The organism is Clostridium coskatii, assembly GCF_001675205.1.
GTDB lineage: Bacteria > Bacillota > Clostridia > Clostridiales > Clostridiaceae > Clostridium_B > Clostridium_B ljungdahlii.
Map to the genome: position 1 here is coordinate 1 of NZ_LROR01000052.1, position 51,259 is coordinate 51,259.

The following is a 51,259-nucleotide window of genomic DNA, read 5'->3' on the forward strand; positions in this document are numbered from 1 at the left end:
TGTTTGGTGAGAGATTCAATTATAACATGAAATTAGGGGGTCATTGTTTTTTTATTTAAAAAAACTTTGTAACCCTTGATATATAAAGAATATTTTTAAAAAATAGTGTAAAAAACTTTACACTAACAAATATTGAGGGGGGAAATTAATATGGATATTGTTGATGAGATCATATTTTTACTAAAAAAATTACAAGAGAATAATGAGGTAACTATTCCTAATATTAAAAATAAACTTACTTTTTCACAAATTCATTGCATTGCGGCTATAGAATATATCGAAGATGCAAATATAACTAAGTTAGCACAAGAACTAGGAATGACAACAGGTGCTATAACTAAAATGTGCAGAAAGCTATTAAACGAAGGCTATGTTTCGAAATATCAAAAAGAAGGAAATAATAAAGAAATATATTATGATTTAACTGAATTGGGGTTAGATGTATCCAGGGTTCATAAAAGAGTTCATGAAAAATCATATAATAGGAAAAAAGACATTATAGCCCAATATAATAATGAGGAGAAAGTTGCTATATTAAGGTTTTTAAATGACATGAATTCAATAATAAAAGATACATTTTCAGAAGTTATAGAAAATTATACTGGAAATGATGATTGAATCTAATAGAATATGGGGAGGATTTTATGAGTAATATTAATATAGTTAGTTATATTTGGAGTATATTTTGGATTTATTGGATATTAGCAGCGATAAAAACTAGATCCAATGTAAAAAAAGAATCAAGTGGTCAAATGAAAATAGAAAGATCAGTACATGTAATATTAGTAATAATTGCTTATGTCATTACCTTTTTTCAATTTAAAAATACATTCTTATGGAATAGAATAATACCTAATTATGGATATGCTCAATATATAGGAATTACAATTTTGGTCTTGTCTCTTTTATTTGCAATATGGGCGAGAATAGTATTAGGAAGAAATTGGAGTGGAGCGATTCAAAAAGTAGAGGGGCAAAGATTAGTTTGTAGTGGACCGTATAAATATATAAGAAATCCTATTTATACAGCAATGGTATGTGGATTTTTTGGAACTTTTATTACATTTGGAAGTTTAACTTCTTTTATAGGATTTTGTATCATTCTAATTACTTATATTATAAAAATAAATAGAGAACAAAGATTTTTAATAATAGAATTTGGTGACGAATATGAGAAATATATAAAAGGATCATGGGCGTTAATTCCTTATATATTCTAAATTTATAGTATTTATGAGGTTGTTACACTATAAAATTTTGATAATTAAAAAATAAGTTGAAATACATTTTAAATCATTATATGATGGATTCAGACATCGATGTAATCTATTAAAAAGGAAGGTAAATTTATGAATGTTAATGTTGAAATGATACCATCATATAAAATTGCTTATATACGAAGAACGGGTCCTTATGGTTCAGAAAACGTTCAAATAATGGAACAATTAAAAAGTTGGGCTAGAGAAAAAAATTTATTTAATGAAAGTTCAATCATATTAGGAATAGCCCAAGATAACCCTCAATTCACAGAACCTAAAGATTGCCGTTATGATATATGTTTAGTTGTTTTGGATGAATTTAAAGTAGATAATAAGTATATTAAATTTGGAAAAACTATTGGTGGTAAATATTGCGTATTTAAAATAAATCATACAGTAGATGCTGTGAAAAAAGCATGGACGGAGATATTTTCAGAGTTATCAAAAAGAAATTATAAATTTGATTATAGAAGACCTATTCTTGAACGTTATGCTATGCAGATGATAAATAAGCATTATTGCGAAATTTGCACACCAATATTATAGAAAATATTAAAACAGATCCTAATTTAGCTGCATGACCCTTAATGCAGCTTTAAATTTGCAGTATAATATATAGAAAATATAAATCCTATAAAAATAAAATGGAGTGTAGAGAAAAATGGGAAAGTACAAGCAAATTACAAAGAGAGGATTAATTTCATCAATAGTAGGCTACTCAATATTTACACTAGTATATTGGATTGCATTTTACGAGTTATATACTTTATGTAAATTTGGACGATTTAAAAATAATATAACTGTATTATTGGGATGTATGGTATTCTTTTTGGCTTGGTTTATAATTCTAATAATTAGAATTACGAAAAAACCAGCAGTTGCGGCTGACCAGAATGTAGATAGATATAAGTTCTATTCGCGTTGCAAAACTATATGGACTTGTACAATTATAATAGTTATAGTTCTTATAACATGTTTTTATGGAGTGAAAATATACCATAGTGCAATAAATTACAATGGAAAACTGTCATGGTTCTTAAGAGATTTAAAAAATAAAAGAACTGTAAAGCTTGAACATAATAATATATATGAAAGCGGTATGGAAGGGATATTTGCAGATGTTAACAAAAAAGTTCATATGCCACAAAAATTATATGTTGTAAATAACTTTAGTCTAAAATTTGATTCTAATGGACAAATTACATCTTTTGATACATTTCTTTATGGAAAAAATGCTAAAGGTGAGTTAGAAAGCTATTTAATTAGTTACAACAGCAAAAATTCAGGGAATATAACTATATATTTAAATGGTTATGTAAATGCAAATTATAATGATGACAAACTATTAGAACCATTAATTAAGACAATGAAAGTAATTCCACTTAAGAAAACAGTGAGAAACTGGCCTGAAAAGCAGTATGGTATTCTTTATTCTGGTAAACGAAGTTTTGGATATAATACAGATGGTATTGTTTATATTGATTCAAAAGGTAATACAAATTCAGCTGTTAATGCCTATTCTGAAATAGTAGGATATATTGTTTCTGTATTTGTACCGGGCAAAGAAAGTAAATATACTCCTGTTAGATACAATTTAACAGATTATTTAAATAATATTAAAACATCAGGACCTTCAAAGGACAATAAAGAGAGTTCTAATCAATCAAATAATGCTGAAGATCAATTTTATTTATCAAAGCAAGTTGGGTATCGTTTAGAAGTAACGGCAGCTGCGGCGGGTAGTAGATCTTATTCATTAACTGGTACTACCGATGGTGGACAAACATGGAAGACAATAAATGAAGATCCGTTTTCCGGGTCCCTTGGATCAGCAGTAGGAATAACATTTTTGAATAATAAGCTTGGATTTTTATGTTTATCTTATAGTGGTGGAAGCAAGGGTCAATTATACCGCACAGAAGATGGAGGAAAATCTTATAAAAAGGTAAATTTCCCAGAAGTGAAAGTAGCATTAAATGATGGAAAAACATATAATCCCTTTGATTTACCTGGAATACCTTATGAGAAAGATGGAAATCTCAATGTTTTAGTTGGACAGGGATCTGATGGAGATTATAATGGAGGCTGTAAAGCTTTGTACCAATCAAAAGATAATGGAGTAACATGGCAGTATTTAGAAAATAAAATAAATTAATAATTTTATTTTTCATTTGAACGTATGAAATTCGATAACTGCATTTTGCTATTAACATTTAATTTTTTATAAATATTTTGTATGTGATTATCAACGGTTTTAGGGGATATAAAAAGTTTTTCAGCAATTTGTTTATATGTTACTCCTTCCATGATAAGTTCTATAATCTGACCTTGTTTTTCTGTAATATTATATTTTTGCTTAAAGTAATCCGTAAGTTTATTATCAGCAATAAACGCTGGAGCGTTAAAATATTTTAAAACCAGCTTAAGATTAAAAATATTAATTGCAAGGAAATAAGAAGGAAGTGCTGCTATTTTTAAAATATCCATATTTTTAATGAAATGAATGTAAGAACTATATGATTCGAATATTATTAAAGGCAGAAATACTATAGTTAATAAAATAAAAGATTTTATTGCTTGTTTTAAATCCTTATTTACAACCTGTTTATAATTTGTTAGTCCAATAAATAGCTCGTATACAATTACAGCAATAATAGAAGGTCGTACTACAAACTTAAAAATATAGTAAGCACTAAATGAATAGTATATTGTTATTCCTACAAATTGAAATACAAAAATAGAAATGAATAATGTTTTCTTAAAATTTGTTATTTGTATACCAAAAAGATAATTTATTAAGAACAATCCTGATAAAGAACTAACTGATGTGCCAACAATATCTAAAAATTTAGATAAAAATGGAATAAATGAACTTACTTGAATTACATATTTTGAGTATAGTCCTAATGTTATTGAATTTTGAATAGCAAAAAAAGAGAGATTCAAGGCTATGAAAAATTTTAGAGAATTCTTTTTATTACTATTGTAGATAAAATAGGAAATCGAAATAGATGATACACCTGTAAATAATGAAATAATACAAAACAGTAAATGAATATCTTTCATAAAAAGATGTCCTTTCGTTACATTTTACTTTGAGAAAAGATTTAATGGAGTAAATTTTTTTCAAATGCAATATATAGTATAGAACAGATGATTTTAGAATTCAAGGAATTTAAACATAGTGATCATTAGTCAAGAGTATAAAACTGTGTAAATTCAGGGGTAGGGAATATTCCCTATCCTTATTTTTTATGCAATAAAGGGCTTTTTACCTATTGTTACTTGCTTATTTTTGATGTTTTAATGATTTATGAAAGCACGTGCTATTCTAAATAAGCTTTTGTATGATTAAAAAAATTATAAGTGAGGTATACATATGAAATTAAGAAAGAAAATCAGTTTTTTATCCTTTTTTTTGTTACCATTACGTTAAATTATTTTTCACCAGTTCTTATAGTACAAGGAAGTTTTGAAAAAACATTTACAAGTATGCACATTATATTTGGATTAATGATTTTATTTGCAGTTTTCTTTGGAGGAGCATGGTGTAGTTATATATGTCCTTTTGGTGCGTTACAAGATTTACTGCCCGATACTAGTTCTAAAGGTAAGTTACCAAATTTTAAATTATTAACAGGAGGTGTTTTCTTAGTTTTAATAGTAGCACCCATAGTAATAAGTGGCTTTCAAAGAATAATAGTTCCTTATCATATGCAAAATACTAAAATTTCCATAAGCAGCGTACATGATGTAATTCGATACTATATAATAACCATATCTATTATTTTGATAACAATAGCAGCAGGCAAAAGGACATGGTGTCGATACATCTGTCCAATGTATATATTTAATTATGTTGGAATTAAGATAGGAAGATTTTTTAAGTTACCTACCTTGAAAATAGTAAGTGAAAGTGATAAATGTACTGATCACTGTTTGATGGGGCTTGATGTAGCTAATATGGTTAAAAATAATAAATGGAATACTAATGATTGTATCAAATGTGGGGAATGTTTAAATCAATGTAAATGTGATGCGTTGAAAATAAAGTGGACAAAGTAGGTAAGTAACAAAGTGATATTTTAAGTATAAGAAGAATATGTACATATAAATGATATAGATCAATATTTGTTTCATGCTGGTACAAAATATGATAACCCAGTGATGTTGTTTTTACATGGTGGGCCAGGTCTTGCAGAATCAACACTTTCTCATATTTTTCAGGAAAAGTGGGAGGAAATTTTTACAATAGTTCACTGGGACCAGCGTGGTGCTGGAAAAACATTTACTAAAAATCCAGATAAGTGTCCTACAATTGATTTAGCTTTGTAGTCCAATGATAAAAAATATCTAAAAGAGCTTGAAGCTTTAGGCGATTATCCAGGAAACTACCATGGTACTGATTTTAAGAAAAAATCTGAAAAACTACGTAAAGTTCAAGCTAAATATGGTTTAGCTGTTAACAGCAACTTTTCTGCAATTATGGGTCTAATTAGAAGTCCTATTTTTAGGAGGATTACATTGTAAGGTGTAAGTCTACTCGGCTATTGTGGTGATTAATTTATAAAAGAAGGTATGTAAGTGAAAAGTATATATGATATGAAATTGTTCGTGAATCTATATGATTGTTTTGGGTATAGATTTGTTTTTTATGCAAATCTACACCCATTCTCCAAATAGCAAACTTATTTTACTTTTGCAATGTCCGCCATAGTTTGGGCACTTGCAGTAATTTCTTCTAATGTGGAAGTTATCTCTTCAGTGGTGGCTGCTTGACCTTCTGAAATAGATTGAGCTTCATTTATTGTTTTAAAAGTTTGTTCTATGTTTTTACTTATTTTTGACAATACCCTAGAAACTTTTTGTGAAGATTCACTACTTAATTGTGCTAACTTCCTCATTTCACTTGCAACAACTGTAAAACCTTTGCCTTGGTCACCTGACCTGGCTGCTTCTATAGCTGCATTAAGTCCCAACAAGTTAGATTGCGAAGCTATATTTTGTATCATGTTAATAATTTCATTACTTTCTTTTATATTATTTTCTGTTTGTTTTGCAGTTTTTACTATATCTTCTATAACATTGTTTAATTTTTCTGATTCAGCACTAATTTCTTCAATACTTGCGCTGGTTTCTTCAAGGGAAGAAAATAAGCTGTCTGCTGATTCTTCAACTTTAAATTGTTGGTCTAAACTTTTTCCTATACCAACACCACCTACAACATTTCCTTCAGAATCTTTAATTGGATATGTAACTGCTTTAAATGGAACTCCATGTATTTCTTTAGAAATTATTGTACTGTATATCCTACCATCCTTCATTGTCTTATGTAATGGATCACCAATTGGTATATTGTCGCCTTTATTAATTCTTAAATCTAGTGTATCACTAGGTCTATAATATAAATACGTTGTTTTATCTACAACTGTTACCCCTATATCTTCTTGTAACACATCTTTAAGTACAGGCATGACTTGTAAAAATGCTTCTAAAATATCCTTTTTCATTGTAATACCCCCCTCTACATTGAACTATTTTTTATATTTGTTAAGTTACACTTTATTTTATCATACTTTTTATAAATTAACTTATCATAGAAAACTAAAAATACAGTTTTTTTGTCGATAACAGTTTGAAATTATTATATTGAAAAGGGTGGGTGTATTGGAGGTAAACTAAAAAATTTCATTTATATTTTTTGTTATTTACGTTTTAAATATTGTATAAATAATTTAACTTGTGGCAGCATGTAATAAAAATTTTTACATAAAATATAGGTGCTGCGAGAAAATGGAGCTCCATCTGAAAAATATAAATCTTTAATATAACCGTCAAAATTTTTTAAGCAAATTTTTGGGAGGATACCCCATCCTAGTCCGTGCTTAGCCATTTCTAAACAAGTATCAATATTGTCAACCCAAAGTTTTGTATTGTTAATAGATATGTTATTTTCAAAAAGCCAAGTCTGAATTTTTCCTTGTGAAATGAGATCAGTAGTTCTGCCAATGTATGAATAAGAATTAAGAGAGAGATTTGCATTTTCCTTACTGCATACGAGGCACATCGGTTCAGTACCTAATAGTATGGTAACTTCGTCCCACTTGTATTCTCCCCGTATGATGACTATAGAAAATTCATCGTTTTTAAGTCTATTATATAAATTTTTGCTATGATCAGTAGCTATATTGACATCAACATTTGGAAATGCTTCTGTATAATTTTTTAAAACTTTAGGAAGGCGATATCGTGCATAGTTTAATGAAACTCCAACAGTTAAATTTCCACCTATAAAGTTATGGTTGGAGGATACATGTTCACGCATTTGCTTTAGAGTATTTACTACAGTTTTAATATAGGGGATGATGCTTTCGCCTAAAGGGGTAAACAATACTCCTTTTTTTGAACGAATAAGTAAATCGGTACCTAAATCTTTTTCTATTTTTTTAATTCTCTTTGTCAGGGCAGGTTGAGTGATAAATAATTTTTCAGAGGTCTTTGTAATATTTTTTAATTTATATAATGTCAAAATTAGTTTGTAATCTTTTTCATCCATAGTTATTAATCCTTTATCCATTACTTTTAGTTATGACTATTTATAAAATAGTATCATTATACATTGTACATTATAACATATATACTGAAATTAAAAGATTAAAGAAAAATTTTTAGATTAAAAGGAGATAAAATGATTAGTACAAATAAATTTAAATCGGATACTTTTACAATTACCAAACTATTTTTTACATGGTTACAAATTGGTTTTACATCATTTGGCGGTGGCGCAACTACCCAATATCTTATTCAAGAACAATTTATTTATAAGCATAAATGGATAACAGATGAGGAATATGCTAATATTATTGGAATGTGTCAAATAACACCTGGTATGAATATTATTACATATACGATACTTATAGGAAAAAAATTGGCTGGAGGGATAGGAATATTTATATCCCTGGTGGGACTTATTTTGCCTAGTGCAGCAGTTACAATTGTATTAACTACGATTTATACTTCCATTAGCAAGTCATCAAAAGTACATTCTGCACTTCATGCTGTATTTGCTGCTATTTTTGGTATAGCTTTAGCTACAAATTGGAGAAATGTACAACCTATTATTATAAAAAATTATAAAAGGGGATCTATGATTTTTGGGGTAACAATTGCAATAATGATAGGCAGTGGTGCTATTTATATATTTTTGAATCCATCTGTAATTTTATTATATGTTTTAGGTGGATTATGTGGTGCTGCTGCTTATTGGTATATTTCTAAAAAAGAGGTGAGGGTTAATAAATGAGCTGGGTTATATTTTTTTGGACTTTACTTAAATCGGTTTTATTTTCTTCAGGAGGTTACGGCCCCTTACCTAGTTTGCACTCTGATTTTATAAATTATGGATGGGCAGGACAGAAACAATTTACTGAATCTTTGGCAATTGGACAAATTACTCCTGGACCTAATGGACTTTGGGTTGTCAGTTTGTGCTATTTGGTTGCTGGATTACGTGGAGCACTATTAGCATGTATTGCATTACTTCTACCACCATTATTGATTCTAATCGTTCAGCGTTGTTATACTCGTATTGCAAAGTATCCAGCAACACAAGGACTACTTGATGGAGTAGTAATTGTTATAGCTAGCTTTAGTGTAATAGTTGTATTTAAAATATTTGTAAGTAATGGTATTGATGTAGAGACGATTGCCATTGCATCTATAAGTTCTATCTTAACGATATCAAGGCGTGTATCTACAAATGTTATACTACTAGTTTCAGTTTTAGTAGGTATAGTATTTTAATTGTATGGGGCAATGCGGTTTGCATAAAATAGAAAATAATGTTATCTTATTCAAATAGAGTTTGTGAACTATGAATACTTGTGACAAAGGAGTGTTGAATAAATGAATATTAATATTATACTATTTAATAATTTTGAGACTTTAGATATATTTGGACCAATAGAAATACTAGGACAAATAAAAGACTATCAAATACACTATTATTCAGAAGCTGGAGGTGTTATCACCAATGCACAAAATCTCAAAGTTGTAACTGAGCCTATTAGTTCGGCAGATGAAAGTGGTATATTAGTTATTCCAGGAGGAATGGGTACAAGAGAATTAATTAATAATACATCTTTTTTAAATAAATTAAAGTCAATTGCAGAGAAATCTACATACTGTTTATCTGTATGCACCGGTTCAGCAGTATTAGCGAGGTGTGGAGTTTTAAAGAATAAAAAAGCTACATCTAATAAACAAGCCTTAGAATGGGTAAAATCAGTAAGTGACCAAGTAAACTGGGTGAAAAAAGCGCGTTGGGTTGCTGATGGAAAGTATTATACATCATCAGGTATTTCAGCTGGAATTGATATGACATTGGATTTCATTTCGGATAGATTTGGTAAAGATAAAGCTATAAAAATTGCTAATGATATTGAATATATATGGAATGATGATTGTACAAATGATATATTTGCAGGATAAATTTTAAGTTTGTAAAGTTGCAAAGCAAGTGTTAGTATGTTTTTTGCAAAACATTAATTGAGTTTTTATGCCGTGCAGTGAAATTTAATATAACTAATTTTAGGAGGAGTGAAAGTTGAAAAAGTTAGTAGTTTATGAATCTATACATCATAGTAACACTGAAAAAATAGGTAAAATAATAGCAGAGTGCTTAAATGCTGATTTGGTAAAAGCTGATGATATAAATACAAATACTCTAAATGACTATGATTTAATTGGTTTTGGTTCTGGAATATATTATGGAAAGTTTCATAAAAATATTGTTGAACTAATTGATAAATTGTCAACTTTATCTGGTAAAAAAGCATTTATTTTTTCAACCAGTGGACAAGGTAAGAATAAATACAATAACCTTATTGAACAAAAATTGAAAGAAAAAGGTTTTGAGGTTGTTGGAAGTTTTGCGTGTAAAGGCTATGATACCTTTGGACCATTTAAGATATTTGGAGGAATTGCAAAAGGCAGGCCCAATAATGAAGATCTTCAAAATGCAAAAGAGTTTGCTCAAAACTTGTTTGTTAAATAAAACTACATGATATTGATGATGTATATAAGAATGTAAAAAACTATTGACATTTACTTTTTCTAATTGTTAAAATGTAAATGTCAATAGTTTTTTACATTTTTGACTTTTGTCCGATGGCTACCAGCCGTAATACCCCCATCGCACACAGCGAAAGCGACTATCGCCAAATCAAAGATTTGGGATATCTGCTTTTCTTATAAAGTGGGGTATAACGGCTGCTACACCCCTGGATAACGAGCTCTAAGTTTCAGATGGAGAAAAAAACTCCACCTGAAACCAAGAACTCTGTTTATATTAAATTTAAGTGAGGTGCAATTATTGTGAGAAAAATGGATGAAATGGAAATGAGTATTAGTTTGAAAGCGATAAAGTGTGCTTGGAGCTATACAATTATATTTTTAACGATTTGGGTTATATACAATTTTATTCATACTAAAGAAATTGGATTAGCTGGGTTCCTTTTGATAACACAAAATCTTGTTATGATATCAGTTGAATATTTTTTGAAATGGAAGCTTGGTAAAGATGAAAAATAATATAAAGGTTTTACGAAAACAGCTTGGGCTTAGACAGGAAGATGTGGCAAATGCTTTAAATGTAACAAGACAAACTATAAATGCCATTGAAAATAGTAAATATAATCCTACGTTAGAGTTAGCAATGAGGTTAGCTAAATTATTAAATACTACAGTAGATGAATTATTTATACTTTGTGATTAAGTTTTGAAAAGTGATAAATAATAGTAAATTTGTAAGCTTTGAGAAACATAAAAAAATTAAGCTATCAGTGATAATGAGCATTATGATATAATGAAAATACATTTTAAATTTAGGCTGTATGGGGAAATTATGGATTGGATTGATTAAATGAAATTTTTATATAAACTTATATTAGTGCTTGGAATTTTAATTGCTTTAAGTTGCTTTGTTCAATTTGTAGTGTTTAATAAATTTTTTATTTCTAATACTAATTCTTTATTATTGAGTACTAATGAAAAAGCCTCAAAAGATGTTAGTATGCAGCTTATGGAAAATTTTAATAAAATACAGAATCTTGTAAAAACAGTTGCTGAAAATGAGGAAATTAGAGAAAATCAGGAGCTTCTTAATAAATTTAATGAAATTATACCTGAAGTAGATGCAGTAACAATTCTTAATTCCAAAGGAGACATTTTACGTATGTATGGCAATATACATAGCCCTGGCGTTTCAAATTTGGCATACAGAGATTATTTTCGTGAGGCAATTCATGGCAACACTTATATCAGTAATGTTTTCAAAATCGCTAGTGGAACTAAGGTAGTTGTAATATCAGTTCCAATTGTGAAAGATGGCAGCATTGATGGGGTAGTTGTTGGGATTGTTAAATTACAAGGAACTTCTTTAGCATCCATGTTTGATAATAAGGAGTTTGGAAGAAGTGGTTATATTTCCATTTTAGATAGCCATGGTTATGTTGTTTATCATCCTAATAAAGAACGAATTGGTAAGAAATCTATAATTTTTGATAAATTGCAGGGAAAATCAGGTTCGAAGATCATGAAAGACTATTCAGGGGAGGAGCAGTTTGTTGGGTTTAGTAAAATTCCAAATTTGAACTGGTATGTAACGGTTATTACCCCTACTGCTGATATAATGACAAGTAGGAATATTGTAGTTTATGAAACATTCCTAGGGTCAGTTATAGTTGGTATTTTGATTATTTTACTTGGTATATATACAATAAAACGATACAGCAAGCCGCTGGATAATTTAATCTTTTCATTCAATGCTTTGAAAGCTGGAAAATATAAAAAGATTGATTCACATAATTATGGCGAAGAGTTTCAGGAAATGGTTATAGTTTATAACAGTACAATTGAGAGATTGGAAAAAGAGTATAATGACCTTGAAGAAGCTGCTGATATTGATTCTTTGACAGGTGCTTATAATAGACGAGCCTTTAATAACTTTTTAAGTACCTTGAATGAAGAAATAAGTAATTGTAGTTTGGGGAGTGTAGGAGTTCTTTTACTGGATATTGACCATTTTAAAGAACTGAATGATACATCAGGGCATTTAGCTGGAGACAATGTACTTAAAAAACTTGCTGAAATAATGAAATCTACTGCTGGAGATAGGTCTGTATTTCGTTTTGGAGGAGATGAATTTGCTGTTGTAATTCGCAATATTTCAGATGAAAGATTGTTATCCATTGCAGAAGCAATTCGATTAAAATGTGAAGAAACTTTAAATGGTTGTACTGTTAGTATTGGTGCAGCTAAATTTCCCAAAGATACTTATTCTATAGATAAGTTGATAGATTTTGCGGATAAGGCTCTTTATATAAGCAAAAAAAGTAGAAATAAGGTAACTATTTTTGTGAAATAAACTTAAATTCTAAATTTGCAAAGGAGAAGCTACAATGGAATTATGGGATGTATATGATAGTGAAAGAAATAAAACAAATAGGACAATGGTTCGGGGAAGGGATTTTAATGAAGGCGATTACCATATGGTTGTTCACATTTGCATATTTAATTCGAAGGGAGAGATTTTAATTCAACAAAGACAGCCATTTAAAGAAGGTTGGTCTAATATGTGGGATATTACAGTTGGGGGAAGTGCAATTGAAGGTGAGACAAGTCAAATGGCTGCAAAAAGAGAACTGATGGAGGAATTGGGAATCAAAATTAATCTGCAGGATATAAGACCACATCTTACAATTAATTTTGATAATGGATTTGATGATGTATATTTAATTCAGAAGGATATAGATATTGTTGATTTAACTTTACAATATGAAGAAGTTAAATGTGTAAAATGGGCTTCAAAAGAAGAGATTTTTTCTATGATAGATAGTGGAGAATTTATTCCATATTATAAAAGTTTAATACAATTATTTTTTGATAGTAAAAATCAATATGGATGTCATCAAACAATATAAAAAGTAATTGGAGGAAATGTTATGTTTCAATCAAGATGTGGAGTGTGTTGTAATGAATGTGAGAGAAAAGAAAAAGTAAATTGTACAGGGTGTATTAATATGGAAAAGCCATTCTGGGGTGGAGAATGTGGTGTAAAAAAATGTTGTGAAGGTAAGGACTTAAATCACTGTGGAGAATGTTCAGAATTTCCATGTGAGATGCTTTCTACTATGGGGGCTGCAGAGGGTTTTGACCCAGAACCCAAAATTCAACAATGTAGAAAGTGGGCTAATGAATAAAATCAAAATAATGTTAGTACATTAAAATATTTAGAAATAGTTTATTTGTGAAAAAAATAGTTTTTATATGTATTTTGATGCTTGTGGAATATGTTATCTGTTTCAAAAGCTTGGCATATCAGAAATAACACTTGCAATGTGTTCTTATGATTATGATATGGCCAAGCAAGGAGGTTCAGTGCTTACGCGGCAGTATACTTTAGCGAAAGGTGGAACCTGCTGTGATTTTCATTATCAGAAAAAGTAATATCCAATAGTCCAACAAATAGTAAATTTGTAGAGGTGTTGAAATGTTGAGGTTAAGGTCTTATAAAAGGTGTGATGCAAAATATATTGTAAATTGGATAAAAGACGAAGTTTCTTTTCGAGAATGGTGCATTGTTCTCCAAATAGGATTATAGTTATTTAGAGAACGATGTACTAGATTTAAAATATTTATTAAGATAATAAATAGGATTGTTCTAATGCATGTATCTGATCTACAAGCATTTCATTATAAGGAGTATCAATACAGTAGGTTTGTCCAAGATTGGCGACTACACCATTAATTTTATCAATTTCTGTACGGCGTTTATGCTGACGGTCTTGATACATGCTAGCATAACCGACAGCATCGCTTATGCATACATGTTGCACAGTTTCAAGAGCTTCTGCTTGGTTAAAGCATGTGCCATCAGCTTTAGCTACAAGGACACATTCGTGAACTACTTTTGTACAGATTTCCCAGAGATAAGGATTGGAATGAATTTTACCTAGATTACACTCCATTATTGCGGATAGGGCATTTACACCACAGTTTACAAATAATTTTCCCCATAGTACTTTTTGAATATTACTAATGATGTTGACGTCTAGATTGCACTGGCACATGGCTTGTGCTATAATTTTCACTGCTTTTTGTGATTCATCGCAGGGAAAGTCAGGACCAATATTGGTAGGGCCACAGCCTGAGTGGAAAAATTTGCCTAAACCAAGGCTAACACTGTTATGGCTGCTGGTGCCAACGATAATATGTTCTTTTTTAACAAAATTTGCAATGTCGTGATTGTTACCAGCACCATTTTGTAATGTCATGACAATGGTTTTTGGGCCAATTATAGCTTGATTTTCTTTGACTGCATCAAAAGTGTTGATACTTTTTACGAATACAATCAATAAATCCTGAATTCCGATATCAGTTCCACTTATTGAGGCTTTAATGGTATAATTTGATTCAGTATTGTCTTTTTCAACCTTGGTTAGACCATTTGTATTGATGGCATCTACTTGGGGCTTATAACTATCCAGCAGTGTTACTTCATGGATACTAGAAAGATAGGTAGCATATAAACTGCCCATAGCACCAGCTCCTAAGATTGCAATTTTCATAGTCTTACCTCCTGTAACATAAAAATGTAATTTAAATTTCAAATTACACTTTAGCATATCAAAATAGTAAAATAAAATGCAGATTATTCAATGGAATCATGATGAAATTTCATGTAATATATTAAGTTATGGTGAAAAGGGGAGAGCATTTATGGACATAAATAAATATGCACTTTTTGTAAAGGCAGCTGAAATTGGAAATTTGACAAGGGCTGCCACGCAATTAAGCTATACCCAGACTGCGGCCAGTCATATGATTTCTTCTTTAGAAGATGAGCTAGGAGTTAAACTTCTGTATCGTGGAAGAAATGGAGTTTCTGTAACAGAAGAAGGGGAACAGATTTTAAGCTTGGCAAAAGAAATTGTGATAAATGATGAGAGGATACATCAAATTATTGGTCAGGAAGGAGTATACAGAGGAAATGTGCGAATTGGAGTCATTACTAGTGTAGCGGTGCAATGGATGCCTAAAATAATTAGGAAATTTCGCAAAGAATATCCACTGGTAGAGCTGCAGATAAATGATGCCATTAATTATGAATGGATTAAAGACTGGTTTTCCAAGGATGAAATTGATTGTGCTTTTACTGCAGAAAATGGAATGACTAATGGTAATGATATTCCACTAATATCCGATCCTTATTATGTAATAATGTCTAAGCACCATCCTCTTTGTAGATATGAAAAAATTACAAAGGAACTACTGGCAGGGGAAACTTTTGTTATTCCAAGTGAAGGAACTAATTATTCTATTGGAAGAATTTTAAGACAAGCAAAGGGCAGGTTACTAGAACATACTAGATTTTTAAGCGATCAATCAACTATTGCGTTAGTTCGAAGTGAATGTGGTATCAGTATTTTACCAGAACTAGTGTTAAATTCTTATTCATGCGAGGGACTAGTTAGGAAAAAATTGGAACCTAAGGTCAGTAGAACCATTTGCCTTTGTCTCCCGAACAGAAAATATATAAGCCCTAGTACAAAGGCTTTTGTGGCATTTGTACAAAAGTGGGCCCAGAAAGGATAGTTTAGCCTTAAAAGATTTCAAAGAAAAGTTAATATATAGCATGATTTCAACAAGTGAGAGATGAAAGTTAAAAAGTTTAAAAGTAGTACTCTTTTATAAACAAATGGCATAATTTATATCTGAATATTATGATTTATTTAAAAAAAGTAGGAAAAAATTAAAAAAGTGTTGACAAAGGCATGTACACAGTTTAAAATTAAATTCATCAAAGAAAAGTGATGATGGAGATAAGTAAAAAAAATATTTCACCAACAGTGAGCTGGAGATAGTGTGAATCTAGTGGCAGAGTTTTTTTGAATAACACTCCGGAGTTGCAAACTGAAATATTTGTAAACTGTATCTTAAACTAAATGTTTGAGATAGGTTCAAATTAAAGTAGGAGCGTCGTATTCCATGCGTTATTTGGATACCAGTAGTAGCTGGAAGGAGACCATTATTATATGGTAAATTAGGTGGCACCGCGGATAAGCATCAATTCGTCCTATTGTTTTATTAGGATAAATTGATGCTGTTTTTATAACCAAGGAGGAATATTAATATGTGTACAATTATGTGCTATACAGGAACGGATATGAAGCATGAAAAATTTGCAGAGGCATTGCAGAGAACTGAGTCCAGAGGACCGGATATGACGGAAATTCTTACTTTGCCATCTGGTATTTTGGGTTTTCAAAGACTTTCTATTATGGATTTAAGTTTTAGTGGAATGCAGCCATTCACAAGGAAAACAGATGCAGCTATCTGTAATGGTGAAATTTATGGCTTTCGTAAAATTAAAGAAGAACTAATAAAAAAAGGACATAAGTTTATTTCTGACAGTGATTGTGAAATATTGCTTCCTATGTACTATGAATATGGATTGGATATGTTTTCAAAACTAGATGCAGAATTTGCAACTATTATATATGATGGAAAAAAGGATAGATACATTGCAGCACGAGATCCAATTGGAATTCGTCCTTTATTTTATGGCTATTCTTCATCAGGTAAGATCATGTTTGCAAGTGAAGCTAAAAACTTGGTTGGTCTTACATATAAAATTATGTCATTTCCACCAGGACATTACTATGCTGACGGTAAATTTACGTGCTATTGTGATATAGCAGCAACAGAAAGTGATTACTGCAAGGATGACTTAGAAACTATTTGCAGCAATATTCATGATAAATTGGTAGCTGGTGTAGAAAAACGTATGGATGCTGATGCTCCTGTAGGTTTCTTGTTAAGCGGCGGTTTAGATAGTTCACTCGTATGTGCAATTGCTCAAAAAATGAATCCTGAAAAACCAATTAAAACATTTGCTATAGGCATGACTGAAGATGCAATTGATTTAAAATATGCAAAAGAAGTTGCAGATTACATTCATAGTGATCATACTGTTGTTTATATGACAAAAGAAGAAGTAATCGAATCACTTGACGAGGTTATTAAAATTCTTGGAACATACGATATTACTACAATAAGAGCAAGTATGGGAATGTATTTGATTTGCAAGAAAATACATGAGATTTCTGATGTCAGAGTGCTTCTCACTGGTGAAATTTCTGATGAATTATTTGGCTATAAATATACTGATTTTGCTCCAAATGCAGAAGAATTTCAAAAGGAATCACAGAAGAGAATTCGGGAGCTTTATATGTACGATGTACTTCGTGCAGACCGTTGTATAAGCTCAAATTCTTTAGAAGCAAGAGTACCATTTGGTGATTTAGATTTTGTAAAATATGTTATGTCAATTGACCCAGAAAAGAAATTAAATAAATACAACATGGGTAAGTATCTTTTGAGACATTCATTTGAAGGCGATTACTTGCCACATGATATTTTATATCGTGAAAAAGCAGCATTTAGTGATGCTGTAGGGCACTCTATGGTAGATTATTTAAAGGAATATGCAGAAACATATTATTCTGATGAAGAATTTGAAAAGCTATGTAAAAAATATGAATATCACGTTGAACCATTCACGAAAGAATCATTGCTATACAGAGAAATTTTTGAAAAATATTATCCAGGACAAGCAGATATGATAGTAGACTTTTGGATGCCAAACAAAGAATGGGAAGGCTGTAACGTAAACGATCCTAGTGCTAGGGTATTATCAAATTATGGTGCTAGTGGTAAATAATTAAGAAAAAATTATTAGTCAGATATGTAAAAATTTGACTAATTTTAAATATGAATATTTTTTATTTATCCGATGACTACCTGCTCTAATACTCCCACGCACTCTGTGAAAGCAACTACCACCAAATCGAAGATTTGGGATATCTGATTTTCTCCAAGTGTACGTTGCGAGCAGCTACGTTCCTGGATAACGATTTCCCCTAAAGGATAACGCCTTCTAAGTGCTAAAGGCACTAAGAAGGCTGTTAATAAGCATCAGGTGGAGTCAAAACTCCATCTGATGCTTAGAAATCTGTTTATAGTATATTAAAAAAAGAGTCTCGTCTATACTTTAAAAGTTTGCAAAAAGTGCTTAGCTGCAGAAGATAGATATTGATCTTTCATCCATACTATAGTAGTATTTGTATTCAATGACGGTTCATTAATTTCTTTGTAATTCAAATTTGTATTTGGAATGAGTTCAATCCAATCCTTTGGTACAATGCCAACACCCATTCCTGTATCTGCTAGTAATAATATTGATCGAGTATCCTCAATTTTACAGAGTATTCTTGGATTAAATCCTGTCTGTTTGCATAATTCTATTATCATTTTTTCATATCTGCGATGTACTAACAGAGGTTTATCTGCAAGTTCGTTTAGACATATCTTTCTTTTATTATTCCAATAGAAACTGTTACTACTTGCAGCCACCATTGGTTCAATAGGTAAGCTTATTGATTCGTAAGTTTCCGAATTTAAAGGGGTACGTATAATTCCAATTTCAATTACGCCGCTTTTTAACAATTCTAAGATTTCATTTGTACTGCATTCGCGTATTTCAAAATTTATTTTTGGATATTTTTTATTAAAACTATATATTCGCTGAGGTAAAAGTATATCTCCTGCAGAAGATATGGTACCGATTGATAGCGTTCCTTCCATTCCCTCATTAAAGTCCTTTAGCTCTTTAACTGTTGAGTCCATTAATTCTATTATTTGCTTAGATCTATGCCATAATCTTTTGCCTGCATCAGTTACTTGAAATTTCCGGGTAGTTCTTTCTATCAATTTAACATTTAATTCTTCTTCTAGAAGTTTTAATTGCTGGCTGAGATGTGGTTGAGCTATATGTAATTTTTCAGATGCTTTGGTTATGCTTTTTTCTTCAGCAATTGTAAGAAAATAAGTGAGCTGCTTAATATCCATAAAAGTAATCACTCCATGTATTAGATTTATACATATTTTTGTATAAGTATAATAATTTATACGTATTTTTAGTATATATGTTTATTTGTTATAATGGTAAATGAAATGATAAATAAAGTCAAGCGAGGTATAAAATATGAAAATGTATGTAGGCTTAATTGTTTCTTTTTTTCTTTTAGTTTTCAGTGTATTAAAGAACATATTTATTGGATATACGTTAATTGTTTGCTGGATCTTATTTACAGTAATAGCTTTAAAAAAAGGGTATACTTTAAATCAAATAGCTAAAATGTCATTTAATGGAGGTAAGCAATCTTTTGTAGTCCTAAAAATATTTGTACTAATTGGTGCAGTTATTGGTTCATGGATGGCTTCAGGTACAATAGCAAGTATAATATATTACTGTATAAAGTATATAAATCCTTCTACCTTTGTGCTTTCAACATTTATAATTTGCTGTATAACATCTTTTTTAATAGGAACTTCTTTAGGAACGGTAAGTACTGTTGGAATACCTTTAATGATAATAGCTAGAAGTGGAAATGTTAACTTAAATGTAATAGCAGGTGCCATTATAGCAGGTGCTTACTTTGGAGATAGATGTTCTCCAATGTCGTCAAGTGCTAACTTAGTTGCTAACTTAACTAAAACAAACATATATACTAACATTAAAAATATGATGCGTTCAGCCCTAATTCCCTTTATACTATCCTTAATTTTTTATTATATATTTTCAATGTTTCAGCCATTAAAAGTTGTAAATAATATTCTATCAGTAGAACTTTTAAAAATGTTTAAAATTAATTTTATTATATTAACACCTGCCATTTTAATACTCATATTGGTGTTGTGTAAAGTTAAAGTTAGTATTTCTATGCTAGTTAGTACTCTATTAGCTTCTGTTATAGCTATATTTTTTCAGAATTATAGCTTAAAAGGGGTAGTCTCTGATATTTTTTTAGGATTCACAATAACTAACCATACACCTTTACAAAATATTATAAAAGGCGGCGGCATTATGTCTATGCTAAAACCCTCGTTGGTAATATTTGTATCTTGCTCTATTGCAGGGATATTTGAAGGTATAAAAATGTTCGATGGACTAAAAAGTTTGCTTTTAAAACTATCATTAACTCAATATAAGTTATTTGGCATTACGTCAATAGTTAGTATAGCGTCTGCGGCATTTGGCTGTAATCAAGCAATTGCTACTGTTATGACAGATAAAATTATGGAGGACTGTTATGATACTACTAGCAAATATCAGTTTGCCTTAGATCTAGAAAATTCAGGAATTTTAATTGCTGCACTTATCCCATGGAATATAGCTGCATTAGTCCCTACATCAACTATGAATGTAAGTACAACAGGGTACTTGCCTTATGCATTTTATCTTTATATATTACCTATCATATATTTCATACATTTTAAATATTCGAGCGGAACTAAAATTAAATGTGAGTACAATACTAGCTATAAATGATATGTTTAAGAGGTGATTATCATAAAATTTCTTATTGTCAGTGAAGACCAATCTACTAGTTCTATTTTATCTAAAATTATTGAAGACCATAATCTTGGAGAAATAATTGAATATAGCTGTTCTAAATTTATTTCAGATAGTTATCTGTTAAATATAAAAGCTATTGATATTCTTATTATAAGATTACCAATAGCTATTGCTAATAAATTAATTCCTAAATTTAATGGAAAAATTATAGTAGTTTCTGACATAAGTGATAAAACAATTATTGCCCAAACTTACTTATCAGGAGTTCAATATTATATTACTACACCAATTAATGAAATTGAGATCATAGAAGTTATTAAAAAAGTAGTAAAACTTATCAAACTACAAAAATGCATGCATAATATTAAAAATATATTAAATATGGCAGAAACAAAAACTTAACTATAAGTTACTAGCTTTTTTCCCACGAATAATCCAAATAATTAATCCTATAAAAAAGCCACAGAATGCTGGTAATAACCATCCAAACCCATAATCAAAACCAGGTAAATACAAATGAGCAAAGTTAACAAGCTGTGTTACTATCTCACTTTTTACAAATGGATCAGGTAGTGCCTTACAAAAGTCAAAAAATGCTGCAATACCTGTTAGCACAGTTGTCCATCTATAAATATCATTTTGTTTATGTATAAATGGAGTTAATAGCGATAATACAATTAAAGTAATTGCTAATGGATATAAAAACATAAGTACTGGTAGGGATAACTTAATTATGCTGTTTAATCCAAAGTTGGCAATTGCAAAGGAACAAACTGTAAATAAAACTGCATATTTTTTATAAGGAATGGACCTTGGAAACATTTCACTAAACATTTCAGAACAAGAGGTAATTAGTCCAATAGCTGTCTTTACACATGCAATTGCTACGATAGCTGCTAATAACACCTTGCCAACAAAGCCAAAATAATGATTACTTACCATAGATAAAATACTTCCACCATTATCAGCACGCTTTATACTACCTAAGCTTGTAGCTCCCATATAAGCTAATGATGCATAGATAACAGCCATACCAACAACACTAACTAAACCCGATTTACATGTTTCAACAGCAATTAAATTTGGATTTTTAATACCTAACTTTCGTATATTAGAAATAATGATAATTGCAAAAGCTAAAGATGCTAAGGCATCCATAGTATTATATCCATCTAATAAACCAGTAAATAATGGCTGAGTAACATACTTACCTTGAGCCGCATATTGGCTAACTTGTCCCATGGGCTTTACAAAGGTAGCAATTAATAGAACAGATAGAAGTACTAAAAAAATAGGAGTAAGATATTTACCTATCCAATCTAAAATTTGTCCTGGTCTTAATGAAAAATAAATGGTAAAGACAAAAAATATTAGTGAGAAAATAAATAATCCAAGTTTCAAATTTCCACTAGAAACAAAAGGATGAATTCCTACCTCAAATGCAACTGTGGCAGTACGAGGAATTGCAAACAGTGGACCAATTGTTAAATATAATAAGCAGGTAAATATTTTTGAATAACGTGAACTAATTGGACCTGCCATATCAAGCAAACTTTCACTTTTCGAAAGTGCTGATGCAACAATTCCTAAAATAGGCAATCCTACACCTGTAATTAAAAACCCAATAGTTGCTGTTAAAGTATGATTTCCGGCTTCTTGTCCCATTTGCACCGGAAAAATTAAGTTACCTGCACCAAAAAATAGTCCAAATAGTAATGAACCTATTAATAAATTTTGATTAAAACGTAGCTTTTCTTTCATAAATAGCCCTCCTCAAATGTTTAAATAATACCTTATTCAATTAGAAGCAATACATATGTAATTGATTTTTCAATATATGTAAGCAGCGTAATGCACACGAGAATGATAGCATAATTAGAATATAAATGCAATATATTACATTTTCCCATCTGAGTTTTATTAACAGTATTCTAAGTGCCTTTAGCACTTAGAATACGTTATCCTTTGGGGGAAGAACTTATCCAGGGGCGTATCAGCCTTTATGCACAGCATAAGAATAGCAGCTATCAATATAGCGATAGCTGCTTATTTTTTATAAGGTGTATATTATTTTACTACGTTAGTTACCTGAACTCTGAGTTGTTTGTCCAGATGATGTTCCTGAATTTGAACCTCCAGTTGTTTGTCCAGATGAAGCCTTTGGATCCGAATTTCCAGTTGTTTGTCCAGATGAGGCTTTTGGATCTGAACCTCCAGTTGTTTGTCCAGATGAAGCTTTTGAACCTGGATTTTCAGTTGTTTGTCCAGATGAAGCTTTTGAACCTGGATTTTCAGTTGTTTGTCCAGATGAAGCTTTTGAACCTGGATTTTCAGTTGTTTGTCCAGATGAAGCTTTTGAACCTGGATTTTCAGTTGTTTGTCCAGATGAAGCTTTTGAACCTGAGTTTCTAGTTGTTTGTCCAGATGAAGCTTTTGAATTTGAATTTTTAGTTGTTCCTTTTGATGAATTTGTAGCATCAGTGGATTGATTTGGAACGACAGTTTCTACATCGGGAGTTTGCGTATTAGCAGATGCCCCTTTCAAGTAAGATTTCCCTAAAACTCCAGCAAATATAAGCAAAATAATTGATACAACAATTATTAGTGCCTTTTTAGTATTACCAGGGTTCTTATTTCCATAGCGTACTTTCCTATTTCTTCTATTTGTTGTTTCTTCAGTGCCTAACGGCTTCCTCATAACTTTTGTAAAGTCATCCTTTTCATCAGAAACTATTGCTTCAGGTTTTTTAACTGTATTTGAGATTGTCTCACTTATACTTTTGGGTATATTAAACAATAAAGCTAAAATTCCATTTTGTCTTAAAGAATCTATCTGCTTAAAATTTTCAGGTGATCTGAGTACAATGGCAGGCTTATTGCGCATTGCATATTGATCATCTCCATATACTGTAACTGAAAATTTATCATTCTTACTTAAAAAAGGAATGTAGACATCTAAAGTATTATCTTTTAGTGAAGAATCAAATTTTAATCCTCTCGTTATTTTTGCATCTGTAATATTTAAGTGAGTTTGTTGGCTTTGTATATTTAGGGTTAACTTATTGATTGTTTTACTAGATATATTACTAATGGTAATAATGTATGCACGAATTCTTTTATTATTTTTTGTAGGCATAGCACTTCTTATATTACATAATAGCCTAGGTGCTAAATTTTTGTAATAATCTAATAGTAACCCTGATATAAAAGATATCACTATAGTTACAATTGCAGTTTTAATAATATTTATCATATTAATCTTCGCTTCCTTATCCTTTCCAAATTACGTAATTAAATTATAAGGTAGATATATATATGTGTCAAACTTAAAAATTAATTATAATTAGCCCTAAAATTCAGATAAAAAGTGCTTGCTTTTGATGGGAGCTGAGTTGATAAACAAAATTCTTTGTATCAGAAGTTTAAGCAAAATATGTTAAAAAATTATGAATTTCATCAAGAATAAAAACTAGAGTAATTTTTGATTGTAGTAAATATTGAGGATTGGCTGTTGCAATTGAGCAAAAATATAAGTAATTTAAAGCGACAAATTCAAGTTAAGTAAATTAGAATGTTTGTCTATAATGGGTAAGTTTTATGTTGTTTCTAATACATATTGTTAATATGTTAAAACTTATATATAATATAAGTTGTGAATTAAAGAAAATGTTTTACCTTGAATTTGATTTTTAGGAGACCATATATGAAAAATATTTCGATTGTAGATGTAGCAAAACGAGCAGGAGTTTCAGTTACTACTGTTTCACGTGTAATAAATAATGTTGATTATCCAATAGCTTCGAAGACGCGAGAAAGGGTATTAAAAGCAATTGATGAATTACAATATACCCCCAATAGTGCCGCCCAGGGTTTAAAAAGAAAGTTTAGTAATATCATAGGATTAATTGTAAGAGATATTTCAGATTCTTATTTTGGAGAGATAGCTAATGGAGTAACTAATAGAGCGAGTCAACTTGGATACCTATCTTTTGTATGTAATACAGGACGTAATCCTGAAGATGAACTAAAATATCATGATATCCTTTGGAAGCATAGAGTAAAGGGCATAATAATGGCTGGTGGAGGTCTTGATCAACCCAATTATAAACGAAAGCTTGAAAATCAACTTGTAAGGCATGCCAAGTATGGTTTGAAAATAGTATCTTTAGCTCCTCAGGGAATTGAAATTCCGTATGTGAAGATAAATGACTTTAAGGCTGGCAAAAAAATCACAGAATACATGATTGAGCGAGGCCATACAAAGATAGGTTTTATTGGTGGACCGGAAAAGGTGTTTACTTCCATAGAGAGACTCGAAGGATTTAAATCAGCACTTGGTGATGCTGGTATTAAGTATGACAAGAAGTATATTGGTACTAGTGATTTTTCACAAAAAGGGGGATATGAAGCATGCAACTTATTGATATCCAAAATTAAGGATCTAACTGCAATTTGTTGTGCTAATGATAATATTGCTATTGGGGCTATGAGTGCTATTAGAGAGCATGGATTTAGCATTCCAAAAGATATTTCTATAATTAGTATAGGTGATATGAAAGAGGCGAGGTACACAAATCCTTCTCTTACCACACTCCAAATCCCTCATTATGAAATGGGTCAAATGGCTGTAGATGCTATCACTCAATGGAAAGACAAAGTTGAAGTTACTTTAAATACGTCGATTTTGGAAAGAGACTCAGTCAGAGTAATAGATCATTAAGTGTAAGCTATTTTTATCATAGAAAAATAAGAACCATATGTTGATTTGAAGGCATATATGGTTCTTATTGAATAATAAATCATTGTTGAGGTGGTTTGTTCATTGTGAAAATTTAAGATTTAATTACAATGAGTTAGAAACTCATGACTTTTATCATTTAATATTTAAACATACTAACTTGCTTAAATATTATTCTAATATCTTCAGTTATATATTCTGCATTTTCAACATTAAGGAGTAGGGTAAAACCTGCATCCTTATATCTTTTTTACCATTTAACTCATCCAATCCATGTTAGATTATGATAATTCCCACAGCAATATTTTTTTACATAATAGTGTAATTGTTTAAGCTATTGATTTTGATATGATTAAATCATTTTGAGTAAGTACGGTTTGTAATATACTTTATATATTACAAGATATTTCAAGAAAACAATTTCTGTATATTATTGTATTAAAAAAATATATATGTATGATAATTATATAATTGATACTGATGATTTTATCTACTCTTTTAAAATTTCAAGAGGACCTTATTTAACATACAAGCTCTATAACTTCAATAATTCAAATGAGTACAATATTATGCAATGCTTTTAATTTCTAAACATATTTTTAAAAAAAGTTATGAAAACTTGTTGACATTATAGAAAATGTTTTCTATAATAAAAGCATAGAAAACGTTCTCTATAAAGTTGTGACATTATTTTAAATAAAGCTACTATATTCTAATAGCATTCAATTATAAATGTCATTCAAAAAAATATTTACAAATGGAGGAATTTAGTTATGAAAAGAGAATGGGGCGGAATTTATCCCGCAATAATGGTACCACTAAACGACGATTATTCAATCAATGAGAAAGAATTCAACAATTACATAGACTGGCTGCTTAAGTATGCTGATAAGGGAATAGCAGGATTAGTTACAAATGGACACACTGGAGAAATAACAGGATTTTCAAATGAAGAAAGAGCACATATTACAAAGTTGGCAGCTGACAGAGTTAAAGGCAAAGTCAAGATTGTTTCAGGTGTTTGTGCAGAAGGAACATTTGATGCTATAAACCAGGCTAAAGCAGCAGAAGCAGCTGGAGCTGACGCTATTTTACTTATGCCACCTCACCTTTGGTTAAGATTTGGTATTAAACCAGAAGGAGCTCTTAAGTTCGTTAAAGATGTTGCATCAGCTATAAATATAAAAATATTCATACATCTTTATCCTTCCAATACAAAATCCTTCTATCCAATAGATTTATTATTGGAAATGTGTAAGATTCCTAACGTTGTTGCAGTTAAGATGGGAACTAGGGACATGCCTCTATATGAAAGAGATGTTCGTATATTAAGAGAAAAAGCACCAGATATAACATTACTTACTTGCCATGATGAAAATGTTTTATCTACAATGATTCAGGGGGTTGATGGTGCATTAATTGGTTTCTCAGGATGTGTACCGGAATTAATAACTCCTTTATATAAAGCAATAATCATAGATGAAGACTTAAAAGAAGGCAAAAAAATCAACGAAAAATTATTTGCAGCTGCACAAGGTATCTATGGAATAGGAGAGCCAACAGGAGAAGCTCATGCAAGAATGAAAGAATTCTTAGTACAACGTAAAGTATTCTCTTCACCTTTAATGAGACCACCTCTAATGCCATTAAACCAGCATGAAATAGATGTAGTTACTAAAGCGTTAGCTGATTCAGGTGTTGAAAAAGTTAATTTAGTTTAATGTTAGATACTGTATGCGCTTCTCAGTATTAAGAAGCGTGTACAACACTATATTTTAAAAAATTTTTATTTCATCATTGTTAAACGCTTTCATTAATTTTGTGTTTTAAGCACAGCGAAAGGAATGGTTGTTAATATGAATAAGCAAGTAGGTTCTACTTCTAATGCAGAGTCTATAGACACTGTAGAAAATCGTGCTTCACAGTTGCTTGCACGAATGGAAAGTATACCTTTTTCACGCTGGCATGTAAAGCCGCGTATTATTGTAGGCAGTGCTACTTTTTTTGATGGATTTGATTCTTTAACTCTTGCATATGCTATGCCAGTTTTGATTGGATTATGGCATTTGAAAGCTGCTCAAACGGGAATGTTAATTGCAGCAGGGTATTTAGGACAAGCAGTAGGCGCACTAATTTTTGGAGCTATAGCAGAACGTTTTGGACGTATATCTAGTATAAAAGGATCTATTTTTCTAATGTCTGTAATGGGAATTGCGTGTATATTTGCTGGTAATTATAATATATTGTTTGCGTTGCGATTCCTGCAAGGTGTTGGATTAGGAGGAGAAGTTCCTATTGCTGCTACATATATAAATGAATTGTCACGAGCTAAAGGTCGTGGAAAGTTTTTTATGGTATATGAAATGATATTTCCTATTAGTTTGATGATAACTGCACAGCTTGGAGCTATAATTGTACCAAGTCTTGGTTGGAAATGGTTGTTTTTAATAGGTGGTGTAATAGGATTAATTGTTTTACCTCTTTTCTTTACACTACGAGAGTCACCACGTTGGTTAATTTCTAAAGGCAAATTAGATAAAGCCGAACGTGTTATTGAAGAAATGGAAGCAAGTACAGATAAGCGTTTACCTGTAACTATGACTGTGAACAAGCCAGCACCAAAAGCTGACTGGAAGGAACTGTTCTCACCATTTTACCGCGGGAGAACACTTGTAGTATGGGCATTATGGTTTTCGGCATATTTTATATCTAATGGTCTAAATAACTGGCTACCTAGTTTGTATAAAACTGTTTATAAACTTCCATTATCCCAATCTTTACATGCAGCATCAATTACAAATGTTATACAAGTAATTGCAGTATTAGCATGTGCATTTTTGATTGATAAGATTGGACGTAAAAGATGGGCAACTTTTGCTTTTCTTATAGCTGGTATTTTACTTTTAGTTCTTTTCTTAAATGGAGCAAAATCTGCACAAAGTGTTATGAGTTTAGGATCATTATCTTATGGAGTTGTAGGATCAATTACTGTATTACTATACCTTTATACTCCGGAAATATATCCTACAAGGATGAGAGCTATAGGAACTGCCTTTGCTACAACATGGCTGCGTCTAGCTTCTGCAATAGGACCTATGATAATTGGATTTGTATTGGATGCTAAGGGGATTTCCTTTGTGTTTGTAGGTTTTGCAATGGTTTGCATTATAGGCTCGTTGGTAGCTACACGAATGGTTGAAACACGTGAAAAAGTACTTGAGGAAATTGCACCTTAAATAATCACTTATTTACTGTTTTATAAAAGTAAAAAATAGACATATTACTGTATATGTGTTGACAGAGTTATAAGTAAGTGTTCAGAAAATTATGAAACACTAAATTATGCCCTTTGCCAAGCACACAATAAAACAGGTCATCCACCTAGAGATTAATTTCTAGGTGGATTTTTATATTTTTTTATAAGTAGTAAATATATTGGTTTAAATGTTGAATACATAATTCTGAAATATGATTCTTGATAGTATTAAACATAAATTTCATGAAAACATTACCTGTATATTATTGTATTAAAAACATATATATGTATGATAATTATATAATTCGTACTGTTGATTTTATCTATTCTTTTTAAATTTCAAGATTACCTTATTTAGCATGTAGGCTTAGTAACTGTAATAATTCAAATAATTACAATAGTATACAATGTTTTTACTTTATAAACATATTTTTTAAAAATATTTGAAAATTTGTTGACATTATAGAAAATGTTTTCTATAATAGAGGTATAGAAAACGTTCCCTATGAAATTATGACATTATTTTAAATAGAACTACTATATTTTAATAGTATTAAATTATAAATGTCATAATAAAATATCTGTTGCTAGAAAATATAGAGGCAAAAAATATTTTAAAGGAATGTATTAAAAAAATATTTACAAATGGAGGAATTTAGTTATGAAAAGAGAATGGGGCGGAATTTATCCCGCAATAATGGTACCACTAAACGACGATTATTCAATCAATGAGAAAGAGTTCAACAATTACATAGACTGGCTGCTTAAGTATGCTGATAAGGGAATAGCAGGACTAGTTACAAATGGACATACTGGAGAAATAACAGGATTTTCAAATGAAGAAAGGGCACATATTACAAAGTTGGCAGCTGACAGAGTTAAGGGCAAAGTCAAGATTGTTTCAGGAGTTTGTGCAGAAGGAACATTTGATGCTATAAACCAGGCTAAAGCAGCAGAAGCAGCTGGAGCTGACGCTATTTTACTTATGCCACCTCACCTTTGGTTAAGATTTGGTATTAAACCAGAAGGAGCTCTTAAGTTTGTAAAAGATGTTGCAGAAGCTATAAATATAAAAATATTCATACATCTTTATCCTTCCAATACAAAATCATTCTATCCAATAGATTTATTATTGGAAATGTGCAAGATTCCTAATGTTGTTGCAGTTAAGATGGGAACTAGGGACATGCCTTTATATGAAAGAGATGTTCGTACATTAAGAGAAAAAGCACCAGATATAACATTACTTACTTGTCATGATGAAAATGTTTTGTCTACAATGATTCAGGGAGTTGATGGTGCATTAATTGGTTTCTCAGGATGTGTACCAGAATTAATAACTCCTTTATATAAAGCAATAATCATAGATGAAGATTTAAAAGAAGGCAAAAAAATCAACGAAAAATTATTTGCAGCTGCACAAGGTATCTATGGAATAGGAGAACCAACAGGAGAAGCTCACGCAAGAATGAAAGAATTCTTAGTACAACGTAAAGTATTCTCTTCACCTTTAATGAGACCACCTCTAATGCCATTAAACCAACATGAAATAGATATAGTTACTAAAGCATTAGCTGATTCAGGTGTTGAAAAAGTTAATTTAGTTTAATGTTAGATATTATATGCGCTTCTTAGTATTAAGAAGCGCATATAATATAATATTGTAAGTAAACGATTTTTTAATTTTGTGTTTTGAGCACATTAAAAGGAAGGATAGTTAATATGAGTGAAAGTTCGAATGCAGCAGTTTCAGATTTAAGTTCTTCAGAAGATCGTTATTCACAATTACTTATGCGTATGGAAAGTATTCCTTTTTCACGCTGGCATGTTAAATTGCGTGTTATTGTGGGAACTGCTTCTTTTTTTGACGGTTATGGGGCTTTATCACTTGCATATGCTCTTCCGGTGTTAATTAGTTTATGGCATTTAAACACTGCTCAATCTGGTATGCTGATTGCAGCAGGATACTTAGGACAAGCAGTAGGCGCAATAATCTTTGGGGTCATAGCTGAACGTTTTGGTCGTGTATTTGGTATAAAAGCTTCTATGTTTATGATGTCTATAATGGGAATTGCATGTATGTTTGCAGGCAATTATACTGCTTTATTTATATTACGTTTTTTACAGGGAATTGGATTGGGCGGTGAAGTTCCCGTTGCAGCTACGTATATAAATGAGTTATCAGCAGCTCATGGCCGTGGAAAATTTTTTATAATATTTGAGATAATATTTCCTGTTAGTTTAATGTTAACTGCACAATTAGGAGCTGTAATTGTACCAAGTTTTGGCTGGAGATGGCTGTTTTTATTAGGTGGTGCAGTAGGCATGATTCTTTTACCACTTTTCTTTAAGTTAAAGGAATCACCTCGCTGGTTAATTTCTAAAGGAAAATTGGATGAAGCAGAATGTGTTATTGAAGAAATAGAAGCAAGTACAGATAAACGGTTACCTGTAACTACGATTGCAAGTAAGCCAACTGTAAAAGCTAACTGGAAAGAATTATTTTCCCCATTTTATCGTTTTAGAACATTAGTGGTATGGGCATTATGGTTTTCTGCATACTTTATATCTAATGGTTTAAATAATTGGCTTCCTAGCTTATATAAAACTGTATATAAACTTCCATTAAAAGAGTCTTTATATGCAGCATCAATTACAAATGTATTACAAGTAGTTATGGTTCTAGCCTGTGCATTTCTCATTGATAAAGTTGGACGTAAGAGATGGGCGACTTTTGCTTTTATTGCAGCTGGGTGTTTACTTCTAATACTTTTTATTACTGGAGCAAAATCTGCACAAAGCGTTATGTACTTAGGATCATCAGCTTATGGTATTATAGGTTCAATTACTGTTTTGTTATATCTTTATACACCGGAAATATATCCTACAAGAATGAGAGCTATTGGAACAGCTTTTGCTACAACATGGCTGCGTTTAGCTTCTGCAATAGGACCTATGATAATTGGATTTGTATTGGATGCTAAAGGAATTTCATATGTATTTGTTGGTTTTGCGGCTATTTGTATTATAGGTTCATTAGTAGCTACAAGAATGATTGAAACAAGTGGAAAGGCATTGGAAGATATTGCGCCTTGAGTAGAGATTAATTTATTTTCATAAAGATGAGTACACATATCATCATACACATTTAAGGATTATGTGCATGATGATGTGTGTATTTTTGGGCTATTAATCATACATATACTTATAAATATAGATTTTTATAACTTATTTAGTTTCTCCTTTATTTATAAGCATTAGAAATTTAGAAATCTTTATTTTTAAATTTCTATAAGAAAAATATATAATATGCTGAAAGGTGGAAAAAGATATGATAAGAACTATGAGTGTAAAAGAAAAATCTTTAAAATTACATAAAGAGAAAAAAGGCAAGCTAGAGATTATTGGTACTATGCCTATAAAAAATGGTGAAGACTTGGCAGTGGCGTATACCCCTGGAGTGGCAGGTCCATGTTTAGAAATAGCTAAAAACAAAAATGATGTATATCAGTATACAATGAAGGGAAAAACTGTTGCCGTAATTACAAATGGAACAGCAGTTCTTGGACTTGGCAATATTGGACCAGAAGCTGGACTTCCAGTAGTAGAAAGTAAAGCATTATTATTAAAAAAGTTTGGAAATGTTGATGCTATTCCAATAAGTATAGATTCTAAAGATCCTGATGACATAGTAAATACAATAAAGAATATTGCTCCAGGTTTTGGAGGAATACATCTGGAAGATATTAAGGCACCGGAATGTTTTTATATAGAAGATAAATTAAGAAAGTTACTGGACATACCTGTATATCATGATGACCAACATGGAACTGCAATTGCAGTTTTAGCAGGTTTATATAATGCTTTAAAATTAGTTAAGAAAAATATAAAAGAAATAAAAGTGGTTATAAATGGTGCAGGTGCGTCTGGTATTGCTACAGCAAAGCTTTTAATGTCAGCTGGAGTAAAAAATATAGTTTTATGTGATATAAATGGAGCACTTGTTAAAGGAGATAATACATTAAATGATGCACAAAGTAAAATAGCAGAGGTAACTAATAGAAATTTGGAAAAGGGAAATTTGGCAGATGTGATTAAGAAAAAGGATGTATTCATAGGGGTTTCAGATGGTAATGTAATGACTAAAGAAATGGTTAAGACAATGAACAAAGATAGTATAATTTTTGCATTAGCTAATCCTACTCCAGAGATAATGCCAGAAGATGCAAAATTAGGTGGAGCTAGAATTATAGCTACAGGGAGGTCAGATTTTCCAAATCAAATTAATAATGTATTAGTTTTTCCAGGTTTGTTCAATGGCGTTTTAAAGGTTAGGACAAAAGATATATGTGATGAAATGAAAATTGCAGCAGCAAAGGGAATAGCTGGCTTAATAAAGGACAGCGAATTGGCTGAGGACAATATAGTACCTAGTGTGTTTAACAAAGATGTTTCAAGGGCTGTTTCGAAAGCAGTAATTGATACAGCTCATAAACTTGGTTTGGCTAGAGAAAATTTGATATAGATTAGAAATTAAATGAAGAAAGGTGAAAATTCACTATGAAATTAGTTAATTTTAAAGCTGGAAAGCAAATTAAGTTGGGAATTAAGACAGATAGAGGCATAATAGATGTGGCAAAGGCCTCTGAGAAGTATTCCCTTGGGTTATGTACCAATATGGATAAAGTTATTGAAGGAGGTAATAAAGCTTTATCTCAATTAGGCAAATTGAGCAAAAAAGAAATTGAAGCAATTCCAGAAGAAAAGATTATTTATGCACCTCCTGTAATAAAACCAGAAAAGATTCTTTGCATTGGTTTAAATTATATAAGTGATCCGCAAAAGCGTAAGGCAAATGTTCCAGCATCACCGGTTATATTTAGTAAATTTAACAATGCGTTAGCTGCACATAGACAAATTATTTTGCTGCCAAAGTCAGCTGAAAAGTTTGATTATGAAGCAGAATTAGTTATTGTTATTGGAAAAGAAGCTAAAAATGTTTCTAAAGAAAATGCAATTTCTTATATATTTGGGTATACTGCTGGAAATGACATATCTGCTAGAGACCTTCAGCATAGGACACATCAATGGCTACTAGGGAAAACCTGCGATAATTTTGCACCAATCGGACCTTATCTTGTAACGGCTGATGAAATAAATACAGCAAATCTAGAAATCAAGTGTGAAGTAAATGGAGAACTTAGGCAATTAGGAAACACCAAGGACATGATTTTTAATTGTGCAGCAATTGTAAGCTATATGTCTAATTATATGACATTAAAACCTGGAGATATTATATTTACAGGAACACCCGAGGGCGCTATTTCAACTTATCCAGAAGATAAACAAAATTGGTTGAAGTCTGGAGACAAAATTGTTGTTTCTATTGATAAAATTGGCAGCTTGATAAATGTATTAAAATAGCAAAAAATGCTATTGATTTCTAAATAAAACATTTAATATAAATATAGTTATTAAAAGTAGGCTTATATCTTTAATTATCACTTACATTGAGATATAGGCTCATTTTTATAAATTATTAATGATTCTGAAGATTTTGGGGGATAAATTTGTGAAAGTTAAAAACATATTCTCAAGTATAAAAAATAAGTTAGCGGTTATTATGATAGTTATTGGTATAATACCGATAACATTTTTGGGGATATTCTCTAGTGTTAAAACGGATACTATTGTTAGAAACAGATTTAAAGTATCAACAAATCAAACGATTCAAGAAGTAAATAGAGGTATAGAAAACTTCTTTGAAGGAATGTCTACATCTTTAAAATTTTTAGACAACAATCCATACATAAAAGAGGTATTAATACACCCAGAGAATGCATCAGTAATAAATGATCTTTTTAAAAATATGAAATCTAGTAATGAATGCATTGAAACTGTTATATTTGGATTGCCAGATAAAAAGATATATGTATACCCTGAAAGCAGTACATCACTAGATCCAACGACTAGATCATGGTATATAGGTGCTATGTCCAATAAGGGAAAGGTGTTTTATTCCAATCCATATGTGGGTTTATTAACTAAAAAAAATCTTATGACAATATCTATGACTGTTGAAAACAACAATCAAGTAATAGGAGTATTAGGAATAACCATAAATCTTGATAGATTATCAGATAAATTGTCAGATATAAGAGTTGGACAAAAAGGTTATGTATATATAACTGATTCAAATGGTATTCTAGTGGCTCATCCCAATAAAAAATTAATAGCTACAGATGCAATAAAAAAAATGTCAATATGGAAAAAAACTAAAAATGAACAATCAGGACTTGAAGAAGGCACTACTGAAAATTCTAATGATATTATTGTTTACGATACGAATAAATTAACACATTGGAAGTTATTTGCATCAATGCCTAACTCAGAAATAAATGATGATCTTAATTATTTAAGAAAATATTCAATTATACTTGCTTTTATAATGTTTATAATTTCAGCAGCAGCAGCGTTGGTTATGAGTAAAATGTTTACTAAAAATATTGTCAAATTACAAAATGTATTTAATAAATCATCTAAAGGTGATTTATCAGTTAGAGCAGACATTAATAGCAAAGATGAATTTGATAGACTGGGAAATGATTTTAACAAGATGATTGAAAACATAGGAGGATTAATATTTAATGTAAAAAAGTCTTCTGATATTTTAAATGAAAATTCAGATACAATAGCTTTAATGGCTGGTGAAAGCAGCAGTACTATTAGGGAAGTTACAGCAACAATAGGGCAAATTGCAAAAGGAACTTCAGATCAGTCGATGAGCGTAGATGAAGGGGCTCATAAGTTAGAACAACTGAGCAATAAAATAGATTATATTTCCAGTCTTACTAGTAAGATGTCTAATGCATCAAAAAATACGGATAAATTGAGTAAAGAAGGGTTAAAAATAGTAGAAGCTCTTACTGAAAAATCTAGTAATACTGATAAATCTACAATGGAAGTCAACAACATTATAGTAGATGTAAATAAGTCATCGGATCAAATTAGTGTGATTACTGATACTATTAATGAAATATCAACACAAACTAATTTATTGGCATTAAATGCGGCAATAGAGTCTGCAAGAGCAGGAGAAGCTGGTAAGGGATTCTCTGTAGTTGCAGATGAAATTCGTAAACTCGCAGAACAATCTGCTTCTGCAACTCAACAAATTCAAATGCTAATTAATAATATTAGAGAAAAATCACAAACAGCAGTCAAAGCTATGGAAAAAACTAAAGATACAGTAAGAGAACAGGATGATGCTGTTTTTGAAACAAAATCTATATTTGGAAATATACTAACTTCAATAAATGAACTAACCTCACAAATCCAATTAGTTAAGGAAAAAGCAAAAGAAACAATCAATAATAAAGATGAAATAGTATCTAAGATACAAAATATATCTGCAGCGTCAGAAGAAATTGCTGCAAGTACACAAGAAGTCTCAGCATCTGCTGAAGAAATTACAGCAACTATGGGTAAATTTCTAACTAATGCAAATTCTTTAAAACAATTGTCCATAGAACTTGAAACACAAATTAATAAGTTTAAATTATAAGTAGAATATAAAGGAGAATTAGCCATATATTATAATTAGAAAATACCAGAGTCGTTTTGGAGGTTATATTATGACTTTAGAGGAACAGAAAGAATTGATTTTACTGGGTAAAATGTATAATGATTTAACCCAGGAACTAATTCAAGCAAGAGAAAATACGGTATTTCTTACAAATGAATATAATAATAGTTTTGGTAAGCCGCAGCATGAAAGAGAAGAAATATTAAAAAAGCTATTGAAAAGTATCGGAAAAGGGGTTCATTTTGAACCAACTTTTCGATGTGAATTTGGTTTTAATATTACAATAGGAGATAATTTTTATGCTAATTTTGATTGTATAATGTTAGATGGTGGGGGGATAGACATAGGAAATAATGTTTTATTTGGGCCGCGAGTTGGAATCTATACCTCTAATCATGCAGCAGATGCAAAAGAACGAATAGCAGGAGCCTGTTATGCAAAATCTGTAAAGGTAGGTAATAACGTATGGATTGGAGCAGGTGTTCATATAAATCAAGGTGTAGTTATTGGAGATAATACAATTATTGGATCGGGTAGTGTTATTACAAAAGATATTCCAGCAAATGTAATTGCAGCTGGTGTACCATGTAAAGTAATTCGAGAAATTACAGAAGAAGATAGAACCGGATTTGAAGTATAGTATAAAGTAAACAATACAATTTGAAGTTAATATAAGGGGGTAAGTATAACATTAGTTTGCTTCTATTTTCCAGTATTATTTTAATTATGGATTCGTATATTTTTTACCCCAAAGACATAGTTCAGTTAAGATGTTTTCTAAGGATTTCCCTCTATCTGTAGGTATATACTCTACCTTAGGTGGAATTGTTGCATAAGCAATTCTTTCAATAAGACCATCCATCTCCAAGTTTTTTAATTCTTGAGATAGTATCTTATGACTTATATTAGGAATAGATTTTTTTAGCTCCCCATATCTTATAGGGTCAGTTTTCAATATATGCCATAATATTATTGCTCTCCACTTACTTCCAATTACAGTCATGGCAAATCCTAGAGAACATTTAAAATCCTTTTGTCTTTTCCTCTGATTTGGGAAATTTTCAATTATGTCTCTATTCATACCCTATCCTTCTTTCCAAATGGTAAGTATCTGATTAAAAAGTGCGTACTTGTATGTGTACTCCAACAAAACTATTATAGTATACATAGATATTAATTGCTATGAATTAATAAAATAGTGTTTAATTTATTAATGTATAATATATTTAGGGGATGAAAATCATGACAAGAAAGTACAATTTATACCAAATTGATTCATTTACAAAAGAAAAGTTCACAGGAAATCCAGCAGGAGTAATAACAAATGCAGAGGGATTAACTGATTATGAGATGCAAAAAATTGCTAGAGAACTTAATAACTCTGAGACAGCTTTTATCTTTTCTTCAAATAGCAGAGAGTATGATGCTCATATACGTTTTTTTACTCCAACAAATGAGGTGCCAATTTGTGGACATGCCACTATTGCTGCTCATTATGCCCGTGCTGTTGAAAATGGACTTGATACGTCAAGAGTTTATCATAAAACGGGTGTTGGAATTTTACCTGTTGATATAGTAAAGAAAAATGAGGATTATAAAATTATTATGACGCAAGGTAAAATTGAGTTTGGTACTATTATAGAGGGCATAAATAAAGAAAAGCTCTTAGCAGCACTTAATATAAAAAATAGTGATCTACTGGAAAATTATAAAATTCAAATTGTGTCTACAGGTCATTCTAAAGTTATGATTGGTATAAAGAGTATTGAAACTTTAAATGCACTGCAGCCAGATTATGGTGTACTTTCTAAGCTAAGCAAGGTTATTAAATGTAATGGATATTATGTTTTTACGGTTGGTACACAGGATAATGATATTTTGATACATGGTAGAATGTTTGCACCTGCAATAGGTATTAATGAGGATCCTGTTACTGGCAATGCAAATGGTCCTTTGGGTGCATATCTTGTTCATCATAACCTTATTCACCACAATAATTCTTTATTCAAATTTAAGGCTGTGCAGGGCGAAGCTATAAAAAGACCAGGTGTTATTGAAGTTGAGGTAAAGATAGAAGATAAAGAACCAGTAGAAGTTAAAATTTCTGGAGATGCTGTAATAACATTTAAAACTGAATTATTATTAAATGATTAAAGAAGAAGTCTACATTTGTAGACTATGCTCATTTATGACTAATTTTAATAATTAATACTAGGTATTGACTATATGAACATTGTTTAATATTATATTCTCATGAATGAGAATTAGAAAGAAGGTTTTTATCATAAAGAATATAATATTTGATGTTGATGGTACATTATGGGATACAACAGAAATTGTATCAAAAGCCTGGAACAGGGCAATTTCAGAAGTAGGGGGAGCAGCTCCAATTATAACATCCTCTGTATTAAAAAAAGAGTTTGGAAAAACTATGGATGTAATAGCAGATGATTTGTTCTATGATGCTAGTGAGAGTAAGAGAAAGTTGATACTTAATAGATGTTGTAAATATGAGCAGGATGCCTTGAGAGAAAATACAAATAATCTGCTGTTTCCTGATGTAAAAGAAACCATTAGAAAATTATCAGAAAAATGTCATTTGTTTATTGTGAGTAATTGTCAGTGCGGTTATATTGAATTATTTATGGGGAAAGCAGGAATTGAAAAGTACATTACAGACTTTGAATGCTTTGGAAATACAGGTAAGGGCAAAGGTGAAAATATCAAACTGGTTATAGAAAGAAATAATTTAGATGACGTAATATATGTTGGAGATACCCAGGGAGATTATGAAGCAACCGTATTTGCCGAAGTTCCTTTTGTATTTGCAAAGTACGGTTTTGGTAATGTTGAAAACTGCTATTTAGCTATTAGTGGGGTAAAAGAATTGTTGAATTTGTGTTAGAAGGAAAAATATACATATAGAATTTTTATAGTATAATTACCTCTCGAGCATAGATTATGGAATTCATAGGTAATGAGTATAGATTTACATTTTACGTAAATCTATACTCATCTTTAAACCTTTACATTTAATAAATAGGATTAACACTGTAATCTTATTTTGTCATATATTTCCTTCCTCTTACATATCTTCTTATGGATTCTCCTGCTTCAGCAAGTTGAAAAGCGTCAACTAATATTCCCTCTTTATTTTTAACCTTGAGTTTCTCAGCATTAAAAAAGTAAAAAGAATCCTTAACTAATCCATCTTTTATAGAATCTAAAGAACAATATAATATCTTTGTACATTCCTTATTAAGCTGGACAGTATACCTATTATAACCATCCCAATCACAAAAATAAGGTATAAAATATTTAAAATCAAAACTATCCAAGAATTTTTTGCAATCTTCTATGTTATTAAAATAATTTAAACTATTAATTTTTAGTCATCTCCTTCTTACATAAGTTTAGGATTCCCTAACTCATTGATTATATTATACTTGCTACTTGTCTTGTTGCCAATATATTTTTTAACATTATAAGTAATAGAAAAATTTAAAATGGTAAGACATGACTAGAATTAAGAAAAAATATGGGGACATAATAAAAATACAACTAATCTATTTTAGGCATTTGAAAGAAAATAACAAGTCAAAGATGGGACGAATATTTTTTATCCGATGACTAACCCGCTCTAATACTCACACTTTTCCAAGTGTGAGTAAAGAGCGGCTATGTCCCTGGATAACAAGTTCTAAGCATCAGGTGCTAAGAACTTTGTTTATCAGACAAGGAGGCAGGTTCTGCAGATAGTGAATCCTATCTAAGGGTTCTACCGACACAGTATGATAAAAAATAGGCTAGCATACTGACTAGTTATTCCTTTGAAAATGCCTTATGGGAGGGTAATAGAATGAAAAAAATTGATGAAGCAATTGATAGAATTAGGATACTTGAATGCCCAACGGGAGATTTAGAAAATAGAGTTACAGAAATATTAGAAGACTATGGGGTTGCAGATAGAAGCAAAATAAATGTTAACAGAGACGAATATTTTGATAAGGATGAAGCACAGGCATATCGAGTTCAAATACTGAATCAGGAGCATCCTATTATGGTACTAGCTAAATCAGGATATGATGACTATGTTGCAAAGGTTACAGATGTTTATTAAAGTAGAAAATCTAAAGTAGTATACCAAGTCTAAGATAAGGTGACATTAAACTCTATACAGGCTACAGCATTCCTTCTTAAAGTCATAGATGAAGGATGCGTAGGCTGTAGTAGTAAAAAATGATATAGTTTTTATGTATAGTTAATGGTTACAACACGAACTTTTCTAAAACATTAGCTACTCCATTTTCTTCATTTGTTAAAGTGACATAGTCAGCAGTATGCTTTATTTTGTCTGAAGCATTTCCCATGGCTACAGGGAGTCCTGCGCATTTAAGCATGTCCAAATCATTTGGAGAGTCTCCAATACAAATAACTTCCTTAGTAGGTATGTCCAAGTATTGGCACAGTTTTTTTACACCAGTACCTTTATTAGTATTTTTACTCAATACGTCAAAGGTATAAGTACATGTTTTAAGTACTGAAAAATTTTCATAAAAATGTTGTGGCAAACTATTGCCTAATAGCAAATTTTTGTCATAGGTACTTCTAAATTTGAAATTGCTGTAAGGTGACATATCAAAGCCAAAATGATGTACATAGTGCTCTAAAACATCTGAGTTTTCATTTATTAAGTTTACCTTTAGTATATTGTTACGTTTTACTAAGTCTTTGAATTCAGTTATCTCATATTTTGTATTGTTTGCAACAGATTCTAATTTACCATATAAGTTGTTCTTATAAACTGAGTACATACCATCATTATAAAAACATAAGTCTAGCTTTAAGTCTTCTGCCATGTTATATAAATATTCTAGATCCTTGCTGTTAAAAGGCGACTGAAAAATAATTTTGTCCTCAGTATTATTTTGTACATTAGCACCAGTACAAGTTACGCTGTATTGATCATTTGCTATTAAATTCAAATCAGAGAGATGATGTTTAATTCCATCTATTGGTCTTCCAGTACAAAGAACAATTTTAACACCTTTTTCTGTAGCAGCTTTAATAGCTCGTTTATTTTCATTGGATATTGACTTGTTGTCTTTAAGTAAAGTCCCGTCCATATCTATAAAAACAATTTTATACATTAAAATATTACCTCCTCTAGTATTCCATGAACTAATAATGCATTTGTAATTTTAGATTTTACTTTATATAAACAGAGTTTTTGGCATCAGATGAAGTAGTATTATTTTTTTAATGTATCTGGGTTAGCATAAACTTCATCAGGTTCGGAACCTGTCCTTATTCCTTTATCAAGCTGCTGAATTTTAGACATATCATCTTTACTTATTTCAAAATCAAATATATCTGTATTTTCTTTTATTCTTGATGGAGTAGTTGATTTTGGAATAGTTACGACTCCCATTTGTAAATCCCATTTAAGCACGATTTGAGATACTGTTTTTTTATATTTTTTTGCAAGCTCTTTTAGAAGGGGAATTTCAAATACCTTACCCCTCATTAAGGGAGACCATGCTTCTAATTGTACACTATTTTTTTTGCAGAACTCTCTTAGATCGTTTTGAACTAGCAGAGGATGAAATTCTACTTGATTTACCATTGGCATAATTTCAGCATTTGCCATTAAATCTTTCAAATGACCAGCGGTAAAATTGCTAACACCTATTGCTCGTACATAGCCTTCTTTATAAAGCTTTTCTAAAGCTCTCCAGGTTTCATTGTGTAGTGGATTAGGCCAATGAATTAAATATAGATCAAGGTAATCTGTTTTTAGTTTTTTAATAGAAGTTTCAAAAGCTTTTAAAGTCTTCTCATAACCTTCATCGGAAATCCAAACTTTACTTGTTAAAAAGATTTTTTCTCTAGGTACTTCACTTTCTTTTATTCCAGTACCAACTCCATCTTCGTTTTTATAGAAAGCAGCAGTATCTATATGGCTATAACCAACTTTGAGAGCTTCTTTTACTGAGTTAATAACAGAAGGACCATCAGCTTTATAAGTACCGAAGCCTATCCAGGGCATTTTTACTCCATTATTTAAAATTGTGCAGCTCTTTATATCTTGCATTTTAATCATCCTCTCAATTATAGTAAATACAAAATAGCATTTATATATTATCAATATACTTTTAGAAAATCAACATATTCTATTTACTATGTCAAAGTATGCCTTTATTTTATCCAATCGCTACCATTTCTAACACCCCCCATCGCACACAGCGAAAGCGACTATCACAATTAGAAATATATAGAATAATATGTAGTGCAAAGAAACTATTAAAGTAGAATAAATGGGAGGATTATTTATGAAGGCAGGATTTAGAGAATTTTGCAAGCATATTGATATAGTTAATTCTCAAAAAATTATAAATATCCTATCAAGTTTTGGAGATGATAAAGCTACTGGAAATCGTTCTGCAGGGTCGAAAGCAAGTACTGAAGCTGCAAATTATCTTTATAGAGAGTTTGAAAGAATTGGGTTGAAAAATCTAAATAGGGACAAGTTTTACAGTTGGGGTTGGACTTATAAAGGTGCTAATATTTCATACAAAGATGAAAATGGACAAGAACAGAAGATTGTTTTAGGAGGTTATGCTACAAGTATAGAAGCAAAGGATGACTTTTTTAAAGTTGTAGATACTGGAAGTGGGACAATAAGTGACTATAAATCTTTGGGAGATGTTACAAATAAATTAGTGCTAATTAGTATTGATCCATTCAATGACTTTTGGATATCGTATCCAGCGTATCAGGCTTATTTAAAAGGAGCGAAGGCAGTTCTTGTTGTTACAAAATATAAAGTTCAGCATGAAGATTACCTTATATCTCAGCCAGTAGAAGGGCCATCCTATGCTCCTGTTCTTGCTATTAGTAAAAGAGATTCTGATATATTAAAAAATCTTATAAATAAATCTGCAGATAAGGAAATAACAGTTAAATTAAATGCACATTCCTATGTTGAGCCAGAAAAAGTTTCTTACAATATATGGGGAGAAATACCTGGAAAAACTGATGAAGTTATATATTTAATGGCTCATTATGATGGATATTATCATTCTTACTTTGATGATGCCTCTGGAGTTTCCACGATATTAGGTATAGCAAAGGCAATAATAGATAGTGGATATAAACCTAACAAAACTATACGAGTTATTACTCATGGTGCTGAGGAATGGGGAAAAGAAAATTCAGATTATGACTGGGCAATGGGAGCCTATGAGGAAATTGCTCATATTCATCCAGAATGGGCAAAAAAAGCATTTGCTGTTATTAATATTGATGGCAATTTTCCTGTGCCTAATGAAAGAAATTTTCAAATAATGGTATCCGATGAATTACTAAAATATACTAAAAAGAGTGTGAGGCCTATTTTGCATCATAGAGATTATAAATTTGAATTTATATCACCAACTTCTACCAGTAGTGAAGAATTTTGTTATACGAAGGCAGGTATTCCTTGTATTACAGCAAGGGATTCTATGACATCTAGTATATATTATACTAATATTTATCATAGTTCCATGGATAACAAAGCTTTTGGATTTGACACTAAAACCTATAAGTTAAATCATATATTATATGGAAAAATATTGTTTGATTTAGATACTACACCTATTAGACCAATGGATTTTTATGAGCGTTTCTTTAAAATGAAAGAAACTATAGATTCTAATATTGTAGAAAAATCTTTGGTAAAAACTATTAAAAAGGCTTCCCATTATGCACAAGAATTATCTTCAAAAATAGAAAAATTAAATTTTAGAAATGCTAGCATGACAGGTGAAAATACTGATTGTATTAAGTTTAATTTAAAACTTTTTCAATTGTACAAAATGATGCAGAACAGTTTTATAAGATTAAATTGGGAAGTAAATGTTGTATTTCCTCATGAAAACTATGAAAAAAATGTTGATTTATTAAAAAAGGCAATTAAAGCGTTGAAAAATAGAAGAGAGAGCCTAGAAGAAGTTGTTAATAAATATATAAAGCCTATTGATTTTAACAAATATGTCTATGATTTTGATAGAATAACCTATGAGTTTTTTTCAAGGCGTGTAACACATGGAAATAGTGATACTTGGGGTTATAATTTAGTAGAAAAACCAAATGAAGATTTATATGAAGTGGCACAATCTTTAAGAAGTAAGTTCAACGAGAAAAATCCAGATGTAGATGCAGAAATATCAGCATTGAAAAAAGCACTTAAAAGACAAGCTATGTATTTAAAAGAAATAGTTTTTAGGGAAAAAACTGATATTGAAAAAATAATAGTTAAAATGAAAAGAATTATTTCTATAATTTAAATCGAGAACATCCATAGATTTTTACAAATCTATGGATGTGAAGTGAACATTAAACAATGCTGTTTTACAGTGAAGTTTGATCATTTGCTTTTTATATAGAAAGATTTATTGTCTACAGCTCTCATTGTAGCCAGTATTCCGTCAAGATGATCATATTCATGTTGTATTAATTCTGATAGATCTCCTTTGAAATTCAATGTTTTATCTACAAAATTTATATCTTTGTACATTACAGTGCATTCTTTATAGCGTTTAACTTTTACTAAAAGATTTGGAAAGGACATACAGTCATCCATTACGTCCATCATTTCTTTGTTATCAAATTTAAGTACTGGATTAATAAAAACTATAGGCTTGTCAATATACATATATATCAATCTTTTAAATACCCCAATTTGTGGAGCGGCAATTGCTCTGCCTGCATTGTATTTTTTACGAAAGTCAATTAAGGTATCATGTAAATTTGAAACAGTTTTCTTTATTGAATCCATGTCCTCTTTTTCTACAGGTAAACTTTTTTTGTATAAAGCATCATTTCCAAGTAATAGTATTTCTTTTATCATAAATATCCTCCTGGTTATATGTTGTGCATTTGATAAAATAGTACTATATAATTGTAACTATAAAAAGGTATAATTTTTATAAAAGTTAAGGGGATGATTTTATGGAGATGCCAATATTTATTAAGAGGCACAGTGAAAAACCACTGTATATTCAGATATATGAATGTTACAAAAAAGCAATATTAGAAGGTACACTTAAAAAAGGGGACAGGCTGGAATCCATAATGCAGCTTAAAAATAGACTTTGTATCAGTAGAAATACGGTTCAAGGGGCATATGATCAACTACTATGTGAAGGGTATATTTATAGCAAAAATGGAAGTGGATATTATGTGGAGGCTATAGAAGATCAAATAAAAACCGTCAAAAAAGAAAGTATACCCTTAAAACTTAAACCCTTAAATAGCATTCATATAGATGATAAAGTATATCCTTACAATTTTAAACCTGGTTCAGTAGATCAGGAAAGTTTTCCATTTGTCGCTTGGAGGAAAATTGAGCAAAGCTTTATGAAAAAGGAAAATATAGATATATTAACCTATTCAGATCCTAGAGGTGAATTTGAATTAAGAAGTCAAATTGCAAGTTATGTTAAAAGTTCAAGAGGAGTAATTTGTTCTCCTGACCAGATAATTATAGGTGCAGGAACGCAGACTTTGATGGCTGTATTATGTGACTTGTTTAGTGAATCTTGTAATAAAAATATTGCTTTTGAAGAACCTGGATTTTCTGCCGTAAGAAAGGTTTTTGAATGGTATGGATATAACATAGAGCCAATTGAATTGACACAAGTGGGAATGAGCATAGAAAAGCTTGAAACCCTTAGAGTGGCTCCTGAGTTTATATATGTAACCCCATCCAATCAGCATCCTTTGGGTATGTCCATGCCTGTTTCAAATCGTATAAAACTTCTTAATTTTATTAGTAAGGGTAGGGGATATATTATTGAAGACGATTACGACAGTGAATTTAGATATAATGTAAATCCCATACCTTCACTTCAAAGTTTGGATAGTGAAGATAGGGTGATTTACCTTGGAACTTTTTCAAAAACTCTTTTTCCAGGAATGCATGTTGGCTATATGATTTTACCTGAAAATATAATGAATCTTTTTATTGAAAAGGGAAGCTTTATAAATCAAACTGCATCGAAAATTCATCAGCTGACAATTGCAGAATTTATGAAAGAAGGTTTATTTGAAACACATCTTAGAAAAATGAGAAATATATATGCTAAAAAGCAGCAATTTCTTATAGACTGTATAAAACAACAATTTGGAGAAGATGTTGTGATTTATGGAGAGAGAGCAGGAGTTAACATTACACTTCAGGTGAAAAATAATTTAAATGAATTGGAGTTGATAAATAGGGCTTTAGAAAATGGAGTTAAAGTCTATCCCATATCATTTTATTATTTTGATCAAGGCAATTATAAAGAAGGTAATATGGTTTTCATGGGATACGGACATTTAAGCTTTCATAATATGCAAAATGGAATAAAACTTTTGAAAAAAGCCTGGTTTTAAATTTATAAAACTGGGCATCAAAAGAGAGAAAATATGTTGATATAAGTAAATAAATATACTATAATATATCAAAAGAGAATAATACATTCTCTTTTAAGGAGGTTACTTCATGGTTCAATATAAAAAAGATGATGTAAAAGAAAGGATAAATAACGCCGCACTTAAAGTATTTTCAGAAAAGGGATATGAAAAAGCAACAATATCTGATATATCTAGAGAAGCTAATGTATCAGTTGGTAATATATATAAATACTATAAGTCTAAAGAAGATATCTTTTATTCAGTAGTACCTGAAAGTTTCGTAGAAGAACTAAAGAAATTGATCAAAACTAAAATAATAATGTGGAAGGAAGAAGATAAAAAAGTTGAAAATAATCTACTGATGAACAAAAATTTAACTAACTTGATGATGAATAATAGGAGAATAATGACTGCTCTGTTTAATGGAAGCAAAAATACAAAATATGAAAATTTAAAAGATGAAATTATAGAATTACTATCAAATTTAGTAATAAATAATTATACGTTTGAAGGTATGCAAAGTGTAAATGAAGAAAGTAGAAAGTTATTTTTAAGGTGTATATTTGAAAATTTAATAAATATGATGTCCAATATAGTATTGAATGTTAAAAAGGAGGAGGACTTATCTGCATTACTAAGAGATATCAATAAATATCATACTTTTGGAATAACGGGAATTATTAAAAATCAAAAATAGTAGAAATGTTATGGGGGGATAAAAAGTGAAAATAACAATAATAAATGGATGTAGAAATGATAATCAATTGGAGATAGAAACAGTAAATAAAATTTGTGGAAGTTTAAAGAAAAAAAATATGGACTATGTCGTAAATAACTTAAATAATATTAAGCCGAAACCTTGTATAGGATGTGACTGTTGTCAAAACGTAAATCCGGGTATTTGTACGATTAATGATGGTATTAATGACATCTTAAAACAATATTTAAACAGTGATATGTCAATTATAATTACTCCTATTGAGTTTGGGTGCTGTAATTCAATTACTAAAAACTTTATTGATAGAACGGAACCACTATTTTTGCCTTATCAAGTGTCTAAGGGAGGTAAATCAATGATGAAACCTCGCTATAATAGGTATCCAAACATAATATTTATAGGTATTATGGAAGCTAAAGATAATGACTGTATACATAATTTTAATGAAATGGTTACTAGCTGTAACTTATCAAAAGCAAGTAATAGAGTAATCATTAAAAATATCACTGAAAAAACGGATTTACATAGTTTTAATGATTTCAAATTTATAGGAAAAGAGATGTAAGATTATGAATGAAAATATATTAGTTATGGTGGGCAGTCCTCAGAAAAAAAGAGGAAATTCGGAAGCTATTGCTGACAGCTTAATAAATAAATTAAATGAGAAAAAATTAAATGTCTCCAAATTATGCTTACAAAAGGAAATAGGGAGTAAAGATAATGCTTTAATTAAGAGTGTTGATAAGGCAGATATAATAATATTAAGTTTACCAATATATGAAAATTCAGTACCAGGTTTAGTTGTTGAAATTTTTGAACAACTTTATAGAGACAAAGATGAACTATCAAAGAAATCAAGAAGTGTTTTTGTGATAACCAACAGTGGATTTTCTGAGGTTGAAGGAAATAAAAGTGCAATACAAACCTGTAAGTTATTTGCAAGAGATATGGATTTTAAGTGGATGGGAGGAATTGGTGTAGCTCCAGGTACACTTATAGACGGTAAAAAACTTGAGGAAACAGGTAAAACGTACAAAAGATTAAATGAATCTTTAGATACAATTGTAAATGCAATAGAAAAGGATATTGATATACCTAAAAGTGTATTTAAAATTATGGAAAAACCTTTTATAAGTCCATTTATATATAGAATTGCAGGAAGAATTCTACAAAGATCAACTATTAAGAAATTAGGAAAAGGTAAGTTCTTTTCTACACCCTTGCAAATGGAAAATAGGTAAAACATGGCTTTCTATGTTATTTAATTTTAACATGGAAAGCCATATTTTGGCTAAATTATTTTTTCATTTCTTTAAATATGTTTTTGACTTGTTTATTAAGAGCATAAGTTTTAATATTGGATTTTAATTTTGATATAAACAACTGTTCATTTATAGGTTTAGTTATAAAATCATCAGCCCCAGAATTTAAAATAGATGCAAGAGTTTTAGGATTATCTAGGGATGTAACAGCTATTATAGAAGCCTTTAGATTGGCTTTCCTTATGTCCCTGATTAAATTTTGGCCAAATTCATTTTCTAATATAATATCAACTAAATATATATCATATTTTTTATTGCTTTTCAGTAGATCCTTACTAGATTTATAGGAATCCACATTATTTATATTATACTTTTTAAATAGATCTTTTTCGATTAAAGAATCGAAGCTACTGTCGTCTATAATTGCAATTTTTGCTTCCCTTAAATCTTCCATATATTCATCTGATTGAAATATAGAATCTATACGTTGAATAATTTGTTCATTTAAATCCTTTTTTAAAATATAATCAGTTACACCTAAGTTCAGAAGCTTTTTCTTTGTTTCATCAATTGCATTACTGGTTACAACAAATATGGGGATATCTTTTTTACTGCTGTAATTTATATCCTTAAGAAAATTTTCTATAGAACCTCCTTTTGCATAAAGAGATGTTATAATAATATCTATATCGGAATCCTGTAGTATTTTATAAGCTTCATTGAAATTATCAGCGGATATATAGGAATAGTTACCTTTTACTAAGGTATTTTTTACAATATTACAAAAAAATTCACTTTCTTCAATATGTAAAACAGTATGCATATACTTCACCCCTTGGAGAATATTTATCTGATGTCTACCTACTAGAACACTCCCATGTACGTTGTGAAAGCAATTCACTTTAAATCAAAGATTTAAGTTCTCGGCTTGCACACAACGAAAGCGACTATCACCAAATCAAAGATTTGGGATATATGCTTTTCCCACTAAGTAAGATTCATTGATAATTACGTTATTAGATATATTATCGTAGATATATAGGAAATAATTAATATGTTTTACATAGTTTTTAAAAATACTTATAATAAAGTTATATCATTAAAGAGAAAAAAATAGGGAGGAAGCGGCATGAATAATGGATTTTATTATGAAACGAAAATTGGTAAAATAGGTATTGTTGAAAATGGAAAGGCCATTACTCATATAACTTTTGGAAAAATGAATTTTCAAGATATATGTATAAATGAAACATCTTTATTGAAAAATGCAGGCAATCAGCTCCAAGAATATTTGGAGGGAAAAAGAAAAAAGTTTGATTTGCCTCTGGAACCGCAGGGTACGGAATTTCAAAAAAAAGTATGGGATGCACTGCAGGATATTCCCTATGGCAAAACATTTAGTTATAAAGATGTGGCCCAAAATATAGGAAATATAAAGGCTTGTCGTGCTGTTGGCATGGCAAACAACAAGAACCCTATTCCTATATGTATTCCATGCCATCGTGTTATAGGTTCAAATGGCAAATTAGTTGGCTATGCAGGTGGTTTACATATAAAAGAAAAACTTTTAGAAATAGAGAAGCAAAATGCAGATAGTTAAGGTTGAAGTTCTTTAACTGTGAAATTATATGAACTTCTGCAAGTTATTTTTCTAGTAATGGGGGAAATTAGTATGAGTGAAAATGATTTGTATAAAAGAATGATAAGAGAAAAAATTTTTGAACTGGCGGATGATGAATATAAAAAATTTCAAGAAAATTTGTGTCCCGACAATGATAATATTGTAGGAGTAAGACTTCCGCTTTTAAGAGATCTTGCCAGAGAAATAGCTAAAGGAGATTGGCGTACTTATATAAAAACCGCACAGGATGAATATTATGAAGAAATTATGCTTCAGGGAATGGTAATTGGATGTGTGAGAACTGATGTTGAAGAAAGGTTAAGGTATATTACAAATTTTGTTCCTAAAATTGATAATTGGGGTGTTTGTGACAGCTTTTGTAGTGGATTAAAGTTTACAAAGTCCAACATGCAGCGTGTATGGGAGTATTTACAGTCTTATGCATTTTCTGAAAAAGAATTTGAAGTCCGTTTCTTTGTTGTAATGCTTCTTGATTTTTATATAAAGGAGAATTATGTTGATAAGGTGCTAAAATCATTAGATAAAATAAAGCACAAAGGTTATTATGTTAAAATGGCTGTTGCCTGGGCCGTTTCTACTTGTTATATTAAGTTTCCAGAAAAAACAATGGAATATCTGAAAAATAATACATTAGATAATTTTACATATAATAAAGCACTACAAAAAATAATAGAGTCTTTGAGAGTTGGAGAAGATGCAAAAATGATTATTCGAAGCATGAAACGTAAATGAAATAAAAAGACACCAATTTTTGAGGTGACCCCTAAAAGTTAGACTTTATTAGCGAGACAGTTTCGGCTGCCTCGCTAATTTATGCAGCCAAGAGGCTGAGTCTGTATTCAACAGGACTCATCCATCCTAGTTTCTCTTTGATTCTAC

52 protein-coding genes and 1 other annotated feature are annotated in these 51,259 nt (G+C 30.5%); of the genes, 39 read left to right on the forward strand and 13 right to left on the reverse strand.

Translation table 11 applies throughout. From position 1 onward, the window contains the following. Nucleotides 1-150 precede the first annotated feature (150 nt). From CLCOS_RS11380 to CLCOS_RS11395, 4 genes are all read left to right on the forward strand, one after another. Nucleotides 151-618, forward strand: coding sequence for a MarR family transcriptional regulator (locus CLCOS_RS11380; protein WP_063602226.1), 468 nt, complete (start codon nucleotides 151-153; stop codon nucleotides 616-618). Nucleotides 619-644: 26 nt separating this feature from the next. Continuing rightward, nucleotides 645-1,220, forward strand: a complete 576-nt coding sequence (locus CLCOS_RS11385; protein ID WP_063602227.1) for a methyltransferase family protein — start codon at nucleotides 645-647, stop codon at nucleotides 1,218-1,220. A gap of 129 nt (nucleotides 1,221-1,349) precedes the next feature. After that, a complete protein-coding gene (locus CLCOS_RS11390) occupies nucleotides 1,350-1,805 on the forward strand; it encodes an AraC family transcriptional regulator (protein WP_063602228.1) in 456 nt (151 codons plus the stop codon). A 115-nt stretch (nucleotides 1,806-1,920) separates the two neighbouring features. After that, a complete protein-coding gene (locus CLCOS_RS11395) occupies nucleotides 1,921-3,414 on the forward strand; it encodes a WD40/YVTN/BNR-like repeat-containing protein (RefSeq protein WP_063602229.1) in 1,494 nt (497 codons plus the stop codon). 5 nt (nucleotides 3,415-3,419) lie between these two features. Here CLCOS_RS11395 and CLCOS_RS11400 read toward each other — a convergent pair whose 3' ends face one another. After that, nucleotides 3,420-4,325, reverse strand: coding sequence for a LuxR C-terminal-related transcriptional regulator (locus CLCOS_RS11400; protein WP_063602230.1), 906 nt, complete (start codon nucleotides 4,323-4,325; stop codon nucleotides 3,420-3,422). A 426-nt stretch (nucleotides 4,326-4,751) separates the two neighbouring features. Here CLCOS_RS11400 and CLCOS_RS11405 point away from each other — a divergent pair, with 426 nt between their 5' ends. Continuing rightward, complete coding sequence (locus tag CLCOS_RS11405; protein ID WP_156496394.1) at nucleotides 4,752-5,324, forward strand: 4Fe-4S binding protein; 573 nt, start codon at nucleotides 4,752-4,754, stop codon at nucleotides 5,322-5,324. A 102-nt stretch (nucleotides 5,325-5,426) separates the two neighbouring features. Next, nucleotides 5,427-5,594 (forward strand): hypothetical protein, encoded by a 168-nt coding sequence (locus tag CLCOS_RS21950; RefSeq protein ID WP_242872334.1) that lies wholly within the window; start codon nucleotides 5,427-5,429, stop codon nucleotides 5,592-5,594. Between the two features lie 353 nt (nucleotides 5,595-5,947). Here the strand turns inward: CLCOS_RS21950 and CLCOS_RS11415 are convergent, their stop codons facing one another. Together CLCOS_RS11415 and CLCOS_RS11420 are read right to left on the reverse strand one after the other, a co-directional pair. Further along, a complete protein-coding gene (locus tag CLCOS_RS11415) occupies nucleotides 5,948-6,769 on the reverse strand; it encodes a methyl-accepting chemotaxis protein (protein ID WP_013238410.1) in 822 nt (273 codons plus the stop codon). A 194-nt stretch (nucleotides 6,770-6,963) separates the two neighbouring features. Next, nucleotides 6,964-7,815, reverse strand: coding sequence for a LysR family transcriptional regulator (locus CLCOS_RS11420; protein WP_063602233.1), 852 nt, complete (start codon nucleotides 7,813-7,815; stop codon nucleotides 6,964-6,966). A gap of 132 nt (nucleotides 7,816-7,947) precedes the next feature. Between CLCOS_RS11420 and CLCOS_RS11425 the strand changes: the two genes are divergently transcribed. The 10 genes from CLCOS_RS11425 (at nucleotide 7,948) to CLCOS_RS11470 (ending at nucleotide 13,766) form a co-directional block, all read left to right on the forward strand. Further along, nucleotides 7,948-8,562, forward strand: a complete 615-nt coding sequence (locus tag CLCOS_RS11425; protein ID WP_063602234.1) for a chromate transporter — start codon at nucleotides 7,948-7,950, stop codon at nucleotides 8,560-8,562. Further along, complete coding sequence (locus tag CLCOS_RS11430) at nucleotides 8,559-9,062, forward strand: chromate transporter (protein WP_063602235.1); 504 nt, start codon at nucleotides 8,559-8,561, stop codon at nucleotides 9,060-9,062. Before CLCOS_RS11425 ends, CLCOS_RS11430 begins: the two co-directional genes overlap by 4 nt. Nucleotides 9,063-9,164: 102 nt before the next feature. Next, complete coding sequence (locus CLCOS_RS11435; protein ID WP_063602236.1) at nucleotides 9,165-9,749, forward strand: DJ-1/PfpI family protein; 585 nt, start codon at nucleotides 9,165-9,167, stop codon at nucleotides 9,747-9,749. Between the two features lie 115 nt (nucleotides 9,750-9,864). Continuing rightward, the gene (locus tag CLCOS_RS11440) at nucleotides 9,865-10,314 is read left to right on the forward strand and encodes a flavodoxin family protein (RefSeq protein ID WP_063602237.1); all 450 of its coding nucleotides are present in this window, start codon (nucleotides 9,865-9,867) and stop codon (nucleotides 10,312-10,314) included. Nucleotides 10,315-10,643: 329 nt separating this feature from the next. Next, nucleotides 10,644-10,850 (forward strand): hypothetical protein, encoded by a 207-nt coding sequence (locus CLCOS_RS11445; protein ID WP_242867014.1) that lies wholly within the window; start codon nucleotides 10,644-10,646, stop codon nucleotides 10,848-10,850. Then, a complete protein-coding gene (locus CLCOS_RS11450; protein ID WP_013238417.1) occupies nucleotides 10,840-11,034 on the forward strand; it encodes a helix-turn-helix transcriptional regulator in 195 nt (64 codons plus the stop codon). Before CLCOS_RS11445 ends, CLCOS_RS11450 begins: the two co-directional genes overlap by 11 nt. 147 nt (nucleotides 11,035-11,181) lie before the next feature. After that, a complete protein-coding gene (locus CLCOS_RS11455) occupies nucleotides 11,182-12,684 on the forward strand; it encodes a sensor domain-containing diguanylate cyclase (RefSeq protein WP_063602239.1) in 1,503 nt (500 codons plus the stop codon). 34 nt (nucleotides 12,685-12,718) lie between these two features. Then, nucleotides 12,719-13,240, forward strand: coding sequence for an NUDIX hydrolase (locus tag CLCOS_RS11460; protein ID WP_063602240.1), 522 nt, complete (start codon nucleotides 12,719-12,721; stop codon nucleotides 13,238-13,240). Nucleotides 13,241-13,261: 21 nt separating this feature from the next. Beyond that, nucleotides 13,262-13,519, forward strand: a complete 258-nt coding sequence (locus tag CLCOS_RS11465; protein ID WP_063602241.1) for a DUF3795 domain-containing protein — start codon at nucleotides 13,262-13,264, stop codon at nucleotides 13,517-13,519. Between the two features lie 43 nt (nucleotides 13,520-13,562). Then, nucleotides 13,563-13,766, forward strand: a complete 204-nt coding sequence (locus CLCOS_RS11470) for an L-2-amino-thiazoline-4-carboxylic acid hydrolase (protein WP_275507173.1) — start codon at nucleotides 13,563-13,565, stop codon at nucleotides 13,764-13,766. A 191-nt stretch (nucleotides 13,767-13,957) separates the two neighbouring features. On the opposite strand, the gene CLCOS_RS11475 is transcribed toward CLCOS_RS11470, so the two are convergent. Then, nucleotides 13,958-14,887, reverse strand: a complete 930-nt coding sequence (locus tag CLCOS_RS11475) for a ketopantoate reductase family protein (RefSeq protein WP_063602243.1) — start codon at nucleotides 14,885-14,887, stop codon at nucleotides 13,958-13,960. 151 nt (nucleotides 14,888-15,038) lie between these two features. On the opposite strand from CLCOS_RS11475, the gene CLCOS_RS11480 reads away from it, so the two are divergent. Together CLCOS_RS11480 and asnB are read left to right on the forward strand one after the other, a co-directional pair. Further along, a complete protein-coding gene (locus tag CLCOS_RS11480; RefSeq protein WP_063602244.1) occupies nucleotides 15,039-15,914 on the forward strand; it encodes a LysR family transcriptional regulator in 876 nt (291 codons plus the stop codon). A gap of 209 nt (nucleotides 15,915-16,123) precedes the next feature. Further along, nucleotides 16,124-16,401, forward strand: a binding site (T-box leader). Nucleotides 16,402-16,452: 51 nt separating this feature from the next. Continuing rightward, entirely contained in the window at nucleotides 16,453-18,042 is a 1,590-nt protein-coding gene (asnB, locus tag CLCOS_RS11485) for an asparagine synthase B (RefSeq protein WP_013238426.1), read from the forward strand. A 323-nt stretch (nucleotides 18,043-18,365) separates the two neighbouring features. Here asnB and CLCOS_RS11490 read toward each other — a convergent pair whose 3' ends face one another. Continuing rightward, on the reverse strand, nucleotides 18,366-19,229 hold the full coding sequence (locus CLCOS_RS11490; RefSeq protein ID WP_063602245.1) for a LysR family transcriptional regulator: 864 nt from the start codon (nucleotides 19,227-19,229) through the stop codon (nucleotides 18,366-18,368). Between the two features lie 136 nt (nucleotides 19,230-19,365). Here CLCOS_RS11490 and CLCOS_RS11495 point away from each other — a divergent pair, with 136 nt between their 5' ends. Both CLCOS_RS11495 and CLCOS_RS11500 read left to right on the forward strand, forming a co-directional pair. Continuing rightward, the gene (locus CLCOS_RS11495) at nucleotides 19,366-20,712 is read left to right on the forward strand and encodes a Na+/H+ antiporter NhaC family protein (protein ID WP_063602246.1); all 1,347 of its coding nucleotides are present in this window, start codon (nucleotides 19,366-19,368) and stop codon (nucleotides 20,710-20,712) included. A 12-nt stretch (nucleotides 20,713-20,724) separates the two neighbouring features. After that, the gene (locus CLCOS_RS11500; protein WP_063602247.1) at nucleotides 20,725-21,141 is read left to right on the forward strand and encodes a hypothetical protein; all 417 of its coding nucleotides are present in this window, start codon (nucleotides 20,725-20,727) and stop codon (nucleotides 21,139-21,141) included. On the opposite strand, the gene brnQ is transcribed toward CLCOS_RS11500, so the two are convergent. After that, nucleotides 21,142-22,500: a branched-chain amino acid transport system II carrier protein gene (gene brnQ / locus CLCOS_RS11505; protein WP_063602248.1), complete on the reverse strand. Its 1,359-nt coding sequence runs from the start codon at nucleotides 22,498-22,500 to the stop codon at nucleotides 21,142-21,144. 319 nt (nucleotides 22,501-22,819) lie between these two features. Further along, nucleotides 22,820-23,992 carry a hypothetical protein gene (locus CLCOS_RS22480; protein WP_065080053.1) on the reverse strand — a complete coding sequence of 391 codons (1,173 nt, stop codon included), beginning with the start codon at nucleotides 23,990-23,992 and terminating at the stop codon, nucleotides 22,820-22,822. Nucleotides 23,993-24,442: 450 nt separating this feature from the next. Here CLCOS_RS22480 and CLCOS_RS11515 point away from each other — a divergent pair, with 450 nt between their 5' ends. The 9 genes from CLCOS_RS11515 (at nucleotide 24,443) to CLCOS_RS11555 (ending at nucleotide 36,958) form a co-directional block, all read left to right on the forward strand. Beyond that, nucleotides 24,443-25,459, forward strand: a complete 1,017-nt coding sequence (locus tag CLCOS_RS11515) for a LacI family DNA-binding transcriptional regulator (RefSeq protein WP_063602250.1) — start codon at nucleotides 24,443-24,445, stop codon at nucleotides 25,457-25,459. A gap of 791 nt (nucleotides 25,460-26,250) precedes the next feature. After that, complete coding sequence (locus CLCOS_RS11520; protein WP_063602251.1) at nucleotides 26,251-27,198, forward strand: dihydrodipicolinate synthase family protein; 948 nt, start codon at nucleotides 26,251-26,253, stop codon at nucleotides 27,196-27,198. A 135-nt stretch (nucleotides 27,199-27,333) separates the two neighbouring features. Further along, entirely contained in the window at nucleotides 27,334-28,713 is a 1,380-nt protein-coding gene (locus tag CLCOS_RS11525) for an MFS transporter (RefSeq protein ID WP_063602252.1), read from the forward strand. A 681-nt stretch (nucleotides 28,714-29,394) separates the two neighbouring features. Beyond that, the gene (locus CLCOS_RS11530) at nucleotides 29,395-30,342 is read left to right on the forward strand and encodes a dihydrodipicolinate synthase family protein (protein WP_063602253.1); all 948 of its coding nucleotides are present in this window, start codon (nucleotides 29,395-29,397) and stop codon (nucleotides 30,340-30,342) included. Nucleotides 30,343-30,455: 113 nt separating this feature from the next. Continuing rightward, a complete protein-coding gene (locus CLCOS_RS11535; protein ID WP_063602254.1) occupies nucleotides 30,456-31,829 on the forward strand; it encodes an MFS transporter in 1,374 nt (457 codons plus the stop codon). A gap of 247 nt (nucleotides 31,830-32,076) precedes the next feature. After that, nucleotides 32,077-33,258 carry an NAD(P)-dependent malic enzyme gene (locus CLCOS_RS11540; protein WP_063602273.1) on the forward strand — a complete coding sequence of 394 codons (1,182 nt, stop codon included), beginning with the start codon at nucleotides 32,077-32,079 and terminating at the stop codon, nucleotides 33,256-33,258. 35 nt (nucleotides 33,259-33,293) lie between these two features. Beyond that, nucleotides 33,294-34,157 (forward strand): fumarylacetoacetate hydrolase family protein, encoded by an 864-nt coding sequence (locus CLCOS_RS11545; protein WP_063602255.1) that lies wholly within the window; start codon nucleotides 33,294-33,296, stop codon nucleotides 34,155-34,157. 148 nt (nucleotides 34,158-34,305) lie between these two features. Next, entirely contained in the window at nucleotides 34,306-36,297 is a 1,992-nt protein-coding gene (locus CLCOS_RS11550; protein WP_192847939.1) for a methyl-accepting chemotaxis protein, read from the forward strand. Between the two features lie 70 nt (nucleotides 36,298-36,367). After that, entirely contained in the window at nucleotides 36,368-36,958 is a 591-nt protein-coding gene (locus CLCOS_RS11555; protein ID WP_063602257.1) for a sugar O-acetyltransferase, read from the forward strand. Between the two features lie 84 nt (nucleotides 36,959-37,042). On the opposite strand, the gene CLCOS_RS11560 is transcribed toward CLCOS_RS11555, so the two are convergent. Then, entirely contained in the window at nucleotides 37,043-37,399 is a 357-nt protein-coding gene (locus CLCOS_RS11560; RefSeq protein ID WP_063602258.1) for a winged helix-turn-helix transcriptional regulator, read from the reverse strand. A 161-nt stretch (nucleotides 37,400-37,560) separates the two neighbouring features. Here CLCOS_RS11560 and CLCOS_RS11565 point away from each other — a divergent pair, with 161 nt between their 5' ends. Both CLCOS_RS11565 and CLCOS_RS11570 read left to right on the forward strand, forming a co-directional pair. Continuing rightward, nucleotides 37,561-38,472: a PhzF family isomerase gene (locus tag CLCOS_RS11565; protein ID WP_063602259.1), complete on the forward strand. Its 912-nt coding sequence runs from the start codon at nucleotides 37,561-37,563 to the stop codon at nucleotides 38,470-38,472. A gap of 103 nt (nucleotides 38,473-38,575) precedes the next feature. Further along, on the forward strand, nucleotides 38,576-39,223 hold the full coding sequence (locus CLCOS_RS11570) for an HAD family hydrolase (protein ID WP_063602260.1): 648 nt from the start codon (nucleotides 38,576-38,578) through the stop codon (nucleotides 39,221-39,223). 154 nt (nucleotides 39,224-39,377) lie between these two features. Here CLCOS_RS11570 and CLCOS_RS11575 read toward each other — a convergent pair whose 3' ends face one another. After that, a complete protein-coding gene (locus CLCOS_RS11575; RefSeq protein WP_192844998.1) occupies nucleotides 39,378-39,656 on the reverse strand; it encodes a hypothetical protein in 279 nt (92 codons plus the stop codon). A gap of 521 nt (nucleotides 39,657-40,177) precedes the next feature. On the opposite strand from CLCOS_RS11575, the gene CLCOS_RS11580 reads away from it, so the two are divergent. Then, nucleotides 40,178-40,438 carry a hypothetical protein gene (locus CLCOS_RS11580; protein WP_063602262.1) on the forward strand — a complete coding sequence of 87 codons (261 nt, stop codon included), beginning with the start codon at nucleotides 40,178-40,180 and terminating at the stop codon, nucleotides 40,436-40,438. Between the two features lie 148 nt (nucleotides 40,439-40,586). Here CLCOS_RS11580 and CLCOS_RS11585 read toward each other — a convergent pair whose 3' ends face one another. Beyond that, nucleotides 40,587-41,468 (reverse strand): Cof-type HAD-IIB family hydrolase, encoded by an 882-nt coding sequence (locus CLCOS_RS11585; protein ID WP_063602263.1) that lies wholly within the window; start codon nucleotides 41,466-41,468, stop codon nucleotides 40,587-40,589. 101 nt (nucleotides 41,469-41,569) lie between these two features. Then, nucleotides 41,570-42,412: an aldo/keto reductase gene (locus CLCOS_RS11590; RefSeq protein WP_063602264.1), complete on the reverse strand. Its 843-nt coding sequence runs from the start codon at nucleotides 42,410-42,412 to the stop codon at nucleotides 41,570-41,572. Nucleotides 42,413-42,650: 238 nt separating this feature from the next. On the opposite strand from CLCOS_RS11590, the gene CLCOS_RS11595 reads away from it, so the two are divergent. Beyond that, a complete protein-coding gene (locus CLCOS_RS11595) occupies nucleotides 42,651-44,648 on the forward strand; it encodes a M28 family peptidase (RefSeq protein ID WP_063602265.1) in 1,998 nt (665 codons plus the stop codon). An 80-nt stretch (nucleotides 44,649-44,728) separates the two neighbouring features. On the opposite strand, the gene CLCOS_RS11600 is transcribed toward CLCOS_RS11595, so the two are convergent. Continuing rightward, nucleotides 44,729-45,211, reverse strand: a complete 483-nt coding sequence (locus tag CLCOS_RS11600; RefSeq protein WP_063602266.1) for a peptide deformylase — start codon at nucleotides 45,209-45,211, stop codon at nucleotides 44,729-44,731. Between the two features lie 101 nt (nucleotides 45,212-45,312). Between CLCOS_RS11600 and CLCOS_RS11605 the strand changes: the two genes are divergently transcribed. From CLCOS_RS11605 to CLCOS_RS11620, 4 genes are all read left to right on the forward strand, one after another. Continuing rightward, the gene (locus CLCOS_RS11605) at nucleotides 45,313-46,737 is read left to right on the forward strand and encodes a PLP-dependent aminotransferase family protein (protein WP_063602267.1); all 1,425 of its coding nucleotides are present in this window, start codon (nucleotides 45,313-45,315) and stop codon (nucleotides 46,735-46,737) included. Nucleotides 46,738-46,846: 109 nt separating this feature from the next. Further along, a complete protein-coding gene (locus CLCOS_RS11610; protein WP_063602268.1) occupies nucleotides 46,847-47,455 on the forward strand; it encodes a TetR/AcrR family transcriptional regulator in 609 nt (202 codons plus the stop codon). A 25-nt stretch (nucleotides 47,456-47,480) separates the two neighbouring features. Then, nucleotides 47,481-48,041, forward strand: a complete 561-nt coding sequence (locus CLCOS_RS11615) for a flavodoxin family protein (RefSeq protein WP_063602269.1) — start codon at nucleotides 47,481-47,483, stop codon at nucleotides 48,039-48,041. 4 nt (nucleotides 48,042-48,045) lie between these two features. Next, nucleotides 48,046-48,717 (forward strand): NAD(P)H-dependent oxidoreductase, encoded by a 672-nt coding sequence (locus CLCOS_RS11620; RefSeq protein WP_063602270.1) that lies wholly within the window; start codon nucleotides 48,046-48,048, stop codon nucleotides 48,715-48,717. A 55-nt stretch (nucleotides 48,718-48,772) separates the two neighbouring features. On the opposite strand, the gene CLCOS_RS11625 is transcribed toward CLCOS_RS11620, so the two are convergent. Further along, nucleotides 48,773-49,561, reverse strand: coding sequence for a response regulator (locus CLCOS_RS11625; RefSeq protein WP_063602271.1), 789 nt, complete (start codon nucleotides 49,559-49,561; stop codon nucleotides 48,773-48,775). Nucleotides 49,562-49,867: 306 nt separating this feature from the next. Here CLCOS_RS11625 and CLCOS_RS11630 point away from each other — a divergent pair, with 306 nt between their 5' ends. Beyond that, nucleotides 49,868-50,338 carry a methylated-DNA--[protein]-cysteine S-methyltransferase gene (locus CLCOS_RS11630; RefSeq protein ID WP_013238442.1) on the forward strand — a complete coding sequence of 157 codons (471 nt, stop codon included), beginning with the start codon at nucleotides 49,868-49,870 and terminating at the stop codon, nucleotides 50,336-50,338. A 72-nt stretch (nucleotides 50,339-50,410) separates the two neighbouring features. After that, nucleotides 50,411-51,112 (forward strand): DNA alkylation repair protein, encoded by a 702-nt coding sequence (locus tag CLCOS_RS11635; protein WP_063602272.1) that lies wholly within the window; start codon nucleotides 50,411-50,413, stop codon nucleotides 51,110-51,112. The last annotated feature ends 147 nt before the right edge of the window (nucleotides 51,113-51,259 follow it).

Coding starts and splice junctions, on each gene's coding strand:
- CLCOS_RS11380 (WP_063602226.1), top strand. CDS start 151: ATGGATATTGTTGATGAGATCATATTTTTACTAAAAAAATTACAAGAG.
- CLCOS_RS11385 (WP_063602227.1), top strand. CDS start 645: ATGAGTAATATTAATATAGTTAGTTATATTTGGAGTATATTTTGGATT.
- CLCOS_RS11390 (WP_063602228.1), top strand. CDS start 1,350: ATGAATGTTAATGTTGAAATGATACCATCATATAAAATTGCTTATATA.
- CLCOS_RS11395 (WP_063602229.1), top strand. CDS start 1,921: ATGGGAAAGTACAAGCAAATTACAAAGAGAGGATTAATTTCATCAATA.
- CLCOS_RS11400 (WP_063602230.1), bottom strand. CDS start 4,325: ATGAAAGATATTCATTTACTGTTTTGTATTATTTCATTATTTACAGGT.
- CLCOS_RS11405 (WP_156496394.1), top strand. CDS start 4,752: ATGCACATTATATTTGGATTAATGATTTTATTTGCAGTTTTCTTTGGA.
- CLCOS_RS21950 (WP_242872334.1), top strand. CDS start 5,427: ATGTTGTTTTTACATGGTGGGCCAGGTCTTGCAGAATCAACACTTTCT.
- CLCOS_RS11415 (WP_013238410.1), bottom strand. CDS start 6,769: ATGAAAAAGGATATTTTAGAAGCATTTTTACAAGTCATGCCTGTACTT.
- CLCOS_RS11420 (WP_063602233.1), bottom strand. CDS start 7,815: ATGGATGAAAAAGATTACAAACTAATTTTGACATTATATAAATTAAAA.
- CLCOS_RS11425 (WP_063602234.1), top strand. CDS start 7,948: ATGATTAGTACAAATAAATTTAAATCGGATACTTTTACAATTACCAAA.
- CLCOS_RS11430 (WP_063602235.1), top strand. CDS start 8,559: ATGAGCTGGGTTATATTTTTTTGGACTTTACTTAAATCGGTTTTATTT.
- CLCOS_RS11435 (WP_063602236.1), top strand. CDS start 9,165: ATGAATATTAATATTATACTATTTAATAATTTTGAGACTTTAGATATA.
- CLCOS_RS11445 (WP_242867014.1), top strand. CDS start 10,644: ATGGATGAAATGGAAATGAGTATTAGTTTGAAAGCGATAAAGTGTGCT.
- CLCOS_RS11450 (WP_013238417.1), top strand. CDS start 10,840: ATGAAAAATAATATAAAGGTTTTACGAAAACAGCTTGGGCTTAGACAG.
- CLCOS_RS11455 (WP_063602239.1), top strand. CDS start 11,182: ATGAAATTTTTATATAAACTTATATTAGTGCTTGGAATTTTAATTGCT.
- CLCOS_RS11460 (WP_063602240.1), top strand. CDS start 12,719: ATGGAATTATGGGATGTATATGATAGTGAAAGAAATAAAACAAATAGG.
- CLCOS_RS11465 (WP_063602241.1), top strand. CDS start 13,262: ATGTTTCAATCAAGATGTGGAGTGTGTTGTAATGAATGTGAGAGAAAA.
- CLCOS_RS11475 (WP_063602243.1), bottom strand. CDS start 14,887: ATGAAAATTGCAATCTTAGGAGCTGGTGCTATGGGCAGTTTATATGCT.
- CLCOS_RS11480 (WP_063602244.1), top strand. CDS start 15,039: ATGGACATAAATAAATATGCACTTTTTGTAAAGGCAGCTGAAATTGGA.
- asnB (WP_013238426.1), top strand. CDS start 16,453: ATGTGTACAATTATGTGCTATACAGGAACGGATATGAAGCATGAAAAA.
- CLCOS_RS11490 (WP_063602245.1), bottom strand. CDS start 19,229: ATGGATATTAAGCAGCTCACTTATTTTCTTACAATTGCTGAAGAAAAA.
- CLCOS_RS11495 (WP_063602246.1), top strand. CDS start 19,366: ATGAAAATGTATGTAGGCTTAATTGTTTCTTTTTTTCTTTTAGTTTTC.
- brnQ (WP_063602248.1), bottom strand. CDS start 22,500: ATGAAAGAAAAGCTACGTTTTAATCAAAATTTATTAATAGGTTCATTA.
- CLCOS_RS22480 (WP_065080053.1), bottom strand. CDS start 23,992: ATGATAAATATTATTAAAACTGCAATTGTAACTATAGTGATATCTTTT.
- CLCOS_RS11515 (WP_063602250.1), top strand. CDS start 24,443: ATGAAAAATATTTCGATTGTAGATGTAGCAAAACGAGCAGGAGTTTCA.
- CLCOS_RS11520 (WP_063602251.1), top strand. CDS start 26,251: ATGAAAAGAGAATGGGGCGGAATTTATCCCGCAATAATGGTACCACTA.
- CLCOS_RS11525 (WP_063602252.1), top strand. CDS start 27,334: ATGAATAAGCAAGTAGGTTCTACTTCTAATGCAGAGTCTATAGACACT.
- CLCOS_RS11530 (WP_063602253.1), top strand. CDS start 29,395: ATGAAAAGAGAATGGGGCGGAATTTATCCCGCAATAATGGTACCACTA.
- CLCOS_RS11535 (WP_063602254.1), top strand. CDS start 30,456: ATGAGTGAAAGTTCGAATGCAGCAGTTTCAGATTTAAGTTCTTCAGAA.
- CLCOS_RS11540 (WP_063602273.1), top strand. CDS start 32,077: ATGAGTGTAAAAGAAAAATCTTTAAAATTACATAAAGAGAAAAAAGGC.
- CLCOS_RS11545 (WP_063602255.1), top strand. CDS start 33,294: ATGAAATTAGTTAATTTTAAAGCTGGAAAGCAAATTAAGTTGGGAATT.
- CLCOS_RS11555 (WP_063602257.1), top strand. CDS start 36,368: ATGACTTTAGAGGAACAGAAAGAATTGATTTTACTGGGTAAAATGTAT.
- CLCOS_RS11560 (WP_063602258.1), bottom strand. CDS start 37,399: ATGAATAGAGACATAATTGAAAATTTCCCAAATCAGAGGAAAAGACAA.
- CLCOS_RS11565 (WP_063602259.1), top strand. CDS start 37,561: ATGACAAGAAAGTACAATTTATACCAAATTGATTCATTTACAAAAGAA.
- CLCOS_RS11570 (WP_063602260.1), top strand. CDS start 38,576: ATGAGAATTAGAAAGAAGGTTTTTATCATAAAGAATATAATATTTGAT.
- CLCOS_RS11580 (WP_063602262.1), top strand. CDS start 40,178: ATGAAAAAAATTGATGAAGCAATTGATAGAATTAGGATACTTGAATGC.
- CLCOS_RS11585 (WP_063602263.1), bottom strand. CDS start 41,468: ATGTATAAAATTGTTTTTATAGATATGGACGGGACTTTACTTAAAGAC.
- CLCOS_RS11590 (WP_063602264.1), bottom strand. CDS start 42,412: ATGCAAGATATAAAGAGCTGCACAATTTTAAATAATGGAGTAAAAATG.
- CLCOS_RS11595 (WP_063602265.1), top strand. CDS start 42,651: ATGAAGGCAGGATTTAGAGAATTTTGCAAGCATATTGATATAGTTAAT.
- CLCOS_RS11600 (WP_063602266.1), bottom strand. CDS start 45,211: ATGATAAAAGAAATACTATTACTTGGAAATGATGCTTTATACAAAAAA.
- CLCOS_RS11605 (WP_063602267.1), top strand. CDS start 45,313: ATGGAGATGCCAATATTTATTAAGAGGCACAGTGAAAAACCACTGTAT.
- CLCOS_RS11610 (WP_063602268.1), top strand. CDS start 46,847: ATGGTTCAATATAAAAAAGATGATGTAAAAGAAAGGATAAATAACGCC.
- CLCOS_RS11620 (WP_063602270.1), top strand. CDS start 48,046: ATGAATGAAAATATATTAGTTATGGTGGGCAGTCCTCAGAAAAAAAGA.
- CLCOS_RS11625 (WP_063602271.1), bottom strand. CDS start 49,561: ATGCATACTGTTTTACATATTGAAGAAAGTGAATTTTTTTGTAATATT.
- CLCOS_RS11630 (WP_013238442.1), top strand. CDS start 49,868: ATGAATAATGGATTTTATTATGAAACGAAAATTGGTAAAATAGGTATT.
- CLCOS_RS11635 (WP_063602272.1), top strand. CDS start 50,411: ATGAGTGAAAATGATTTGTATAAAAGAATGATAAGAGAAAAAATTTTT.